This is a genomic window from Pyrococcus horikoshii OT3 (assembly GCF_000011105.1).
GTDB lineage: Archaea > Methanobacteriota_B > Thermococci > Thermococcales > Thermococcaceae > Pyrococcus > Pyrococcus horikoshii.
This window is the reverse complement of sequence record NC_000961.1, coordinates 57,672-115,342: the sequence shown is the minus strand read 5'-3', so window position 1 is coordinate 115,342 and position 57,671 is coordinate 57,672. Positions and strand designations below refer to the sequence as shown.

Genomic DNA, 57,671 nt, shown 5'->3' with positions numbered 1-57,671 from the left:
GTGACCACTATTCCTACAAGGTCACCCTCCCTTAACCCACCGATCTTTTTGGATAGATCTTTGAAGGGACTAAACTCCTTTGGAGATTCCAATTTTTCAAACATCATGAGTTATTATTGGAGGATATATTTAACCTTTTTCAGGCCTCAGCTAACCGAGTGCTCATCATACTTCGGCCAGTACCGGTCTCATCATCGGCATGGTATCTGTAGTACCATCTGGGCTGGATCCCTTATCCCTGGCCCGAGGCCTAGGATGTAGACAGCTAGATACCAATAATATCTCTCCTCTGGATCTAATACTAACTCTTTCAACACGTAATACACGATAATTAGGATGATCGTTATCCAGGGGTAATAAGCATAAGCCCCAAACATCCCTACGAGGTACTTTTCCACCCAGTGAACTTCCCTATAACCATAAAAGTGTATGGCCACAACGGTTGACGCTATGTCAAAGTAGTGGGCTAGCGTAGGGTAGAGATAAAGCTTTTCAAATGGCTTAAACTTATAGTAAGCCAATACTACAGCAAAGCTAACCAGGGCATGAAGCAACGTCAACTCATACGGCTTCCAGCACTTCACATTGATTATTAATAGATAGTTGGCATAAATTGCTAACAAGGAACCCCAAGCTATCGTTAGCTTTGGATAAAGCTTCAGCTTAACGTCGGCAAACAAAACTGGGAGGATCAAGAAGAAGGCCGTGAAGAATATTCCAGGGGTTAAGATCCAGGGGTTTGGAGCCAAAACCCCACCATCAACTAAGGCCCTAATCGTTGAACCAAAGATAACCATAGGAGTAACGGCCAGGAAGAGCCTTTCATCAACCTTAATTTTCAAAGGTTTTATTATATACTTATACGTGTAAATCACTGCAAAGCCAAAAATTAGAGCATAGACAACTGTATTTATCGGATTATATCCCTCCCTCGTGTACATTGGTCTTATAAAGTACTCCCAAAAGAACTGATGTAAGTTCACCTTTATCCCCATCTTTCATAGGGAGATTCATTTTTAACTGTTGTCGATTATTCTTGGTAGATGAAGAAGGTAATAACAAGGGAAAATCCAACCGTTGAGGAAGTGAAAGAACTACTTGATATTGCCGAAAAGCATGGGGGAGTTGTTACTATCTTCGCAAGATGTAGAGTATATTATGAAGGAAGGGCGAAGAGTGAGCTTGGGGAAGGGGATAGAATAGTCATTATTAAACCAGATGGAAGCTTCTTGATTCACCAAAATAAAAAGAGAGAACCCGTCAATTGGCAACCTCCTGGGAGCAAGGTTAGCATGAGGGAAAACTCTATCATAAGTATTAGGAGAAAGCCCCACGAAAGGCTCGAGGTTGAGCTAATGGAAGTCTACGCTGTAACCGTGTTCCTTGCGGAGGATTATGAGGAATTAGCACTAACGGGGAGCGAAGCTGAAATGGCCAAGCTAATATTCGAAAATCCAAACGTTATAGAAGAAGGATTTAAGCCCATGTTCAGGGAGAAGCAGATAAAACATGGGATAGTAGATATAATGGGGCTCGACAAGGATGGTAACATAGTAGTCCTAGAATTGAAGAGGAGAAAGGCCGATTTACACGCCGTTAGTCAGTTAAAGAGGTACGTCGATTCTCTAAAGGAAGAGTATGGGGAGAAGGTAAGGGGAATTCTTGTGGCCCCCTCATTAACTGAGGGGGCTAAAAAGCTACTAGAAAAAGAAGGATTAGAGTTTAGAAAGCTTGAGCCTCCAAAGAATAATGACAATAAGAGGGAAGTAAAGCAGAAAACCTTGGACTTCTTTACCCCATGCTGATCTCATGATGCGTCATTTCCCTAACTTTAACCATTGTAACTCCTTCCCTTTCGTGAATCTCTATTATTCTACCGAGACCAACGAGTCTTAGTTGAACCCTACATATGCTCATCTCCCTTTCATCGCTCTCCTCCCAGGGAATCCTCTGGTGAGTCCTCTCAATTCTAACAACTTTAGCTATGATCCCCTCGGTTCCCTTGGTCACATCCTCAAGAGATTCATAAGTTAAAAATATCAAATCTCCCTCGTGAACTCTCTCTAGAACTAGATAATTTCTAGCACTCCTTATTTCTATAGTTCTATAAGGGTTCCTCAATATAGAATCAAGGGTTCTCCTAGTAATACCGGAGAGAAGGGGAAGCTCCATAATCTCACCTCACAGATACATAGTTTCATACTGCTTTTCAACGCTTCTTCTAGCTTTCTCCATCTGCTCATGCATTTTCCTTAACTGTTCCTCTATCATCTCGGCCTCTTTCAATAGAGGTTCCACGGAGACATTTAAAGTGAGCATTCTATCTAGAACTTCAACGACGTTAGCTGCGGCCCTAGGATCTGGCCTATCCCCAAACGTTTCGCCAAGTATTACATAGCTTTTTAAGCCTCTCCTAGATGCTTCCCAAAGAAGTTTGCCACTCATTCCACTGATTGATCCATACTCTAGTATCTTAACACCGAGGTCTTGAAGCTCTTTGTTTTCCTCTTCAGTCCCTCCAACTCCCCATACTTCAAATTTATCCTTGAAAATTCCTATACCCATTCCTCCAAGGGATATTACTTTTTCAGCTTTGTTCTGCTCTAAATAATTTGCAATTTCTTTTGCAATTTCGTTTATCAGCGTTGGTGGGAGGTATATATCGGCAACTGCTATGATGATATTATCCTTTCCATAGAACCTAAGGGGAGGATTCGGCTTACCTTCAAGTATAAGGCTCATTGGAGGAATAAAAGAACTCTCCACGTATCCTATAACCTCCATCTTGAGCTCTTTTGCGAGAAAGTTCGCAGCTATATGGCCCACGAGCCCAATTCCTGGGTAACCCTCTATAAGAATTGGATTTTCGATCTTTGGAAGAACTATGTTAACGGGCCTATTCTCCATGTTTATCCCCGAGAGTTATATTGCATGTAAAGCTAATTAATATTTCCTCTAAAGGTCAAATTTAATAACAAGGAGGAGAGATAATAGTAAGGTGATGCAAATGCCAAAGATAGGAATAATCGGCGGATCCGGAGTTTATGGTGTTTTTGAACCGAAAGAAGTTGTGAAGGTTCACACACCATATGGAAGGCCCTCGGCTCCAATAGAGATAGGGGAAATTGAAGGGGTTGAGGTTGCATTTATTCCGAGACATGGAAAGTACCATGAGTTTCCACCGCACCAAGTTCCCTATAGGGCTAACATATGGGCCCTTCATGAGCTTGGAGTTGAGAGGGTGATAGCGATAAACGCCGTCGGTTCACTAAAGGAAGAGTACAAGCCTGGAGATATAGTTATAATTGACCAATTTATAGACTTCACAAAGAAAAGAGAGTACACGTTTTACAATGGGCCAAAAGTTGCCCACGTTTCGATGGCGGACCCCTTCTGCCCCGAACTTAGGAAAATATTCATTGAGACAGCTAAAGAGTTAAATCTACCCGTACACGAGAGAGGGACTTATGTATGTATAGAGGGACCAAGATTTTCAACAAGAGCTGAATCAAGGATGTTTAGACAGTTTGCAGACGTTATAGGAATGACACTTGTTCCAGAAGTTAACCTAGCTAGAGAACTTGGTATGTGCTATGTAAATATTTCCACGGTCACGGATTACGATGTATGGGCGGAAAAGCCAGTCGATGCCCAGGAAGTTCTTAGGGTTATGAAGGAAAATGAAGAAAAAGTACAGAAACTCCTAAAGAGAGCAATTCCAAAGATTCCAGAAGAGAGAAAGTGTGGGTGTGCCGACGTTTTAAAGACAATGTTTGTGTAATTTTATTATTTTTTAACCGTTTCGATAATTATTTTAAAACCCCCAGGGTTTCATTTCCACTGGAGAATACTGGGAGGACAATACCCCAGCAAAAATTAGTCTCTTTTATGTTAGTAAATATTTAACTCCGATTTCTTTACTTTTGTAAATATACAACTGTTCATTAAATGTACATATTTGTTCACTCTAAATGAACATTTTTCTAATAAAATAATCTTTACTTTTATATTATGTTCATAGAAAAATATTTAAATAGGAGAACCAACTAGTATGGGAGAGTGTCTTGTCAGAAATAAAAATTAATATTCTCTCGGTGTCTCCCCCGAGTTCCAGTGGAAATGAAACCCTGGGGGACTTCACTTCTGTTTAAATTTCTGATTTTAGTAAACAAATTAAGTTAACTTAATACTCATTTATATGCCTTAACGTCCATGTCTGAATGAACATTTATGTGCATTTAACTTCCAAAGGAAATCGGATCGAAGATACTACAATGTAAACATGAAATGCACAGCATTGATCATTGCATCCCCTGCTTCTCCTGGAAAATTATGTAGCTTCTATTGGAAGATTATATGAGATATTTTTCATTTTTTGGACATGCATTTGTCAAATAAAGGATAAAAACTGTTGAGGTGAGAATTAGGTTGCTTTCCAATGGTTCCAATGTTTCCTATGGAAAATTTGACAATAACGTTCCAATTTCAAAAGCTGTTCATGTCTTAATGTGCTATTAAAAGAAAATTAAATAGCGATTAGTGTTATATTTCCAGTGGAAACTCGAGACGTGTACTTTAAAAGTATAGTTTCCAGTGGAGGGACATCAATGAACGAAGGTGAGCAACTTCACCTAGATCAGCTGTTTGAGAAATTACTCAAAGCTAGGAAGATATTTAAAAATAAGGAAGTGCTTAGGCACAGTTATACACCTAAAGATTTACCCCACAGGCACGAGCAGATAGAAACCCTAGCCCAGATTTTGGTTCCGGTCTTAAAAGGTGAAACCCCCTCAAATATTTTCGTCTATGGAAAAACAGGGACTGGAAAAACGGTAACTGTAAAGTTCGTAACTGAGGAGCTTAAGAAAGTTTCTCACAAGTATAATATTCCAGTCGATGTAATTTATATTAACTGTGAGATAGTTGACACTCATTATCGTGTTTTAGCTAACATAGTTAACCACTTCAAGCATGAGACTGGAATTGAAGTTCCACTAGTTGGCTGGCCCACGGATGAGGTTTACGCGAAGCTTAAACAGGTAATAGACATGAGGGAGAGGTTCGTTATAATAGTCCTTGATGAGATAGATAAGCTCGTTAAGAAGAGTGGGGATGAAGTTTTATATTCTCTAACCAGGATAAACACGGAACTCAAAAGGGCTAAGGTTAGCGTTATTGGAATATCGAACGATCTAAAGTTTAAGGAGTACCTAGATCCAAGGGTTCTTTCAAGCTTAAGTGAGGAAGAGGTAGTCTTTCCACCTTATGATGCTAATCAGCTTAGGGATATTCTAATGCAGAGGGCCGAGGAAGCCTTTTATCCTGGGGTTCTTGACGATGGTGTTATACCCCTCTGTGCTGCACTTGCGGCTAGGGAGCATGGTGACGCTAGAAAAGCTTTAGATTTACTTAGGGTTGCTGGTGAAATAGCTGAAAGGGAAGGGGCCAGTAAGGTGACTGAAAAGCATGTATGGAAGGCCCAGGAAAAAATAGAGCAGGATATGATGGAGGAAGTAATTAAGACACTTCCACTTCAGTCAAAGGTTTTACTGTATGCGATCGTTCTATTGGATGAAAATGGGGAGTTGCCAGCCAATACAGGGGAGGTTTACTCTGTCTATCGGGACCTCTGTGAATATCTTGACTTAGAGCCATTGACTCAGAGAAGGATAAGTGATCTAATTAACGAGCTTGACATGCTGGGGATAATAAATGCTAAAGTTGTTAGCAAGGGACGCTACGGTAGAACGAAGGAAATAAGGCTGAATGTAACTCCATATAAAATTAGGAACGTGTTTAGGTATGATTATACTATCCAACCCTTACTTGCGATAAGCCTTAAGGATAGTCAGAGGAGGTTAGTTTAATGGATGAATTCGTAAAGGGATTAATGAAAAACGGGTACCTTATAACTCCTTCTGCCTATTACCTCTTAGTTGGCCATTTCAATGAGGGAAAGTTCTCGCTCATAGAATTGATAAAATTTGCAAAATCCAGGGAAACGTTCATCATAGATGATGAGATTGCTAATGAATTCCTTAAGTCCATCGGGGCTGAAGTTGAACTTCCACAGGAAATAAAGGAGGGTTACATTTCCACTGGAGAAGGTTCACAGAAGGTTCCAGATCATGAAGAACTGGAAAAAATAACGAATGAATCTAGTGTAGAGAGTTCTATTTCCACTGGAGAAACTCCAAAAACTGAGGAACTACAGCCTACTTTAGATATATTAGAGGAAGAAATAGGGGACATTGAAGGTGGAGAGAGTTCTATTTCCACTGGAGATGAAGTCCCCGAAGTGGAAAATAATAATGGAGGTACGGTGGTAGTTTTCGATAAATACGGCTATCCCTTCACGTATGTTCCAGAGGAAATTGAGGAAGAACTAGAAGAGTATCCTAAGTATGAAGATGTAACAATTGAGATCAATCCTAACCTCGAAGTCGTTCCGATAGAAAAAGACTATGAGATAAAATTTGACGTTAGACGAGTAAAACTTAAGCCTCCAAAGGTTAAGAGCGGTTCGGGAAAAGAGGGAGAGATAATAGTTGAGGCTTATGCCTCTCTTTTCAGGAGTAGGTTAAGGAAGCTTAGAAGGATCTTAAGGGAAAATCCTGAAGTGAGCAATGTTATTGATATAAAGAAGCTGAAATACGTCAAGGGTGATGAGGAGGTTACTATAATAGGGCTCGTCAATAGTAAGAAGGAGACCTCTAAGGGGCTGATATTTGAGGTCGAGGATCAAACGGATAGAGTTAAGGTGTTTCTTCCGAAAGACTCTGAAGATTACAGGGAAGCCTTGAAAGTTCTTCCCGATGCTGTAGTTGCTTTCAAGGGAGTTTATTCGAAAAGGGGAATATTCTTTGCAAATAGATTTTATTTACCTGATGTTCCGCTATATAGAAAGCAGAAGCCCCCATTGGAAGAGAAGGTTTACGCCGTTTTGACGAGTGATATCCACGTTGGAAGCAAGGAATTTTGTGAAAAGGCATTTATTAAGTTCCTGGAGTGGCTTAATGGTTACGTTGAGAGCAAGGAGGAAGAAGAGATTGTAAGTAGAATAAGGTATTTAATTATAGCAGGGGATGTTGTCGATGGCATCGGAATTTATCCTGGCCAGTATTCTGACCTAATAATTCCCGATATCTTTGATCAGTATGAGGCCCTTGCGAACCTCCTCTCGAACGTTCCCAAGCATATAACGATCTTCATAGGCCCCGGTAATCATGATGCTGCAAGGCCCGCAATACCGCAACCTGAGTTTTACGAGGAGTACGCGAAGCCCCTGTATAAGTTGAAGAATACTGTGATAATCAGCAACCCAGCGGTCATAAGGCTTCATGGTAGGGATTTTTTGATAGCCCATGGAAGGGGAATAGAGGATGTTGTTTCATTCGTTCCTGGATTGACGCATCATAAACCTGGCTTACCCATGGTTGAGTTGCTTAAAATGAGACATTTAGCTCCAACCTTTGGAGGGAAGGTTCCGATCGCTCCAGATCCTGAGGATCTATTGGTAATAGAGGAAGTTCCGGATCTAGTTCAGATGGGACATGTGCATGTTTACGATACTGCGGTTTATAGGGGTGTGCAACTCGTGAACTCGGCAACTTGGCAAGCACAGACTGAATTCCAGAAGATGGTTAACATAGTCCCAACCCCCGGGTTGGTACCAATAGTTGATGTCGAAAGCGCGAGGGTTATTAAAGTTCTCGACTTTAGTAGGTGGTGCTGATGGAGCTTCCAAAGGAAATGGAAGAGTACTTTTCCATGTTACAGAGGGAGATAGATAAAGCTTATGAGATAGCCAAGAAGGCTAGAGCTCAGGGTAAGGATCCTAGCTTGGATGTTGAGATCCCTCAAGCTTCTGACATGGCCGGAAGAGTTGAAAGCTTAGTCGGCCCCCCAGGAGTTGCCGAAAGAATTAGGGAGCTAGTTAAGGAATATGGTAAGGAGATAGCTGCTCTCAAAATAGTTGATGAGATAATAGATGGAAAATTCGGTGATCTGGGAAGTAAGGAAAAGTATGCTGAACAGGCCGTAAGGACGGCCCTTGCCATACTAACTGAAGGTGTAGTTTCCGCTCCAATTGAGGGAATAGCTAGTGTTAAGATAAAGAGGAACACATGGTCCGATAATTCTGAGTATTTAGCTCTCTACTATGCTGGGCCAATCAGAAGCTCTGGAGGAACGGCCCAAGCGCTAAGTGTTCTCGTTGGCGACTACGTGAGGAGAAAGCTAGGCCTTGATAGATTTAAGCCAAGTGAAAAGCACATAGAAAGAATGGTTGAGGAAGTTGATCTCTATCATAGGACTGTTTCTAGACTACAGTATCATCCTTCCCCAGAGGAAGTAAGGTTAGCTATGAGGAATATTCCAATTGAAATTACTGGAGAAGCTACGGATGAAGTTGAAGTTTCTCACAGAGATATCCCTGGAGTGGAAACCAACCAACTTAGGGGTGGTGCTATTCTAGTCCTAGCGGAGGGAGTTCTTCAGAAGGCCAAGAAGTTAGTTAAATATATAGATAAGATGGGAATTGAAGGTTGGGAGTGGCTTAAAGAATTCGTCGAAGCTAAGGAAAAGGGAGAAGAAATTGAAGAGGAAGGATCTGCTGAATCAACAGTTGAAGAGACAAAGGTAGAAGTTGACATGGGCTTTTACTACTCTCTCTATCAGAAGTTCAAATCTGAGATTGCTCCAAATGATAAGTATGCTAAGGAAATAATAGGTGGGAGACCTCTCTTCTCAGATCCCTCCAGGAATGGAGGATTTAGGCTACGCTATGGAAGGAGCAGGGTGAGTGGATTTGCAACTTGGGGAATAAATCCAGCGACAATGATTTTAGTTGATGAGTTCTTAGCCATTGGGACTCAATTAAAGACTGAGAGACCAGGAAAGGGCGCTGTGGTAACTCCTGTAACTACTATAGAGGGCCCAATAGTCAAGCTCAAGGATGGTAGCGTAGTGAAGGTTGACGATTACAAGCTAGCCCTCAAGATCAGGGATGAAGTTGAGGAGATCTTATACTTAGGGGATGCTGTCATTGCTTTTGGTGACTTCGTTGAGAATAATCAGACCCTCCTTCCGGCCAATTATTGCGAAGAGTGGTGGATACTGGAATTTACGAAGGCTCTCAATGAAATTTATGAAGTGGAGCTTAAACCATTTGAAGTTAATTCGAGTGAAGATCTTGAGGAAGCGGCAGATTATCTCGAGGTTGACATTGAATTTTTGAAAGAGCTACTTAAGGATCCCTTAAGGACTAAGCCTCCAGTTGAGCTTGCTATTCATTTCTCCGAAATACTTGGGATACCCCTTCATCCGTATTATACCCTCTATTGGAATTCCGTGAAGCCCGAGCAAGTGGAGAAGCTTTGGAGGGTGCTCAAGGAACACGCTCATATCGACTGGGATAACTTCAGGGGAATTAAGTTTGCCAGGAGGATAGTTATACCCCTAGAAAAACTTAGAGATTCTAAGAGAGCCCTTGAGCTCCTGGGACTTCCACATAAGGTGGAGGGTAAAAACGTTATCGTTGATTATCCCTGGGCTGCAGCTCTATTAACTCCCCTTGGCAATCTTGAGTGGGAGTTCAGAGCTAAACCTTTACACACGACCATAGATATCATAAACGAAAACAATGAGATTAAGCTTAGGGATAGGGGAATAAGCTGGATAGGGGCCAGGATGGGGAGGCCCGAGAAAGCTAAGGAGAGAAAGATGAAGCCTCCTGTTCAAGTTCTCTTCCCAATAGGACTTGCTGGTGGAAGTAGTAGAGATATAAAGAAGGCCGCTGAGGAGGGTAAGGTTGCCGAGGTTGAAATAGCCCTCTTCAAGTGCCCCAAATGTGGTCACGTTGGCCCTGAGCATATCTGTCCCAACTGTGGAACCAGGAAGGAATTGATCTGGGTATGCCCTAGGTGTAACGCGGAGTACCCCGAGAGCCAGGCAAGTGGCTATAACTACACCTGTCCAAAGTGCAACGTTAAGCTAAAGCCTTATGCTAAGAGAAAGATAAAGCCATCAGAGTTGCTTAAGAGGGCCATGGATAATGTCAAAGTTTATGGCATTGACAAGCTGAAGGGAGTTATGGGAATGACATCCGGCTGGAAAATGCCGGAACCTCTGGAGAAAGGACTTCTTAGGGCTAAAAATGATGTATATGTGTTTAAAGATGGGACAATTAGGTTTGACGCCACTGATGCTCCAATAACCCATTTTAGACCCAGAGAAATTGGAGTTTCAGTTGAGAAACTTAGAGAGCTGGGGTATACCCACGACTTCGAGGGTAATCCCTTGGTTAGCGAAGATCAGATAGTTGAGCTTAAGCCTCAGGATATTATACTCTCCAAAGAAGCAGGTAAATACCTTTTGAAAGTTGCAAAGTTCGTTGATGACCTCCTTGAGAAGTTTTATGGTCTTCCAAGGTTCTACAATGCTGAGAAGATGGAAGATCTAATTGGACATTTGGTGATAGGGCTTGCTCCTCACACTTCCGCTGGAATCGTCGGAAGGATCATAGGGTTCGTTGATGCCTTGGTTGGTTATGCTCATCCCTACTTCCACGCTGCAAAGAGGAGAAATTGCTTCCCGGGAGATACAAGAATATTAGTTCAAATTAATGGAACTCCGCAGAGAGTTACACTTAAGGAATTATATGAGCTCTTTGACGAGGAACATTATGAAAGCATGGTGTACGTAAGGAAAAAGCCAAAGGTAGACATTAAGGTATACTCCTTCAACCCTGAGGAAGGTAAGGTAGTTCTGACCGATATTGAGGAGGTAATAAAAGCCCCTGCTACTGATCATTTAATTCGCTTTGAACTTGAGCTCGGAAGTAGCTTTGAGACAACCGTGGATCACCCAGTCCTCGTATATGAAAATGGAAAGTTCGTGGAGAAAAGGGCATTTGAGGTTAGGGAGGGGAATATAATAATTATAATCGATGAATCAACTTTGGAACCCCTTAAGGTTGCTGTTAAAAAAATAGAGTTCATAGAACCGCCTGAGGACTTTGTGTTCTCTCTTAATGCTAAAAAATATCATACTGTAATAATTAATGAAAATATTGTGACGCATCAGTGCGATGGTGATGAAGATGCTGTCATGTTGCTCCTGGATGCTTTACTAAACTTTTCCCGCTATTATCTTCCAGAGAAGCGTGGTGGAAAGATGGATGCCCCATTGGTCATCACAACGCGCTTAGATCCGAGGGAAGTTGATAGCGAGGTTCATAACATGGATATAGTCAGGTACTATCCTCTCGAGTTTTATGAGGCTACCTACGAACTTAAGTCTCCAAAGGAGTTGGTAGGAGTTATTGAGAGAGTCGAGGATAGATTGGGAAAACCTGAAATGTATTATGGGCTGAAGTTCACCCACGACACGGATGATATAGCCCTCGGCCCTAAGATGAGCCTTTACAAGCAATTGGGAGATATGGAAGAAAAAGTGAAGAGGCAACTTGACGTCGCCAGGAGGATCAGGGCCGTTGATGAGCATAAAGTTGCTGAGACGATACTCAATTCTCATTTGATCCCTGATCTTAGGGGTAATTTGAGAAGCTTTACTAGGCAGGAGTTCCGTTGTGTGAAGTGCAACACAAAGTTTAGGAGACCTCCCCTCGATGGTAAATGTCCAATTTGCGGAGGAAAAATAGTGCTCACCGTTAGTAAAGGGGCCATAGAGAAGTATCTTGGGACGGCTAAGATGCTGGTGACGGAGTACAAAGTTAAAAACTATACGAGGCAGAGGATATGCTTAACCGAGAGGGATATAGATTCCCTGTTTGAAACTGTATTTCCGGAGACTCAGTTAACGCTTCTCGTTAATCCCAATGACATATGTCAGAGAATTATCATGGAAAGGACTGGAGGGAGCAAAAAATCGGGCCTCCTAGAAAACTTTGCTAACGGTTATAATAAGGGGAAGAAAGAAGAAATGCCTAAAAAGCAAAGAAAGAAGGAGCAGGAAAAGTCAAAGAAAAGAAAAGTAATTAGCCTAGATGATTTCTTCTCAAGGAAATAACCACAACTTTTAAGTTATATCTCGAGAAAAATGTCTTGGAGGCTTAACCGATGAAGATAGTTTGGTATGGACATGCATGTTTCTTAGTAAAAACGAAAGGGGTGAGCATCCTAATTGACCCCTATCCTGATGTTGATGAGGATAGGATGGAGAAAGTTGATTACATTTTAATTACCCATGAACATATGGATCATTATGGTAAGACACCACTAATAGCAAAGCTGAACGATGCCGAGGTAATAGGACCTAAGACGGTTTATTTAATGGCCATAAGCGATGGATTGACAAAAGTTAGAGAAGTGGAAGCCGATCAAGAATTTCAGCTGGGAGACGTGACGGTTAAGACTTTTTACACTGAGCATCCAACTAGTCAGTATCCCCTTGGATATTTAATTCTGGGGGAGAAGAGGGTTGCTCACCTTGGGGACACATACTACAGCCCAGGCTTCAGGGAGCTCAGGGGACAGGTAGACATACTCCTTGTCCCTATAGGGGGAAGGTCAACAGCTAGTGAGAGGGAGGCCGTTGATATAATAGATATCATAAGACCAAGAATCGTAGTACCAATGCATTATGGAACTTACGGTAGTACCGGCAATGTAGAGAGCTTCAAGAGGGAACTGCAGAGGAGAAGGGTATGGGTTCTAGTAAAGGATCTAAAGCCCTATGAAGGGTTCGAAGTCTGAGGTTCAGGGTATGGTGCTTACCACTGGAGTTAAGGGATTAGATGAATTATTGGGTGGAGGAGTTGCTAGGAGGGTAATACTACAGGTTTATGGGCCCTTCGCTACTGGTAAAACAACCTTTGCAATGCAGGTAGGCCTTTTAAATGAGGGTAAGGTTGCCTATGTGGATACTGAGGGTGGATTCTCCCCTGAAAGGCTAGCCCAAATGGCTAGATCTAGGGGTTTAGATCCAGAGAAGGCTCTATCAAAGTTCATAATCTTTGAGCCTATGGATCTGAATGAGCAGAGGAGGGTAATCTCCAAATTGAAAACAATAGTTGATGAAAAATTCTCCCTAGTCGTCGTTGATTCGTTGACGGCCCACTATCGAGCGGAAGGAAGTAAAAATTATGGTGAACTAGCAAAACAGCTTCAAGTTCTCCAATGGCTGGCTAGAAGGAAAAACGTTGCTGTAATAGTTATTAATCAAGTTTATCACGACTCTAATTCAAACTCTCTAAGGCCTATAGCTGAACATACCCTGGGTTATAGGACAAAGGATATATTAAGATTCGAGAAGCTTAGGGTTGGAGTTAGGCTGGCGGTTCTAGAAAGGCATAGGTTTAGACCTGAAGGTGGAATAGTTTACTTTAAAATTACGGATAAGGGATTAGAAGATAGTAAATAAAAAATGGGGTTCATACCTTCTCATAAATTTCCTGGACTATTCTTAAGACGGATTTGTAGAGCTTTTCGCTTATTATTCCATCTTCATAGTGCTCCTTTAACTTTTCTTTGTCTATTATTTCTTTCTTTCCATCTGGCCATTTCACTATGTCAACTTCTAGGTCTATGTACCTTGCCTTATCTGGATATATCTCAACGGGGGTATTTATGTTGTAGAACTCTCCCTTTAGATTACCATTTCTATCATAGTAGCGGTGGACAAACCACCATTTTCCAGCTTCTATCTCGGTTATTGCGTAATCCCCTGGCTCTATGGGAACCTCTAATCCATCATAGACTCTACCGGGTTTAAGGTTCCTTCTTATCTTGACCTTTAGGGGCTTAACCGATACCTCTATTACCTCTCCGGGCCCTATTTTTATAACCTGCCCGTCTGGTTTAACGTGATTTAAAGTAAACATCCATCCGAGCTTTGGTCCTTTTGAATTGACTATGGCCTCTATGAAGCCTTCACTTATCTTCTGTCTTTGAGAGGGCATCTTAGCTAAAATACCCTCAGCAACCTCGACTGCTAATGTAAATTCGGGATCGTACGATTTGTACTGGTGATGCCCCTCTATGGTGGGAACTACCTTATTTCTTATTTCGTCCAACTTCTTCTTCGCCCCTCCTCCAAATTCTATCTCATAGATGTTCCTCCCTTCAATTATCTCAGCGGGCGCAGAGTATTTTTCAGCTTCCTTAAGCTTATCGGCCACCTTAGATAGTCTCACAATTTCATCCCTTAGAACGCTCCATTCCTTATAGGCGGCTGCAGTCCTCCAAAGAATTCCCCACTCCCCGAGGTTCACGCTTAGGCCAAGTATTCTTAGTCTTTCCCTTTCTTCTGGATCCCTTATCTTCCTTGAAATTTTCACATGTCTCTGAACTCCTATTGGTTTCGGTATTAATACCGCATAGTCTCCGGGTATGGTTATCAAAACACTCAAATGAGGTAAAACATTGTGCTTCTTTACCTGGACTATTACCTCATCCCCTTCCGTAGCATCTGGCAACTCCTCTATGAGTACAGTTCCTATGGCGTTTCCAATGTCAACGTACACGTACCTATCGTCTCTTTTCACGACTATTCCCTTGTAAACACCATACAACTTATATGGGAGCTTCCTAAAGAAGACATCAATGAGTTCCTCTTCGAGAACCTTTCTAATTTCTTCAACTTTTGTTCCAACAACCGTAATTCCATGGTTCCTGTCGTATATATCAATATCGAAGTCTTCGTAGGACTTCTCTAACCCAAGTCTCTCTGCAATAATATCGCTGGGTTGAACTATTTTGAACCCCTTGTCTAAGAGAAGCTTAGTTAATGCGGTACTATAAATTCCCCTAATCCTCACCGAGATCTCTGATTCTGTAGACACTTTCACCACCTCTTTCTGCCCTTTCAGTAACTCCAATGAGCGTTAAGGCTTCCAGTATCTCCCTTATTTCATCCCCATTAAGTCCCGTTTCTCTCTCAAGATACCATATATTGACCCATTTCATACCCATCTGATTGGCCTTTCTAATCGAGAACTCGACTTTGAAAATGTCTGATGGTTTATCATAGAGCATCTTTAAGAATTTTATTAATGTGTTAACTTGCTTAGTAAATTCTTCAATCTTGTTTATCTTATCCAATATTGAAGATGGAACAGCTCCTTTCTCGATAATTTCCGCAAATTCTGCATAGGTTATTAGCGTGCTTAAATTTTCCGTGATTATGTAGTCAAAGCTTCTGTTAAAGTTCAGGAGTTTTCTAAGTGAAAATCTTAACTTATCCACATCGTTAAAATTTATTAGAACCTCGTCAAGAATTCCTTTCATTTGGATTATAAGTTTCATAGTTTCTTCAGTAGTCTCTTTGAACTCTCTGCCAATCTTGAAGGCCTCATCTAAAATCTCGGAGATGTCTCTTATCTCGTTATTTATGAGCACGTAAGCCTTTGAAATAGCATCCCTTGACCCCTTTGCAATTTCTGGAATCAAATTTTCAAAGTCTCGGTGGGAATCTCTGATCCTTCTCAACTTCTCCTTCAACTCTGCAACCCCAAAATGTTATTTAAGCAAAAGAAGTTAAATTAATATTGCCCTTTTGAAGAGGCGATATGGGGAGGCCTCGGGGTTGGTTGGGGTAAAAGCCAAGAAAAGTGAAGCGGAGAAAATCCTTCAACTTTTAAAATCTCAAAACCTGTTAGATGGAAAGAGAAGGCCTATAAGAGATGGGGATTACGTTGTGTTTCCTGTTGTTGATGATGTTAAGGCCAAGGAGCTTGGACTGGAAGTCGTTTATAATTTGGAGTTACCGTTGAGGCCTGAAAGGCAGATATACAGGAACTTGGAGGACTTGTTACCCAAGGATGTTGTAGAAAAGGTTGGAAGGCTTGACATAGTTGGAGATATAGCTATAATATCAATTCCCGACGAACTTATGCCAAGGAAGGGTGTTATAGTTGAAGCCATAAGGAAGCTTTATCCAAAGATTAAGGTGATAGCTAGGAGGGGGTTTCATACTGGAGTCTATAGGGTTAGAAGGCTTGAGGTAATCTGGGGCGAAAATAGGTTGCAAACTATTCACAAAGAGAATGGCGTTCTACTGAAGATCGACCTTTCTAAGGTGTTCTTTAATCCCAGGATGAAGGGGGAAAGATACAGGCTTGCCCAGTTAATTAAGGATGGAGAGAGGATCCTAATACCCTTTGCAGGTGTCCTTCCCTATGCTCTAGTAATAGCTAGGTTTAGAAAAGTTGACATAGTTGCCGTCGAATTGAACGATGAGGCCGTAAAACTAGCCCAGGAAAACGTGCTTTTAAATAAGGATAAGTTGAAAGGAAAGATAAGCATTATTCATGGCGATGTTTTTGATGTACTTCCCAAGCTTCCAAGCTTCGATAGGGTGATAAGCCCAACCCCAAAGGGAGTTGACGCTTTAGCTTTAACCCTTTCCAAGGCTAAAAGATTCTTGCATTACTATGATTTTATCCATGAGGATAAACTAGGGGAGTTCAAAGAAAAGATAATAAAAGAATGCCAAAAGCAGGGAAAGGAGTGTAAAGTTAAAGTGAGAAAGGTGGCCGATTATAAGCCCCATGTTTATAAGGTCTGTGCAGATATTGAGATTAAATAATTTTGTTAGCGCATGACTTATATTTTTAACAATATCTTCGATGATATGGAGGTTGATCATGTTAATAGATCGCTTTGGAAGGCCCGTTACTAACCTTAGGATATCCCTCACTAAGGAGTGCAATCTTAGCTGCTTCTACTGTCATAGGGAAGGTCAGCTAGATGGAGAAAGGTTCATGACCCCTGAAGAAATTGAAAGGATCGTAAGGGTGGCATCCAGGCTTGGAATCAAAAAAGTTAAACTCACTGGAGGAGAACCAACAATAAGGAAGGATATACTAGAGATTATCAGAAGGTTAAAGCCTTACGTTGTAGATTTATCCTTAACCACAAACGGAACTACGATGTACGTATTGGCCGAGAAGCTGAAGGAAGCGGGCCTTGATCGAGTTAATATAAGCCTCGATACTCTTGATAGGAAGAAGTATAAGATGATCACGGGCTTTAATGTTCTGGATGAAGTTATTAAAGGTATAAAAAAGGCGACAAAGCTCTTTTATCCTGTAAAGCTCAACATGGTTGTGATGAAAGGGGTAAATGATGATGAAATATGGGATATGATGAGATTCGCCGGCGAAGTTAACGCAATCCTTCAACTTATAGAACTGGAGGTTCCCAGGGAAATGGAAAACTCTCAATTCTTTAAGGATTTCTTTTACCCTTTAAAGCCTTTAGAAGAGAAATTTGAAAAGCTTGCGGTTAAAGTGAAAGAGAGAAGAATGCACAGGAGGAGGAAATACTTTATCCCTATTGACGGTAAGATCGTCGAGGTTGAAGTCGTAAGGTCAATGCACAACACCGTTTTTTGCATGAACTGTACCAGGTTAAGGCTTACCGCTGACGGCTACTTGAAGACTTGTTTGCTTAGGCGAGATGACCTCATTGACATCCTGGGGCCCCTGAGGAATGGAGCAAGCGATGCTGATTTGATTGAGATATTTAAGAGGGCTGTGCTCTTGAGGAGGCCGTATTGGACCTCTAATTCTTCTTAATAAAGTCAAAGAGTGTGACCTGCTTCCCTTTCTTCTTTTCAGCTTTGGGCTTCTCCTCTTCCTTCCTCTCCTCCTCTTCTTCCTCTTCAGCTTCTTCCTCCTCTACTTTCTCCTCAACGGCTTTCTCTTCAATTTTTTCTGTTTCCTTAATCCTTCTCCTTATGGAAAGTGTTTTACCCCAGATCGTTCCGGCCTTTTCCTTTCCTGCTAGGAACTCAACTTCCTTCTCCGTAAGCTCTAAAAAGACCGTGAAATGAGCTGCAAGATCTAGGTTGTTCTCGAATATCGTCCTGAGGATTTTCATAGTTTCCAGGGCTTCAAGCTTGCTCATGTGCATCTCTTTCATTATTTTCTTAATAATGGAATCCCTTATGGATCTCTCCTCTTTGCTCTCTGCGAGCATTTTTAGGGTATTTGGGGGATAAAACTTTGCAAATCCCTTCTTTTTAGTTCCCGCCACGGCAACTCCAGCGGTCATCATGTCTATGGCGTACTTCCAAAGCGAGTAATTTCCCGTTCTCTGAGCCCTTCCTAGGTAGATATCAGCTCTACTTATCGCTTCATAAGCCCTCGCCATTTCCTCGGGCTTAAGGTACATGTGAGGTATGTTCTCATCGACCCATAATAGGAACTCATCTGGGGACATATCCAGGTTCATTAGGGCTAGCTTTGCCCTCTTAGCATTATCACTACTAAATACCATCCCGAGAGATTGGAATACCGTCTTTTCAACGTCTCTGTAAGCTAAGACATACTTTGCATCCTCATATCCACCGGCCACAATCGTTTGAAGGTCGTTTATCGCAGCTCTCAGATCACCGCTTGATCTCTTCGCTATTTCCGTGAGGATCTCCTTGGGGACTGTTATTCCTTCTCTCTTGAGTATTCTGACTAAAGCAGAGATAACATCCCTCTGGTTTAATCTCTTATACTCAACGAGCTCAGCTCTATCTCTTATTTCCTTTGGAACTTCCCAGTAGTGATTTGCGGCCATTATTATGGGGTTCCTGGCCTTATCTATTAGCTTTGCAATTTCCGGAGCTCCACTAGGTTCAATATTGTCGGCTTCATCCAGGAAGATTATCTTCCTCCTCTTACCCATGATATCCATTGTATAGGCCGCTTGAACGTACCTAGCTATCTTGTTATAAGTCCTCTCGTCGCTAGCATTGAGCTCTATAACCTCAAAGTTGTATTCGTGAGCTAGGGCGTAAACCGTGGTAGTCTTCCCACTTCCTGGGGGCCCGGCCAATAATAAGGCTTTTTTCTTCGGTGGATTTCCATGTAACCAGGATTCTATCCATGCTCTAACTTTCTCTAGGGCCTGCTCTTGGTTAACTATTTCACTTAACTTCCTTGGCCTGTACTTCTCAATCCATGGAACATCGGGCATAGGCTATCACTTCTTCTTTCCAACTAAGGTAAATTGAGCTAAGAGGGCTTCAAGCTGTATCATCTCGTTAGCTCCTTCAACGAGCCTGAAGTTGTACTCTCCTATCTTATCCGCTAGGTAAACTTTAGTGGGCTCATCTATCGGTAAGTTAAATACCTCTTTGTGCATCTGAATTAAGACATCCTCTCCACTAAGCCCCTGCTTGAGGAGTATTTCCCTGAGCTTTTCTCTAGCCTTCAGGAAGTTACCCTTAAGGGCTAAGAGCATCATCTCCCTTATATCCTCTGGTCTAGCCCTACTCGCTACCATGAATACATTTTCATCGGTAATTTTCTTGTCCAGGGCCGCTGCAGCTTGCAGAATGTTTATGGCCCTTCTCATGTCTCCTTCGGCTATGTAAAGTATTGCTTGGAGACCTTCTTCAGTTAGCTCTAAACCTTCATTTTCGGCAATGTACCTTAATCTCTTTGCTATGTCCTCATCACGGAGGGGTCTGAAGCGGAATATCGCACATCTAGACTGTATGGGCTCAATGATCTTTGAGGAGTAGTTACAGCTTAAGATAAAGCGAACGTTGCTCGAGAACATCTCCATGGTTCTCCTTAATGCTTGCTGGGCATCTTGAGTTAAAGCGTCGGCCTCGTCAAGGAAGATTATCTTGAAGCTCGCTCCTCCTATGGGTTTTGTCCTTGCAAACTCCTTAACTTTCTCTCTAATCACGTTTATACCTCTCTCATCTGAAGCATTCAATTCAAGGAAATTATGCCTCCAGTTCTCGCCGAAAAGCTCTCTTGAGAGGGCTAAAGCTGCTGTAGTATTGTGAACTACCGTTGGCATGTTTCCAGCTATGAAGTTGTGGTACCCAGGAACGTGAAGATCGTAGATTATGAACTCTCCCCTAAGCTCTTCTACTTTAGTTATCTCATCCCAATAAAGCTCATTTTGCGAGAGGAAGATTAAGTACGCTATCCCTTCCTTGAGCTTTTCATCGGAGAGTATTTCCTCTATGAGTTCAAGTTCAATTTTCCTTATCCTCTCTAGGATTTCAACGTTCACGGCGTTGCTCTCGAGAATTGTCTTCACGCTAGAATTCCAGGTACCGAGTCTCCTTCCAATCTCAGCGTAGCTTGAATACTTTCTTGCAAAAACTCTCATAGCTTCGATGGTATGTTCAACGTCAATTCCAAGAACCTTTGCTATCTTTATGTAATCCTTGAAACTCAGCTTTCTTTTTCCTTCTATGTACTCAAGGAGTTCATCTGCTCTAATTCCAGTTTCTTCTGCTACCTCTTCTATCCTCTTTGCTACTTCGTTCCAGTCGATTAGGATACCCCTTGACAAAGACTCTTTCAGCTTCTCAAGCTCATCAAGGCGGTAGTAGATCTCTTTCATCAGCTCCCAGGAAATTTCCTTCGCTTCTCTGTAGCTCCAACTTCTCTTATCGTTAAAGAAACTTAACCTAAGCCTATCTTTAACGTAGGATATTAGCTCATAGTTGATCTCCAAGCCATCATGACCTGGATCATCTTTTTTAACAAGCTTTAGGGCCTTTTCAAGTTTATTCCGATTAATAAAGCCGATCTCATTTAGGAACTTCTTTACGTTATCTGAGCCTGATATAATAACGCGGTATTCTTGTATCCTTGAGATTATTCCAAAGCCGGCTAGAGCATATGCTATTTCCTGGGACATCTCCTTGCTAGCTGTTGCTAGGACTATAGCGTTCCCCTTGACGCCACCATTGCAGTCGAAGTAAGCCCTGAGGAAAGACCGAATTCCTCTCCAGCATTCTTTGGGTATGTGAGCATTTCCTAGGGAGTTTACTAGCTTTAAGGCTTTCTTGGAGTTTACATAAACTTTTGAAGTTCCATTCTCGTGGGTTATCTCCCTTATCCTTGCATCTGAGAAAAGCTTTTCCGTTAGCTCCATGAAGCGTTGTCTTAGGAGGGGATCTTCATTGGTAAACATGATTAAGTTCTCCTTTGAGTCAGCATAACCGCCTCCGAGGAAGTAGCCAAGCCACTCTGCCAGAGGATCTTCTCCGGTTACAATGGGTAAGAAACGCGGTACCGCAAGTTTGTCACCAGGTTTGAGTTCTTCGGCTTTAACCCACTTTATCTCTCCGTTCCTTCTATTCACGAGGAGGGGATGGTATGGGGTTACCTTAAGCTCCCTTCCAAGGCGAGTCCTTATCCTTATTAGCCTCTCAGTTTTATCTTTGTAAACATATTGAACTTCGAACTCTCTAAGCTTTCCATCTTCATCTATCCCAATAACTTTTAACCCCTTAACGGGAGTTGGGCCGAATTTTCCTCCGGAGATTTTTTCGACAAGCTCCCTAAGTTCGAAGAGTTGACCGTTAGCTATAACTTTAGTATCTCCGGTGAGGCACTTTCCAACACCAGGAGGACCTGCAAATAGTAAATGGGGCATTGACCCAGTTTTAACGTAGTGTTTAAGCCTCTTAACTATATGCTCTTGACCCACTATCTCATCTAATCTCTGAGGCCTATACTTTTCAACCCATGGTTTTTCAAGAACCTTTACCTCTCTAACCTCTTCCATATTATGCACCTAATTTAGAAAGCTGTGGTTGTGGTATTAAGCCTTACTCTCCAGCCCACCTAAACACTTCTAATATGTAATCAGCTTTTGTAAATTTCCTACTTTCTCCTTCCCTTCTCATTTTTATATAGAACCTCTTCCATGGCCTTAGTATCTCGAAGGTTTCCAAATCCTTCGCAGAAAGCGTGAACAAATTCTTTGATGCTATTAGTATTAGCTTTTCCTTGGCCCTACTACCGGCGACGTTCAGTCTATTGGGATTATATATGAATTCCAGAACCTTTGAGAGGTAAGCTGGATCGCTGGATGTCATGGAAACTATTATGACATCCTTTTCTCCCCCCTGGAATCTCTCAACGGTATCAACCTGAACGTTTACAAGGCTTCTTATTAGCCTCTTCTGGGCCCTGTAAGGAACAACGACACCTACATCGATGCCTTTAACCTCCTTTAGAATATCCTTTACTATCTCAGCTTCTAACTCGTTAACCTTGGTTGAGCCCCCCTCGTTATGGATTATCAAAATTACTGGATACCCTGGATCTAGAATGAACTTTAGGAACTCGTCTTTCCCTGCTTTTTTCAGCGTTTCCAGGACTTCTCTATCTGAGTTTTTCCTGCTTATTAATTCTATCCCATCGAAGGAGTAGAAGAGCTCTGAATGTAACTTGGCTAATGCTCTTGGGAGTCTGAAAGTTTCTCTAAGCCTGTGCATTGGGAGGACGCGATCTTTATCGACATTCCACCTTGGTGGATCTCTACCCAGAATTCTCTTAAACCTCTTAAGCTCCCTTTCCTCGAGCTCTCCTCTCAGGAACCTTATGAAGTTTAAAACCGAAAGGAAGGGTAAGTGCTCTTCAATGGTTTTCCTATCTTCTAGCTCCCACTCATGAACTTGAATCGGTTGCATCTGTCTATGATCCCCTACTAGCAACACCTGGCCCTTTGCATTACTCGTTGCCAAGAAGAACATTGGTAAGTCCAGCATGCTTGCTTCATCTATCACCACGAGGTCTGCATCATAATCTTTTGCAAGTTTAAACGCTGTTTGAGGTGTTGCAAAGAGAATCTTTACCGTTAGAAAGAGAGGAGACTTTGAAAATGAAAATTTATTTGTCACATTAACTTTCAGTCCATTTAACTCCTTTTCCATGGGTTTTACAGCTTCTTCGCTTGAGACTCCCCTTATAAGCTCTACATTCTTGAGTTCTTTGATATCTTTCAACTTCTCTTTAAGCTTATACGTCCTTATTAGAGCTTCGTTAACGGCCCTATGGGAGAGGGCCGTCACTATAAATAGGGAGCTTTTTCCTTGCTTTATCGTTGAATATGCCCTTGCAAGAATTGCTGGAGCTATTGCTCCTGAGGTCTTCCCGGTTCCTGGAGGCCCTTGAAGGGTTACTATTCTATGCTCGCAGTCTAGTGCAAAGTTAACCTGTTCCCTATTTAGGCTGGGAAGAAAGTTTAGGAATTCCTGAATATATTCTTTTTTCCAAACCCCAATTTCGGGATTAATATTCGTATTTCCCTCATATATCTCATTTAAAAGCCTATATACCTCGTGGGCTTCTTCATTAATCTTGTCGAGAACCTCAAATGCCCTTGACATTCCTATTTCATCGATGGCTGGATCTAGGATTATGTAATCTCCTAGGTGGATCTTTACCCCCTCGATGTTAATCACTCCATTCCTGCATTTACTTTTTGAGTGCCGAAGGGTGAACTTTCCTGGGGGTACGTTGGTTAGCTTTAGGATTATCCTTCCATCTCTATGGTTTATATACTCGATGACCCCAAGTGGAGACCTCTTTATTATTTTAGCTGGATCATCCCCTCCTAAAATACTAAGAGGAGTTACGTACACCCAGGAATCCTCGTCAATATCTACTAGAACCTCCTCGGGTGAGTACCCCTTAAAACCGTCATCACTCGGAAGGACTATTTTCCCCTTTATTACACATTCTCCATTTGTTTTCCTCTCTATACTCTCAATCCTAACAATTGCAGATTTTTCAGAATAGGCCCTTATCTCTTCAGGGATCCGGTAATACCTCTCGAGTTGGCCCTTTCTAGAGTGAAATTCCAGGAGTAAGTACTCGATCAGAACCCTGGCCAAATCCCCATCTTCAAGATCGAAGCTTTCAAACTCCTTTTTAGGTATCCCCTCCTTTTTCGTGAACTCTTTATATCTTTCTGGAATTTCTTCCTCTATCTTTGCCATAGCTCTCACTACTTGCTCTAGCATATCCTTAACGTCGTTTATCTTTCTGGGATCCTTAGTTATCCCCTCAACTAGAGCTTTCCAGAATGGGGTGAATGGGATCTCGTCGTCATCTCTATTCAAGGCCGGATAGTATGGCTCCCTTATTGGATCGTGCTCTGTTACGCTGTAGAGCTTTTTCAAGTTGAGCCTTTCACCTTCCTTCCTTGCCAGGATTTCAAAGATCTCCTTGAAAGATTCGTTTTCTTTCCACCTGTACCCGAACTGGATTGAAACTGGTATTATTCCCAATCCCTGGGCGAAGGGTAATGCATGCCTCTCTATTAGTTCATCCTTAATTATCGAGAACCCTTCCCAGTCTATGGCCTTCCTTAAGCTTAAAAGGGCCCTAATTGGTTTGCTCCACCACAGTCCCCTGTGCCTTCTAAGGGCATCTACGAGGCTCTCCCTCTGTCCCCTTGTGTAAAAGTATAGATGGGGGTAAATTTCCTCACCAGGTGAGAGGTTCTTTATAACTTCTATTACTTTCCTGAAGAACCTCTCAAGCATCTCCCTCTCCTTTTCCTTCCCTATCTCTGGATCTAGGGGAACGTCATCAACTAGTTCAACAACGGACACTTCTCCGTTCTTTGATTTAACTAAGGCCGAGATTCCGATGAGCGTATCGGTTACTGGGCTGTTTTGAACGTATATAAAGATTTTAACTAACCGTCCATCATCATAGGGAAGGTTATATCCTGTTCCTGGGATGTACTTCCTTTTAACTTTACCATTCCTTTCATCCCTAACTGCTTGGGCAATCCTTACGAGCCTTGGTACATTTAGGCTCGTTCTTTTGGTTATCTCAACTAAGGCATCATGGTCATTTACCTGGGGTCTCTCAAAGCTTATGGGGCTGTCAGTTGGAAATGTCATTAGGTTTGCGAGGTCATCTATCGTCCTTATTCCTATTTTTTCGAATACCCTCATATCCCCCGGAGGTATCCCCAGGATTCCGAGGCTCCTCTTCTCAAGGGCTTCCGAGAGGCACAAAGGCTCGAATTGGCACGTTGTACATCTTGCCGTTATCCAGGCTTCGCTCCATTTGATCTCTTCACTCAGCTTTTCTTCTATCGTTGTTACAAACTCTAAAACGTCGTTCGGGAAATCTAAAAACTCCCGGGGCCAGGGAAAATTATCCTTAGTGACAATGGCTAGCTTTATTTTACCTCTGACTATCTTATCGAGTAGCATTCCGTATATAACGGCCTGAAGCCTGTGAGGTAGCTTCTCTTCCTTTGTAAACTTAGCCTCAAGAATGTAGTAGGTATCTCCCTGCTTTATTATGAAATCCGAGAGCCCTTTAACTTTAAACCTCCCTATCTTTCCTATGAGTGGAGCTTGATACACGAGGATATTGTTCAGGTTTAAAAGCTCTCTGAACTTTTGGTAAGCCTCCTCTTCGTCCCCGAATATTATAACGTTCCCTCTATAGTACTTCCTAAAAAATGCAAGCGTTACATCCTCTTCTCCCTTCTTAAAAAATCCATAGAAGGGAAAGTTAAACCTACCTTTAAGCCCCTGGAGGATTTCAAGTTCAAATTCCTTTCCCCACTTTGCTAATGCCTTATTTTCTTCCTCTTTCTTTTTAATGACCCTAATGTATTCGTTCAGCTCTCCTTTCTTCTTCCTATCAAGGTAAATTAAAAATCTTGGACACTCCTCTAGTTCAAAGAACCTTGCGATTTCGCTGGGATGTAACTCCCCAAATTCCAAAATTTTCCACCTCTACTCGAGCCACATTTCTAACCTTTGCTTCCCCCTTCCTATGCTGGATCTCTTCAACTTCTTTATGTGCCCTATCTCCTTGATATCCTTAACGTGCGTTCCTCCGCAGGGAATTACTTCAAAGTCCCTAATCTGCGTGTACCTTCTATCTCCCTCCCACCATATCTTAACTTCTCCACCTTCGTCAACGTACTTGTTAAAGAGGCTAATTATCTGCTCCTTGTACTTATTCAAGTTCTCTGGATAGGCTATGTCATACCTACCTTTTTCAACGCTCATTCCACTACCAACCAATTGCCAATTCCCTTCTCCAAGAACCTCGTTTAGAACGTGCTCAAGTAAGTGAAGCCCCGTGTGAATTCTCATGAGCTTATATCTATAGTCCCAGTCTATCTTAAGCTCTACCTCATCCCCAACCTTGAACTTCTCTGGCTCCTTAACAACGTGCCAGACGTTACCTTCTTCATCCTTGTAAACATCGAGAACTTCGACCCCATTTATAGTTCCCCTATCGTGAGGTTGACCTCCCCCCGTTGGGTAGAATATCGTTTGATCCAAAAGTATGGCGTTATCCCTTATTTCTAAAACTCTACCCTTAGCTTCCTTAAGGTATGCATCTTCATAGTACAGCTTCCTCGTCATGTTGATCACCAAGCTTTACCTAGGGCCTGAGGGTTTAAATTCTTGTATGAGAATATGTTATTTAGGTGAGAGTTATGGACATGAAGGCCCCAATTAAAGTGTACATGACGAAGAAGCTCCTGGGCGTCAAGCCGAGTACATCCGTTCAAGAGGCTTCAAGGTTGATGATGGAATTTGACGTTGGTTCCTTGGTGGTAATAAATGACGATGGAAATGTTGTTGGCTTCTTCACGAAGAGTGACATAATAAGGAGGGTTATAGTTCCTGGACTACCATACGATATTCCAGTTGAGAGGATAATGACAAGGAACTTAATAACGGCGAATGTAAACACGCCGCTGGGTGAAGTTTTGAGGAAAATGGCCGAGCACAGGATAAAGCATATTCTAATAGAAGAGGAGGGGAAAATAGTAGGAATCTTCACCCTTAGTGACCTTCTTGAAGCCAGTAGGAGGAGGCTTGAAACTGCAATTTCAGCGGAGTGATGGATATGCTGATAGCCCACATAAGTGACACCCACATAACTAATGAAGTAGCCTTCAAGTCCTACGCTTACGACTTAATAGTCAACGAGATAAACACTAAACCCTTTGATCTCGTCGTTCATACGGGCGACGTGACAAATAATGGGCTTAGGGAAGAGTATGAACACGCAAGCTACCTAATTAAGAAGATAGAAAAGCCTCTCGTCGTAGTCCCAGGAAATCATGATGCCAGGAACGTTGGCTATGAATTATTCGAGAAATACATAGGGCCTCTCTACGGAGTCTATGAGTTCGATAATGGCGTTATAATATGGTTGGACTCGACTATACCTGATTTGAGCGATGGAAGGGTGGGAGGTTATAAGTTTAAGTGGCTTAAGGAAAAACTTGAAGCTTATAGTCACAAGAAAATAAAGATAGTTGCCGCCCATCATCATCTCGTTCCCCTTCCAGATACTGGAAGGGAGAGAAATGTTTTGTTTAACGCGGGTGATGTGCTGGATCTCCTTCTCACGCATGAAGTCACCCTGTACATGTGCGGGCACAAGCACGTTCCAAATGTGTACAGAGTTGAGGATTTAGTTGTTGACAATGCGGGTTGTGCATCCTGTAGAAAAACGAGGAAAGGTGACGTCAACAGTTACAATATAGTCAAGATAACTGATAAGGGAGTTAAGGTCGTAATAAGGCGTTTAACTGGGGATGAGGAAAGCAAGGAGCATAACCCTATTAGGCCAAAGATATTCATTCCCAGGGGAAGGAGACTCTTAAGGATAGTTCAAATCTCTGAGAGCAACGTTTCCGATAGGGTTTACTTCAGGAAGAGAACCCTTGAGAATGCTATAAAGGCGATAAATGAGAAGTATAAGCCCGATATTGTTATCCACTGTGGAGATGTCGTTGAAAAGGGAATAGAGAGGTATTATGAGAAAGCTATGGAGTATTACGAGAAGGTTAAGGGAGAGAAGATAATAGTTCCTGGGCATAATGATATCTCTTACCTAGGTTACGAGCTATTTAGGGAATACTTTGGGGAGCCTGAAGTCCTTGAGCTAGGTGACTTCGTCTTCATACCGATCCTCTCGGCCCAATATGAGACTCAAATTGGAGTCGTTGGAAGAACGGGACAGAAGATGCTCTCGAGAATGCTTGAGGAATTCAGGGAGAAGTTCAGGATAGTGATCATGCACCACAACTTAGTTCCAGTCCCTGGGGTTAAGGAGATAGGTTACCTTGAGGATGCTGGTAACGTGCTTAAGATAATAACTGAGAACGAAACCGAGCTTACGCTAACTGGGCATGGTGGGAATACAAGTGCTGTAAAGGTTGAGAAGAGCCCGATAATAAATGCCGGTAGCATAAGTTGGGAGCTCCACAGGAATCCATTCGGAAACAGCTTCAACATTATAGACATCTATGAGGATATGGTAGTGGCCTTTGAAATCCAGGCCACTTGGGGGAGCAGGAAGGTTCTCGGCATGTGGAAGATAAAGAGTGAGATTCCGTGGTTATAGTGAAATTAAAACTTTAATCCCCTTCTCTTTTTCAATTCCTTTAATTAAAAATATTATTTTCTCATTGGGGATATGCTTTGTTTTTATCTCTGCTATCGCCTTTTCAAGTATCTTTTTCTCCCTCTCCTCTTCCTCTTTCTCCTTCAAATATTCCATTAAAGTTATTAAAGCACCCTTTAGCGTTCCATCTGGAACTGGAAGGTATTTCCAGTTAAAGTCTAAAATGTAAACCCCTTTAACCTTCTCGGAAGGATGAACGTCTTCTGGAGGAAAGGCCCCTCTAAGGGGAAGGGAGAGAACATAGTTGGCTATTTCACCTTCGCTTATTCCTAAGCTTTTCAGGGTTTTAACTCCAGACTCTATCTTATTCAGGGCTTCGCACATCTCCAGGATCCTTTCTATTTTCTCCTTTGATATACATGACAGCTTCAGGATAATCCTATCCAGGGGCTCCTCCTCAACGTCAACCCTCGTCACGATCCTATCCCTAATATCCTTTCCGGGTTCAAAGGCCTTGACTATTATCCAGAACCTACCATTGCTCACGATTCCCACTTCTACACCTCTGTCGAAGCAGTACTTTGCTAGCTGAGTAACGGCCTTTACTGGATTTACGCTTAAGTTCTTTGCCTCAAGGAAGGCTACTATCCTTCCATCTTTTATTAATGCATAGTCAGCTCTTCCCTCCTCGGTCTTCTCTTCTGGCCTTACCTCTTTAGGATCATCCACCTTCCAACCTAGCGCAGAGAGCGTGGGAAGTATTAAGTGTTGCTTGACGGCCTCTTCATTCGCCATGTAGAGGGTTCTGTGCTCTCTAAGCTTTTTCCGTATCTTCTTAATTTCATCTCTCAATTCCCCACCTCGAGGAAAAGTATATGTTGAGGTTTAATAAAAAGTGAGCGGGTGAGAGCATGTGCAGAATTCTCTTAGCAGTTGGGAATGGTTATAGAATGCGCCCCCTCGTTGAGGCCCTAATAAAATCCTCTGAAAATGATCCTTACAAGGCCGCTCGTGGGAAGGGGAGTCAGCATAAGGATGGATGGGGTTACGTTTTAGTCTCTAGGGATTCGATAGTACACTATAAGTCGAGTAAACCAATATTTGAGGATGATGAAGCCAAGCGTTTGATGAACAGCTTACCTAGTTTTGGAGCTCTAATACTTCACTCCAGGGCCGCGAGCCAGGGAAAGGTTAATTCCTTCAATGCCCAGCCCTTTTCCTATGCAAGCCCTTATGGATATCAGCTTTACTTCATGCACAACGGCGACTTGTTAAAAGAGCTGATCCTGGAAGGACTTAAGTTGCCAAAGGATAAGTACGAGGATGTTTCAGATTCATACCTTGCTGGGTTTTACCTCTCGCTCTTCGTAAAGGGGTTGGATGATAGGGATATCGTTGAGAGGCTAGCCCTCTTAAAGCCTACCGTCAGAACTTCCCTAAATACAGGTGGGATAATGATAACCCCAGATCAGGAGGTCAAGGCTTTTGGAACAGCATACATGGCCGAGGATTATCTGAATGATCCACTGAGTAGAAATTACATGAAGATAATGAGTTTTTATAGTGCCGACTTATTTGCGGTGATGTCATCAACCCTTGAGCGGTACACCTTCATCCCGCTGGATGAAGTTGAGAATGGAACTGTATTTACAGTTTCAGTTGACTTCAAGGAGGAGAAGTTCGATGTAAAGAAGTATGAGCTTTCCACGGATGCTACTTCACCCTGAACTTTTCCCTCGAGAGGAAGAGGTATGCATCTTTGGAAAGCTCCTTGGGTACGAAGTCTACTAGGATATCACCTTTTACTATTGCATCTTTAATGTTTTTCCCTGCTGAGAATTGCCCTTTTCTTAATATTTCTTCTAGAACGTCAACTATAAAAGTGGAGATGGGCTTTTCCGAGGCAAGCTCTTTCCCTTCTATCCAGACGATGTCATTCTTCTCATAAAATCTCTTCCCGTGCTGGGTAAAGTATAATGGGCCTCTTTTTACTTTAATTCCCTCCCTTTCAAGTCTGTCAACTTCAAGAAATATGAATTCTCTCCCGTAATCGTAGCCTAAAACTTTAAAGCCTTCGAGCTCCAGTTGCCTCTTTATCCCCTTGGCCGTCCTTTCCACCTGTGGTAACAGTATATCATCCACAAGCTTTGGAGGATTAAATGTGAGCGTTATTAGGTGGGTCTTTCTACTTCTTAGAGCACTTAAATAATTTCCGATCTTCTTCCTGGGAAAGAAGAATTCTGTGGATGGTTCCTTTAGGAATTCCTGGGATTTAAAGTAGAATAAGCCGTAGCGCTCCCAGCTCAAGTTAGCTGCAACGTTCCTTCTTGGATCCACGGGGTCTATAACTATTAGGGGCTTATCCTCTCCAACTTCTCTCTTTATAGTTTTCATCGTTATTTCACTCTCCCTCTTCATCCAATCCTCGGGATCGATGATCTTCTTCCTAAGCATGAAATCAGACTTTTCTAGGACGTTTAGAAATGAGCCGAACTCTATGATCAGTATTTCAGCAAGGTAACCTGAGAATCCCCTTATATATATCTCGCTTCCGTAAGCATTTATTCCCTTTAGAAAGCGCTTGAGGAGTCTTACTTCGTTGTTTTTTCCCTTTATGTTCTCAAGAACCCAGTGGGTATGGAGTATTGACCTATCCACGGCTGTTCTAACATCCTTCCAGTTCTTAACATTGTAGCATGGAACTATATCTACCCTAATCCCTTTATATTCAGCTCTTACGTAAGGATGTTCCGCATAGGCTATCTCGTACTTTCCCAGTCTTTCCCCTAGAACCTTTCCTAGTTCTAACCCCTTTTCTCTGAGCTCTTCTAAGCTTGTATCCAGTGGAAATGCAATGAAGAGGTCTACATCGTGATCCCCAGCTAGGTAAGTATCCTTTGCTAGGGAACCAACGAAGTATGGCTTAGCGTCAAGGTTGAGCTCTTCAATTGTTTCTTCGGTTTTCTCCTTGATCTCTTCCATAAGTGTGCTGACAAAGTTTTCCTCCTCTTTAGTGGGAACTATCCTCTGGAGGACTTCAGCAATGACATCTTCAATGTCCATGCTTACACATGATCTAGGAGAGTATTTTACAGTTTTGCTTTCACAATAGCTACAGCAATTCCCACAAGTGGGGAAGATTATATAAGGCCCATGCATGCGTCCTGTTTGAAATTCCTGGGATTCTCTTATTAAAGCTCCAGTATCAGGAACGAGCTTGCTGATGCTAACTTAAGAAGAAATGAGTGTAAAAAGGAAGATTTCTAATCCAAATTTTCCCTCTCAACTTTACTCACTCAGCTCAAATCTTGCGAGGGTCTCATATATTGGGCCTTTGGGAGTTAAGGTGCTCTTTTTTAGCTCAATCGCATCAACTACAAAGGATCCGAAGTCTTCATTCGCGAGCTCTTTAAGCTTCATGGTTAGGCCAAGCTTGTCTTTAACGAACTTCACTCTCCCGAGGGTTATATGTGCAACGAAGTTACCCTCCTTTTTAAAGCCGAGTTTTGCAAGCTCATCTTCTATCTCCCTTGCCATTTCTCTTATTATTTCATCATTTTCAATTCCGGCCCAGATGACCCTAATGTAGTTAGGATTTGGAAAGACTCCTATTCCCTTAACCTTAACTTCATGCTTCTTGTACTTTTCAGCTATTTTCTTGAGTATATTCTTGATTTCTTCAGCTTGCTCTTCCGTGATTTCCCCCAGGAACTTTAAGGTTATGTGGAGGTTCTCTCTCTCAACGAACTTTATCTTGGCCTCCTTTGACCCTATGTAATCTTGGGCCCTAACTAGTGAATCCCTAACGCTTTCGTTAACATCAATAGCTATAAACGCCCTCATGTTCGTGAATAATCCTGAGGGGTTATAATCCTTTTTCAGCTCTTTTGAATGTTATAGGGTAGTGCGCTTCCCATTTGAAGTAGCCCTCTTTTGGAAAGATAGTGAATGAGGCATGTTAATGGCTAGAATTCTTACTTTTTTCATGGATTCTGTTAATCTCATAACGAAGGGTATAACCCATTGAACTATACCCCTATGAATCCAGTATTAGGCTCAATAGAGAAAAAAATCCATGCAGATTACATAGCAGCGTCAACTGCTTCATTAATCTCTAAACTTTTGAAGTTTGTTAGGTTCTTTATAAACCTTTTTGGCTCCCCTTCTAGTGCTTCTCAGTATTTCAAGATTTAATGCATCTAGATGAGAAATGAATTTAGATCCTCCGAAAGTGCCACTTGATGTAGTCTCTTATCTGCGGTATAAAATTCGGAAGCATTTACTCGCCTTGCAGATTCAATTTGAATTGCATCTGCCTGATAAATATGATACTTCTCTAAGAGCTCCCAGGAACCTATTAATATTGAGCTGTAGAGAGGGATTATTTTGAGTATTCCAAGCCTTTTCATTCTAAGGATTTCAGAGAGGAATCTTAATCTAGCCAGCTCGTAAGTTTCGACATCAATCCGCTTTATCCTTTTCGCTCTATCGAACGCTCCTAAAACTTCCCCTATGTTCCATAAACTAAAGGCAAGCTTAATATCACCTTGATACGCCTGAGTGTAGAGTTCTACCATTCTATCGCTGTTCTCTTCCCTTATGTATCGCTTTATTATCGCACTGCTATCTAAGTATATTACCTTCTCGCTCATCTCTAATCCTCCTAACGAGCTCACTTACTGAACCTCTGGAAGGAAGAGGCTCAAATTCGATTTTCTTTTCAAATTTTTTCAGCATCTCTTCAATATTTTTTTCGAGATCTAAGAGGAGATTTTCAGAAATTATTTCTTCGAGGAGTCTGCTTATATCCCTATTCTCTTCTGCAGCTTCTTTTTTTAATTCCCACCACAAGTCAGCATCTATATAAATACTGGTTTTTATCTTCCCCATAGAGTCACCTTTTGGTAATTACTGAAAAACTTATTTAAGAATATCGAAAACATTTTACCCGCCAATAAATAAGAAACAACTGATGAAATCAAGATTCCTTATTCCTTTAGTAGCATTGCTGATTGTGATGATAATGTTCTTACAAACTGAAACTGAAAATAGAACTGCACTCAAGCTTAACGTTACTTCTCTGAGGTCTTTCCTTGAATCCCAATATGTTCCAGAAGTCGGACTCTTAAGGGCCGCGGTTAAAAGTTACCCTGACAATGAAACAATTTACATTGCAAACGACAACCTGCTTGCATCCTGGGCTTTAATAACCCTAAATTGGTGAGAGGATACGCCAAAATCTCAATGCTAACTATTCAGGAGGATGGAATGGAAAGATTGACGTCTTATTTGGAAAGCGAATAAGTGGAATTTACTGCTCCAAGGTGATATTTATCAATAAGACGTATTCTCGGAAATTCAAGGCAGAGTTTAATATCGTGTATGAGATTGCAGACACTTCTTGCCCAATGAAAGATTGGAAAGAGTATGCGGATTTAACGGTTTACATGGCCTTAAATGAACTTCTCTCTGGGAAAAAGCGTGAAGCTTTCGAGCTATATAAGCATCTCCTTTCGCTCTGGGATGGAAAGGGATTTCGCGACAAAGCGTTTAGGGGCGTATACCAGACTTATAAGTGCGCTCTTTTTGCATACTTATATCGAGCTCTAAATGAACCGAGGGAGGGTAGGAATATCTACATAGTATGCCAGAAATGGGAAATGGTGGAATTGTAACGGGATATAGGATTGAAGAAGGGAAAATAGTTCCGGTAGGGGATACCAACGTCGAAACTACAAGCTTTGTTGTTCTTGGATTTCTCTCTGAATTGCCCGAGCGAATTAAAGCTAGATTCAGTTAGTCTCTCCTTTTGAAAAGCTTTCCACCAGCTCTTTAACTTTCTCCTTTGCATTTTCTAGAACCGGCTCCCCATGGGCTGGATAAATTGCCTTAAACTCGATATTTAATAGTTCCTTGATTCTTTCCCTGTTCATCATTGGATCCTCCGAATATTGCTGTGGAACTTCGTAGAGCTTTCCATCTCTCTCAACCATTAAGTCGCCGACGAAAAGAGCTCCACTCTCCTCGTCAAGGAGGCATATACTTCCCCTCGTATGCCCGGGCATGTGGAATACCTTTAACCCCTCCACCACATCCCCATCCTTTACCGGAACGTCAACTCTAACTCCTGTCTTCTCCTCTATGGCTTTAACCTCTTCCTCATGGGCTACAACTTTTGCTCCCGTACCATCTTTTACGCATTTAAGGGAACCGGTATGATCCAGATGGTAGTGGGTAATGATTACCGTTTTTAGGGGCTTTCCGAGCTCTTCAATCTTTTTCAGTATCTTTTCGCAGGTGCTCTCTATTCCGGTATCTATGAGGACTAGGTGATCACCCCTGTCAATGATATACACGTTGACGAACTCATCCTTTATCCTGTGGATCATTTTTGGCTCACCATAGACTTAATAGAAGGGGAGGAGAAAAAGGTTACTCTTTCTCAATTACTGGGAACTCTTCCCAGGGAAAAACTATCCACTTCTCCGTTCTAAACACGTAATAATCGGGGACTACGGATGTCCAGGGTTTCATTGCTAGGCATGCAATTTTAATTTCCTTCGCTCCAAGTTTCTTGACTTCTTCTATAACGACCTCAAGGGTTTTCCCTGTGTCACTTACGTCATCAACTATAACTACCCTTTTGTCTTTTAAGTCGCCGTGTATTGGGATAGTTATTACCGGCTTCTCTCCCCTCTCGTCAATTCCTTTGTAGAATTTGACATCTATCACCTTAAGGGGGATGTCTCCCAAAATGTGGCTAAGCCTAACCGCTGGGATTAATCCTCCCCTCGCCACTCCTATTATCACATCTGGCTTATATTCTCTCAATTTTTCCGCGAGTGCGAAGATGGCCCTGTCAACCTGCCACCAGGTTAGATAGACCTTGTCCATTTTCTCACCTCTTGTTTAGCCCTTACCCCTTTACTTTAAAAAAGATATGTTAGTGACAATCCTCTCTAAACCTTTATTTTTCCCTTGTACATCTTTTTGACATCCTCAGGAAGCAGGGAGAGAAATTCTTCTTCGCTCTTAAAAGGCCTCTTAGCTAATATTCTCGCGAGGGTTTTCTTTCCAATTCCAGGGAGCCATCTCAAAACTTTTGAACTCTCTCCATTTACATCTATCGGAACGGGTATTCCAGTGACGCTTCTAAGCCCATGGTCGACTATCATTACATCGTAGTATCTATCGAGTTCAACTCTCTTCGGAATTCCCACTATTAATGGATAGCTTCCGAACTGCCTTCCAAAGGTCAACTCCCCATCATAGATTTCTGCCCTGACATCCCTTAGAATTGTCCCCACTGGAACTATCCTTTTCAGCATTGGTAAGTCTATTTCGTGCCTTATCTTATGCCTATAGTGCTCTATCAACTTCTTGTGCTTTTCAGTTTTCACCTTATCCCTCATGTTCCATAATGGCGTTCCTGGGAAGACAACAACTTGCCTTATGTTTATTCTCCTTACCATCAATCCATCATCGAGGATCTTCTTGAGAAACTCATATGTTAGCTCATAGGTTCTCTTCGTCTCTCCAGGGAGTCCAAAAATTATGTTTATCCCAGGGAGGAGCCATGGTAATCCGTTATATCCCCTCTTTCCTCCAACTTCATTTATTATCTTAACCGCTTCGTAGGTTTCCTCCGGGGTTGCATTGAGGTTGTTTATCCTTGCAACTTTTGGATCCGCGGTTTCCAATCCAAAAGCTACGACATTTCCTGGGGTTCCATATCTTATTATTGCTTTTGCTATTCTCTTTGATTCTTCAGGATAATTTGCTATGACCGCTGGATTTGCGTTGTCTACGTGAAGGGTCTTCACGTTTGGAGCAGCTAATCTTACCGCTTTGAAGAGCTTTTCCACTTCTTCCGGGTTTGGTATTGGTACCCTACCGTTAGGCTTAGCCATATATGAGAAGATACAGCTCTGCCTCCCTATCCTGAAGTGCCTAATTCCTAGGTTATAGAAAACCTTAACCTCCTGGGCTACATATTCTTGAGGTCTATTCTCAACGACTCTGTACCTTACAGGTTCCGTACAAAATGAGCATCCTCCAATTCCCATGGCCTTTGGGCAGCCTCTCTGAGTCTCTATCTCTATTAAAACGAACTCTGGGTATCCTGGAAACTGCTTAACTACCTCCGCTCCCAGGAGTGCGTAAGGTTGAAGCTCTTCGTAGTCTCTAAACCTGAAGGGATCTAATTCCCTCCCAGAGAAGTAGTCAAAGAGAAAGGCTTCGATATCCCCATATACAACGTAGTCAAAGACCTCCTCCGCAAACCTCAACTCTTTCGTCGTTACCTTCACACCGCCTATCTTAGCCGAACCCATAAATGCCGGCCCACCAAGCACCTTCACACCATTATAGTGGGAGATGAACTTGCTTACCTCTTCAACGCTTCCCGGAACTGCGGAGAGGTACTTCCCGGGAGTGTGCAATCCTCCGATAAATACAATTACCTCAGCTTTCTCTAGAATCTCCTTAACTTTGGGAAAGTTCGGAGTTTTGTTCTTTGTTTTTATTCCCTGCTCTCCCTCAAAGGTAGCCCTTAGATCGTCAATTGTGAGGTAAAATATGTTTGCATCCCTTCTGGCTTTTTTTATCGCCCCGTAGGCATATCTGGGGTAAAGTCCTAAGTAGGGAGGAACGCCTAAACCAGCGGGTTCATCTGTGTACCCATCGATTATCGCAACTATCATAGCAACACCTTTGCATTCTCATAAAATACCCTCTTCATACCCTTTTCATTCAATCCAGATATCAGAACTTTGGCTATCTCAACGACAGGGTGATGACAGGGTAAATCTATCCCAAAAACCACCCTCCTTGGAGCTACCTCATAGGCCTCAGCTATTTTACTCGGCATTGGCATTCCTGAAGTTTCTAGGTATATATTTTCATTTCTCCCGGCTATCTCTATCGCTCCCTGGATGTAGTAGGCATTTCCATGCCCCATGTGCACCATAACTATCTTAACTTCTGGAAACTTTCTAGCAAGCTCTTCAATTTGCCATGGAAGTGAGGTTGGAGGATGCCCCGAGTGAATCTGTACATGAACGTTGAACTCTTCAGCTATTTTCATAATCTTTTCAACCCTAGGATCCGAGGGAGAGAACATGTTTAGCAGGGGGTGTAGCTTTATTCCCCTAAACTCGTACTTCTCCAGGAATTTCTCGGTCTCATTTATGGATTTTTCATCCCTGGGGTTGGGCCAGTAAATTCCAACTAATTTGTCTGGATATTCCTTAACGATCTTTGCTATGTTATCATTGTTTACATCACTGATTATCGCAATCTCTATGTTGTAAGCTTCCATAAGCGAGAGAAATTCCTCTGGTGTTATGGATACGTTGAAGGGATATCCGAGAACTTGGATGTGGGAGTGAGCATCTATCTTCCTGAACTTGTCTGCGTTTAACTTAATATCTGTCCTCCACATCTGCTTGCACCGAAGAAATATCCAAAAATAGGAATATAAACTTTAAAGGAAAGAAGAGAGCTTCAGAAGAGGTCCTCTTCTTCCTCTTCCTCTTCGAGGAGTTTCTTCCTAGCGGCTTCAAGCATAAGCTTCCTCTCTTCCTGGGCTACTACTTGTCTGATTAGCTGTACTGCATCTGGGTTAGCTGAGATGCTGTCGATTCCAAGCCTAACGAGGATTCTAGCCATCTTTGGATCACTTCCGGCCTGTCCACAGATGCTGGTCTCGACTCCATACTTCTTACATACCTTGATGACGTGCTTGATCAACTTAAGGACTGCTGGGTGGGTCTCATCGTAGAGCTTAGCAACCCTTTCGTTATCCCTATCAATTGCTAGCGTGTATTGGGTTAGGTCGTTTGTTCCAAAGCTGACGAAGTCAATTCCTTCCTTGATTAGATCCTCGATGATGATAGCTGCTGCTGGAACCTCAATCATGATACCCCATGCAACATCCTTGTGCGGTTCAAGGCCAACCTCTCTCGCTATTTCTTTAGCCTTTCTTATCTGCTCTGGATGGCTGACTAGTGGTAACATCACACCGATGTTGTTGTATCCCTTCTCTACTACCTTCTTGATGGCCTTAAACTCAGCTCTTAGTAGCTCTGGTTGATCGAGACCTCTCCTAATTCCTCTCCATCCGAGCATTGGGTTCCTCTCTTCTGGTTCGTCCTCTCCTCCAGGCATCTCTCTGAACTCGTTGGTTGGAGCGTCGAGGGTTCTGTACCATACCGGCCTTGGATAGAACGCTGCTGCAACCTTCTCGATACCTTCTGCTAATCTCTCTACCAGCTCATCCTCCTTTCCTTCCTTGATGAACTTGACTGGGTGCTGTCCGATACTTAGGATCATGTGCTCAGCCCTTAGCAGTCCAACACCATCTGCTCCAGTGGCCGCTGCCCTCTCAGCTACTTCTGGCATTGATACGTTAACCTTAACAAGGGTTCCCGTAACTAACGGAGCTGCTGCTACTGCAGCTCCAGGAGCTGCTGCAGCTTCCTCTTTCTTCTTCTTTTCAACTAAGCTCTTGACAATTCCCTTGTAGACTAGACCTCTTGTACCATCGACTGTTACGTAGTCTCCAGTCTTGAGCTTCTTGGTAGCCTCCTTGGTACCAACTACTGCTGGAATTCCGAGCTCTCTTGAAACGATTGCAGCGTGGCTCGTTCTTCCACCCTCATCGGTGATGATGGCTGAGGCCCTCTTCATAGCTGGAACCATATCTGGGTTGGTCATTGTTGTTACTAGAACATCTCCCTCCTTGACCTTGTCGATCTCGCTTGCATCGAAGATTACTACTACCCTACCTGCGCCTATTCCTGGGGAAGCACCGAGACCCTTGAGGATGACTTCGGCTTCCTCAACCTCCTCAACTTCCTCAGTTGTCGTTTCCTTGAGCGTTGTTATCGGTCTGCTCTGGACGATGTAGAGCTTTCCATCATCCTTGTCGTAAGCCCATTCGATATCCTGTGGCCATCCGTAGTGCTCCTCAATCTTCTGTCCCATCTTTGCAACTTCAATTATCTGCTCATCGGTTAAGACTTGCTTCTCAACCCACTCAGGACCGAGGTACTCTGCAACCTTAACTTGGACGGTTCCCTTTCCTGTTTCTGGGTTCCTGATTACCATAACCTCCTTCTTTGCTATGACCTTCTCCTTGATCTTCCATGTTCCCTTCTCGACGATGTACTCGTCTGGGGTAACCGCACCGCTAACTACCGCTTCACCTAGGCCCCAGGAGGCGTTGATCATTATCTCGTTCCTGTTGTTCGTAACTGGGTTAGCCGTGAACATGACACCGCTCTTCTCGCTGTTAACCATCTTCTGGACTACCGCGCTAAGGTAAACCTTGCTGTGATCGAATCCCTGCTTAGCCCTGTAGAAGGTAGCCCTTGCAGTCCAGAGTGAGGCCCAGCACTTCTTCACCTTGTCTATAACATCGTCAGCACCAAGAACGTCAAGATAAGTCTCCTGCTGACCCGCGAATGAAGCCTCTGGTAGGTCTTCTGCTGTAGCGGATGATCTAACTGCAACGTAGATTTCATCCTTTCCGAACCTCTGGCTGAGCTCCTTGTAAGCTTGTTTAATTTCATCTGCAATCTCGTTTGGCATTTCAAGGGATTCAATTAGCTCCCTAATTATTGCGGTGTTCTCCTGGAGTTGCTTGCTGTCGTCAACGTTTGTCCTGTTAATTATATCCATTATCCACTCTTGAAGTGTCCTAGGTTCGTCTGGAGCGCTTGCAAGAACCTCAGCTATCGTTCCCTTATTTGCCTTTTCGCCGAGAATCTTCTTGACATCTTCCTTAGAAACCTTAACATTTTCAACGAAGTACTTGTACGCTTCTGCGGTAACACAGAATCCTGGTGGGACAGGGATCCCAGCATTTGTCATTTCGCCAAGGTTTGCCCCTTTACCACCAACAAGGGGAACGTCATCTTTTCTAAGTTCTTCAAACCACTTAATGAACTTATATGCCATTTTGTCCACCTCCAGGCTCGAATTTCCGAAATTGATAAAGGTGGATCATATTTAAAATTAACGTGAATACCTTAGTTCTCCAATGTCCATAACTCACCCTAAGTTTTAGTGTATTCATTTCGCAAGCGATCTTCTATTGATGTACACTTTGAATCTCCCTCCATGAAATTCTTTGACGAGCACATAGTTTCCACTCTCTTCTATGTTGAGGTAAACGTTTGGATCTTTGTGAATTATGACATCGTAGTATCCTTTGGCGATTTTCTCTACGATCTCCTTTCTATTGAGGATCATATCTATCTCAGCGTTTGGATAGTAATAGCCGGCAATCGTATAAAGATAAGGGGACACGAGAATTTTTTTGCCATCGTAATGCTCGGAGACGTATCTTACGACATTAGAGTCATAAACGCCCACTATACTCCATCTATCTCTAAGATTATCTGCTTTCATTCCGATGGGAATTAAAAGGAGGAGAGCTAATATAACAGCCACAATGTTGTTCCTCCTTATCCTTGGCGTTAAGTTGCTTAAAAGGTAAATCCCTTCGCTCGCAAGTATCGCTATAACCGGGGAGAGAAATGTGATGAACCTGCTCTCTTTATGGGTTACAGTCAGTATCCCCCCTCCTCCCATGACGAGCCAACTTAGGATTAGCCATCCGTTCTCATCCTTTTTAACCCTAAAGAATCCAAGTACGGCTAGTGCTGGGAGGAGGAAACCCATATCCCCTATCACCATCTTTATGAAATCGAAAGCTGAAACAGGTCTATCAAGAGTTACAACCTTCGAAGCTATCTTAAATGGTCTGAAAAAGCCTCCATAGTAAAGGTGCCCCATGTAAAGCCATGGTAATAACGTTAGGAAAAGCAACGCAAAGCCGATTAGGTATTCCCTTCTCCTTACCCAGTTCCAATCTTCCGTTAGCCAGAGGTAGGTTAAGAATACGAGTACTATCGAAAGACCTGTGTACCTAGTTAATATGGCTAATCCAGCTGCGATAAAGGAAAGGTAAATCCTCGTGTTACTCTTTCTAACTTTTCCAGTATAGAGGAGGTAAATCGCTAAGGTGTAAAAGAACGTAAACTCGCTGTGGACTAGTTCTCTTCCGGCCATCGTGAACGCTAAGGGATTGAAGATGTAGAATAAGCTTGCAATAATCCCCTTAACGGAATCCCTAAACATCTCCAATGTGAGTAAATAAACGAGAACTGAAGTTAATGCAAAGCTGAATACGGAAACTAGCCTCGCTATTAATAGGTGGTTTGAGCTAAAAACTCTGAAGAATATCGAAAGCGTGTAGGGATAGAGGGGTGGTCTATACATCATGTAAATTCCCTGGTAGGTGAAGCTCGTTACGCTCTTTGTTAAGCTCCTTGCAATGTTTATGTACAATGCTCCGTCGTACGTCAACGAGTTTTCTGGCGGTAAGAATGCTATCCCTATAGCTAGGGCCCCCAGGAATATCAGGATCGGTACCTTTTCAGTGCCCTTTATTTTCACTTTTACTCCCTCCTATAAAGGGTAGGAGAAATAATGTGGCCAGCTTAAAGGTATCTAACCCAACTTCTATACCTAAGGAGAGAATGGTTAGCCCAAATGTATGAACCCATTTTTCTTTTCTCGCTTCTCTAATGGATAGGCCAAGTAAGAATCCTTCCAAAACTCCAAAAATTCCGAAATCTGCTACGGATTCTCCAAATATTGTATAAGTGTACCTATTGGGGCTTCCAAAGAGTTGCCCAACTTTATATCCCGGGATTGCCTCTTTGAGTATGAACAATTTTCCAAAGGGTACCCCAATTTCATATAACCTTTCGTAAACCCTATACGTGAATGCCGGCCTGTAGAGGATTTCGGATACCCCGATCCCTCTAGCCACCGAAATTATTGCTATACCAACGATTCCAATTCCTATAATTTTCCAGGGAATCTTATCCCTATAAATTAGCGGTAATATTGAGAGGGCTATGACGCTTCTATACATTGATAAGATCCCGAGAGCTGTTCCATATAAAGTGATAACCACGTTTGGAGATATAGAATTTAGAAGTGCTATGCCATATCCCGAGAGGACGTACAATATTGAGAGGGGATCGAACCTCGTGTTTGGATTTAGAATAGGTATTATCCCGCTGAAGGCCGGAATAAGTGGTAAGAGCAAAGAAATTCCCACTAGAACTATTTTAAATACCTTTAAGCCTTTAGTATTTAGGTAGAGGGCTATCGGAATCACGAGGAGGATCCAGATCGTTAGCCAGATCTTTCCTAGGATCGAAATCGTGATAAGGGAGATAACTAACCATAAGTATGGAGGTATTCTAGGAAGTTTTGCTTCTAAACCTACAACGAATAGACAAAGAAATAGTATAGCGTAAGCTAATCCCCCTGGATTTATCGCTTCTCCGAATATTATCAACTTACCAATTATTGCTAGAACTAGAAATCCAAGAGATAATCCTACGAATATCTTTTCTGAGGTTTCCATCGAATTCCCTCCAGGCTATTAATAAGCCCACCAGGATCATCAGATAAACTGGAAGGTCAAGTATCCCAGTTTCAACCCCAACTATTCCGTAAGATAGGGTCGAATAGTAAAAGGACCTTCCAACGTCTGATCTTAACTTTTTCATAATCCCATAATAAAATCCCAGGAGTAGCATTTCGAGGGATGAGAGTAGCCCGAAATCTAAGTACATTCCTCCAATGAGTGTTGCCGTTATAGTTACTCCTGGGATACCTAGGTATCTAGCTATCATTGTCCTGGGCCCTAAACCTCCGAAGATGTAGGACTTCACACCGGCAAGTTGGAGTTCACCTTTGTAAAATCCTACGACGCTACACCTCTTTACTATGACATCCAGTACTGAAGTTGTCCCCTGAATTCTGGTTAGAAATGATAGGCTACCCCTAAAGTATGAAATTAGGAAAAGTAAAAAGATTCCGATCACTCCAATTTCCACGGCTTTTTTACCCTTTTTCATATCTTCCAGATATGGAAGCGTTAACGCTATTAGTGCTACAAGCACGGGTGTTCTGTAAGCGTATAGGGCTACCATTAGGGGATATAGAAAACCTAGTTTCTTTCCCCTAATGATTAAGTAGACGCTTGATGGTAGTCCTAAAAAGTATGTTAATCCCGTTAATTTTGGATTTAAATGGGTTCGGAGATGTGGATGAAGGAGAGGTATTCCCCTTAAGTTTGCAATTTGGATGAGGATTATTATCACCGAGAGAATTAGCATTACACTAAAAACGTCGTCATTAACTTCGATTCTCCTCCTGGGGGTTCCAATATTTTCTCCCTTTAGATATCCATAAACGAAGAAGAGGGAAAAAGCGCCAACAACCAATATCGTTTTTACCCTAGCTAATCCAAGTGAGACAAAGAGGATTAGGAGGATTGGAATCAAAAGGGGAATATCTCTCATGGAGCTCTCACCTCAATGAGCCTGAGGGGTAGAGTTCTTTTCTCTGAGTTTACATATAATGTTCCGTAGTAGAACACCCTCTTACCTTTTAGATGCTCCTCTAAAATTTCTATTGGAACGTAGTTGGCCCAGATTATAGCATTATTTCCGTGGATCTCTTTTATCGTGATTGAGCCAAAAGTCAAATAATCAGCGGAATATTTCAGCTTTCCAACCTCTATGAGGGAGATGTTCTCTATGTATATCAACCCGCTGAACCTCATCGAATAGGTATCCTTGGTCCTGTATTTTTCGTATCTAAAGAATGGTTTTCCGCTGTCTTCCGTTCCAGGGACTTCGTATACGTAAACCTTCCCCCTAGTTATGACTTTAATATACTTTGCCTTGATTTCCTCCCTCGTGGCCGAGGGTCCTCCCACTGAAACCTTAGTTCCGTTCACAATTATAGTTATCTCTGATCCTTTTGCTGAGAATACCTCTCCAGAAATTTTCCTACCGTCGACTGTAATTACCTCCACTGAGACGTTAAATCCCTTAGATAATAAATTCATAGCATCATTTGCGGCTTCATAAATCTCTCCACCTTCATAATGTTTTGCTACTTTTGTTAGTATAATTCCACCAAGCGCTATTATAATAATTAATGTTACTACGAGCTTGTACTTGTCCATTATCTCTACACCTAGAGCAAAAACTTCATAAGGATATTTTAACCTTTTGCATGCGATGGGAAATGAAAAGGGGAGTGGTTCTGTTTTCTGGGGGATTAGATTCAACGGCCTGTCTTTACTGGGCTAAGAGGCATTATGATGAAGTAATAATGTTGACTATAAATTACGGAAGTAGGGAAGAGAGCGTAATGAATAAAGTTGCTGAATTCTTTTCAAAGGAGCTTAAAATTCCTTTAAAGATAATTAGGGTTAATTTCCTTAACGAGTTCTCTAAACTCTCTGGAAGCGCATTGGTGGAAGGAAATGTTCCCAGGGTTTCAGCTAGCGAATTGGAAGTAATTGAGAGGGCCAAAGAAACTGCAAGGAGTGTATGGGTTCCCGCTAGAAATTTAGTTTTGATAAGTATTGCTGCTTCCCTTCTCGATGCCCTTGGAGGTGGAGATATAATAGTTGGCTTCAACAAGGAGGAAGGTGAAACTTTTCCTGATAATACAAAGGAATTTGTCGAAAGGGTTAACAAGGCCTTAGAATATGCGACTATGAATAAGGTTAGGGTCGTCGCCCCCCTCATAGAACTTGATAAAAGGGGAATAGCGAGACTTCTTAAGGAGCTTGGAGCAAAGTACGAGTACTCGAACTCTTGCTATGATCCTAAGGGTTTCACTGAAGATGGTAAGCCCATTCACTGTGGAAGGTGTGAGAGTTGCGTTAGAAGGCATAGGGGGCTAATGGAGGGTATAGGGGAGGATAAAACTGTTTACCTTGTAACGCCAAAGCTTTAAGGTTTAACTTCTAGCTTTATAATATCATCTGGTTTTATTAGCGCTACTCCAGCTTTTTTCCCCAGAACCTCTATTATGAGGAGGTACTCTGGATTTTCTAGGTTAACTGGATTCCCCGTAATTCGCTTTATTAATCCCCCAATTTCAATTTCAAGGCTTTTCTCTCCAATTTTGGCGCCTCTAACTTTGGCCCTGACGGCGAAGCTTTTTCCCTTAGGAATCTTCGTTGCTATCTCCCCTATCACATCGTTAAGCTTCTCTAATGGTATGAACAAATCTATAGGAATAATCTTCTGAAGGGCAAACGTTTCGAAGGATTGTAGCCTTTTAAACACCTCTTCCTTGTTGAGTTCAGTCTCTCCTATTAATACTCCTCCCCATCGGGTTCTCCTTACCTTAGCTTCTATCCCCCACTCGAGTTCGAGTATAGCTTCTCCTTCTCTTCCTGGGGGGCAGGTTGCTATGAATTTCATTAGTTTTCACCTAGCACTCATACCTATTACATAGAAGAGGAGCTTAGCCGCGGTTATCGAGGTTGAGTTTCCCAATCTATCTCCAGATACTTCCATTATATCGAAACCTGCTACCTTCTTTCTTTTGGTGAGCCATTCTAGGGCCTCTATGACCTCCCAGAATCCAAGCCCTCCAGGTTCCGGCGTTCCAGTTTCTGGAACTAAGGGAAGATCAAAGACATCCACATCTATGGAAACGTAAACCGGTTCGGGAAGAGATGAAACTAAATCAACGAATGCGTCAAAATTGTAATCCCTAGCGTGAACCCATTCTATTCCACTCTGACTTGCAAACATGACCTCTTCTCTAGTTCCACTCCTAACCCCAAATATTGCAACCTTTACCCCCATTTCGTGTATTCTCCTCGCAACGCATGCATGATTAAACCTCGACCCTTGATAGGAATCCCTTAAGTCTAGATGAGCATCGAAAACAACGTAGCTTTTAGGTTCGAGGACTTTAACTGGTGGGTAAGTCATTGAATGCTCTCCTCCCAGGAAGATTGGTAGTGCTCTAGGGTTAATACTTCTAACTTCTTTAATGGTTTCAACTGCTACCTTTATCGCATCTTCTATGCTCACCGGTAGTGCTACATCCCCCGCATCGGCAATTTTCAATTCTGCAATGTCAATATCATAATCTAAGATGTAACTTTCAAGATTTAGGGTAGCCTGCCTAATTAGTACTGGCCCGAATCTTGCTCCTGGTTTATAGCTTGTGGTACCATCAAATGGTAATCCCAGGATTATGTAGTCAGCATCTTTGATATCCACCGTTGGGAGTTCCATGTCGAATGAGCGATACGTGTAAAGTAGCATCGCACCACCGCTTACGGATTCAAAATCCTATTTAAGGGATTTATGGAAAAAGAAGTGGAGGCTAAATGAGGCCCTCAGCTTTTGCGGCCTCTTCCGGATCTTCGTTCCTGTGGATTACCCTTATTAGTGCTCTTATCATTGATTCAGGATTTTCTCTCTGGAAAATATTCCTTCCAACGACTGCTCCAGATCCTCCGGCCTCTATAACCTCCCAAACAACCTTTAGGAAATCTAATGGATTATCCGTTTTTGCTCCTCCGCTCATGAGGACGGGAACTCCCGCTGCGGCCTCTACTACCTTTGCGAATGTTTCCTTTGAGCCTGTCCAGTAAGTTTTTATCATATCGGCCCCGCTCTCGGCCGCGGCCCTAGCCCCGTACATCACTACCCTGTAGTCTTCTTTCTTTCCATACTTTTCATCAATATAGGGCCCCCTTGGATATGCGAACTGCACAACTGGGTAACCTAGATCGTGGGCATAGCTCGCTATCTCGGCGAACTGTCTTATCATTGTATCCTCCTGGGGAGAACCCCAGTAAACGGTTGCGGCTATGGCATCTGCGCCTAGCTTTATTGCATCCTCAACATAGGCAAGCTGGCTTTGGAGAAGTTGATCGGGCTTTGGCCTTAGGTTCGTTTTGCTAGTCAGCTTTATCATTAATCCAACGTCAGGCTTAACTTCATCTCCCGCAATTCTTGCAATTCCTGGGAGCATCATTACTCCATCTATCCCGGCCCTTACAACTTTCCTTATAATTACCTTGGGATTAACGTGCTCCCAAACAGGTTCGAAATCTGTAGGCCCATGTTCAAATCCGTGATCCATTGCAAATATCAGAGCCCTACCATCCCTCCTAAAGAACCTCTTTAGCCTCCTCCTTATACCGAGATTTTGAAGGGCTTCCATAGTTCACCACCTCAAACCATATGCTCCTTTCCTTTAAAGTCCTTACTAAAATATTAAAAATATTCACAATTTTTTCAGTCCAGGGGAGGATCCATGGAGAGCTTGCTTGAAAAAGTTCTCACAGAATGGAAGGGGCATAAGGTAGCCGTAACCGTTGGTAGCGAGCACTCATTTACTGGTATCCTCGAGGACTTTGACGGTGAAACGATGTTATTGAGGGATGTAGTTGATTTCCTGGGGAATAAGGGAAAAGCTATGCTGGTCTCTTTAGACGATGTAAGTTGGGTGATGCTAATTGATTAGGGCCATGGCCTTTGTAGGATTCAAGAAGAGTGGTAAAACGACGACGATAGAGAAGGTTGCCAGGGTTCTGAAGGAGAAGGGCTATAGGGTTGCGATAGTTAAGAGCATGCATTCGGAATTCGACAGGCCAGGGACTGATACTTGGAAATTTTCCAGGATCGCGGATTCAGTTTTGGTTCATGCTAAGGATACGGATGCCTTACTCTTCAAGGCTAAAGACATAAACGCATTATTCTCCATGATCTCATCTGATGTAGTGCTGATAGAGGGGTTTAAGTCGATAAAGCATGTCCCTAAGGTGATATGTGCAAGGTCCGAGGATGAAGTAAGGGAGCTCAACGATGGTTTAGCAATAGCCGTCAGCGGCGTGATAGCTTCCCAGGGGGTTAAGGAAGTTGATGGTTTACCAGTTATAGATGGGACAAGAGAACCAGAGAAGCTTGCTGAACTCGTGCTTAAGCGAGGCTTTATGTTACCCAATATAGATTGCGGACTTTGCGGCTTTAACTGTGAGCAGATGGCTAAATTAATAGTTAAAGGTGAGAAAAGCGTTAACGATTGTGTCGTTTTAAGTTCAAGACCTAAGGTTATAATAAAGATAGATGGGCAACCTCTCTACCTGAAAGACTGGGTTCAAGAGCTCGTTGAGAAGACAATAAAGGGAATGCTCTCAGCGATGAAGGGGTATAGGGAAGGAAAGAGAATTGAGATAATAATAAATGGCTAACCTTTTTAGTCGTTTATTTCACCCCTCCTTCTAAGCTCCTCTTCATAGATCGTCCATAGGGCTACCAGCGTTGCTGGTATACCGTGCTCCGTGGCAAAGGTCATGTAGGGGGCTAGATCAACTACGTAATCTGCAAACCTGAACAAGCCGATTGGTATTCCTTCCCTGGATCCTATGAATATGATGATCTCCTTCGCGTAATACATATCCCTGGCGAGCTTATCCTTTACCTCGTTTAGGGTTGGGCCCTTGGGATCGGTTATTATTATGAGCCTCCTGTTCCTCCTCTTATCCCTTATCACCTGATACAGATCCCAAACCGTTACTGGAACCTTTTCAACTTCCCAGGGATAGGCTTCTTTCTGAATCTGATACCTACTCTCCTGCCCTTCTTTAACTCCCCTTATGAAGGCCATAAGCTCATAAGCGTTCATCTTTTCCTTTGGAGCTATTATTAATTCCTTAACCTCAAAGGCTTGTGCAGCTCTACCTATCTTTTCTCCGAAAGCTCTAGCAGTTTTATAATCTCCCCAGTACGGCATTTGGACGATAGTTAACTTCCTAAATAGCTTCCTGCAGTCGGGCTTATCCTTTGGGTACTTCTTCCATTTCGTGTATTCTTTCCCAGGTATTACCGAGATGTACGCTTTCTCCCCTATTATCTCCACCTGAACAACTTTATCCGGATAGCTTAAATTGACCTCTGCGTTCGTTAAATCTTTTATTCTAGCCCCGAGCACCACGTTAACATCCACGCTCGAGAAATCTCTTTTTCCCCTCTTCTTTGTCCTAACTGCGAATGTCTCTCCTTCCTTTATATATTTTACAATTTCATCCGCTGCACTTTTTATGGAATCAAGGTTGGCTGGAACCTCAATTAATACCGGGTAAACTTTTTCCACCTCTGGGACTTCTAATATCTTTTGTAAGGCGTTTTCCTCTTCGCTCTCAACTATTACTATCCCAGGATATCCCTCTGGGGCTATCGTAACTTTAGCGTTTGGAAGGACTTCCCTTATGTAGTTACCTGCGACCGCTTCCATATCCATCTGAGTTTTCACTATGAACTTCATTCCTCCAACCTCCCGTATCTCCTCATTATCCTTAGCAACTCCTCTTTTGGAAGTGCATACCTAACATGGTTATCTCTTCCATCCATCGTTCTTGCCTCTAGCAGGGAATTTATTATGGCCTCTTCCACTGCTTCAGCAGTGGCCTTAAACAGGGGAGAGATTACAGAATCTGGGAGCGCTTTTATTTCGATGACCTCCTTTTCATAGTGTTTAATCCTATTGGCCGTTGAGAATGCTACCGCTATATCCCCGCTCCCATTGTAAGCGTATCCACCCGTTCTGGCCAGCCCTACAATGGCCCTCTTGGCTACCCTATTTAATTGCCTACCCGTTAGGGGGGCATCGGTTGCTATTATCATTATAATGCTCCCTTTTCCCTCTCCCCCTCTTCCTGGCCAATTTTTAAGTTCCAATCCAACTGGAACTCCAGCGATCGTTAGATCTTCCCTCCTTCCAAAGTTGCTAAGAACTAGTGCCCCCACGGTATATTTCTTACCCTCTATTTCCACTATCCTTGAAGCGGATCCTATTCCTCCTTTGAATTCAAAGGCGCTCATTCCGGTTCCAGCTCCTACTGCTCCTTCTTCAAAGTCTTCATCTGCTCTCTTTATTGCCTCAACCACATGTTCCCTCTTGACGTGCCTTCCCCTGATGTCATTAAGGTATGAATCGTTGCACTCCAGCACTAGGGGGTTAACTGAACCAGTTGTAACGCCTATGTCTTCATTCTCCTCTAGAATGTAATCTAAAAGGCCTTCAACGGCCGTTCCAATGCTCAACGTGTTCGTCAATATTATTGGGGTTTCTATAGTTCCCAGCTCCCAAAGCTGGATCAAGCCAACTGGCTTAGAATACCCGTTCATTACGAAAGCTCCTGCTAGAACTTTCTCTTTGTATATGTTCCCTTCGTGTGGTAGTATTGCGGTAACACCTGTTCTTACTGGTCCCTTTCCTGGTATCAGCTTCCCTTTTCCCTTGATTAATGTTACGTGTCCCACTTTAACTCCTTTAACGTCAGTTATTTTGTTTCTCTTCCCTGGCTTAAACACGCCAATTTTAATCCCTAACTCTTGGGCTTTCATGTTCTTAGTTTTGAGGATTATTTAATAATTCTATCTCATTTATGTTAAGGTTTGAAACGGGTTCAAGTTCACTCTTCAGGAAGTGGATCATGTTATCTGGGAGTACTTCCTCATCTAGGGTTACTAGGGTTATCCCTCTATGTAGAATTGAAAGGTCTTTTAGCTTAGTTATGAATTTTGAGACGGCCTTTTCTCCATTTTCAAGTATTAAATAGTCAAGACAGTCAATTAAAATAACCTTATCTATATCTACAGATTTCAAGAAATCAGCAAGTCTTTGAATTAAAAACTCGAGCCTTGTAGGGGAAACGGCATCCTCATGTTTGATCTTTGAAATCCAAATGACTGGTGTGAGATGTAGCCCGAGCTTTTCTCTAAAGATCTCGGGTGGATCCCTGGCTATAGCTATCCCAGGTAATCTAGCATTGAGGAGAGCTTTAAAGACAGCATAGCAGGAGTTTCTATCACAATAGTACGCTCCCCATAACTTGCTTAGCTTTGCTTCAGAGACGACCTTAAATATTACATACCTTTTCTTTCCAAATGGCACGTAAAATGAGAGGACAGAGGCTAAGAGAAAGAATGCAGCCATCGTAAATATTATGCTTCTGAAGAATTGCCAAGTTTCGTACTGGTTGATTAAGACTGCGGTATTTATCAGCATCCCTATGAGCTCTGCTAGGGATATAAGAAGAAAACTAAGTAGGCCAAAGATACTCGCCATTGAGAATGGTTTATATTTCATGGCTTCCCTTGCATTCTTTCTTAGGGCGATTATAATAATAGTAGCAGATGTTGTTATGATGAACACTAATAAGTCTCGGAAGAAATATGTGAGGTTTATTATCCTCACTTTCTCTCCCAGAAATTTTAGGTCGTCGTAAAAGTATAAAACCTTATCGTGAATAATTTAACCGTGATAATATGAGCTGGAGAGAAAAACTCGGCATGATTCATATATACACTGGAAATGGAAAAGGTAAAACCACGGCCGCTTTGGGTCTAGCCCTTAGAATGCTTGGTTCTGGCGGGAAGGTTATCATAATCCAGTTCATGAAAGCTCCCAAGGTCTATGGGGAATACTTTATGGCCGAAAAATGTAACTTTAAGATAGAATCTTATGGTCTTCCTAAGTTCGTTCACGGAAAGCCCGATGAGGAAGACATTAAAGCAGCTAAAAGGGCTTTGGAAAGGGCTAGAGAAGTTGTAAAAAGCGGTGAATGGGATCTAGTGATACTTGATGAGATATGTGTGGCCTTGGGCTTTGGAATGCTAAATATTGAGGAAGTCAAAGAGCTTATCCAAGAGAAAGCTAAGAATACTGAACTCGTATTAACTGGGAGATACTGTCCCAAGGAACTTTACGAGTTAGCTGATTATGTTACCGAAATGAGGGAGATAAAACACCCCTATCAAAGGGGAATTTTGGCCAGAAGAGGAGTAGAATACTAATACCCTTCAGCTTCTTTTTTCTTCTCCATCTTTATTATATAATCTGCAGCATTCTGTAGGGCCACTGAAAAGCCCGGTTCTACCCCAATTACCACAGTTTCTTTTCCCTTTCTCTTGGCTTCACTTATTAAGGGTAGGAAATCTGCATCCCTGGTTGCAAGTGCTATAACGTCAACGTCTGTATTGTAAATTAGTTCCATAGCCTCTATGGCCACTCTAACATCGGTGTCTCCTGCAACGATTATGGGTTCAAAACCTTGATTAACAACGGCCTCTATCAATCCTTGAGGGGCGTACTGGTTTAAAACAACTTTAGCTACTCTGATCTTTCCAATTTTTTCTAAGGCCTTCTTTATGTCCTCAAGCTTTATCCCAAATTCCTTTCTAAGAATGTTCGGTCCATCAATTATCAAGCCTATCGTTTTTTCTTCTACCTCTTCCTCCTTCTCCTTTTCCTTCTTCAATATCTTCGATATTACCCTCTTCACTCAACTCACCTCTCGACTCTAGTACTATCACATAATCTGCTGCATGCTTTAATGCCGAACTAAAACCAGGCTCTACCCCTATTATTGCGGTTTCTTTTCCTTTCTCCTTTGCCTTGAGTATTATTGGCACGAATTCCGTGTTTCTTGTTGCTAGAGCTATTATGTCTATGTTCGGATTGTAAACCTCTCTCATGGCTTCTACTGCAAGCTTTACCCCTATTTCTCCGGCAACAATTACTGGTTCAAAACCTTGATTTGACACCGCTTCAATTAGACTTTGAGGAGCGTATTGATTGAGGATTACCTTTGCAACCCTGATGTTACCAAGGCTACTTAGGGCCTCCACTATATCCTCCAGATGAACTCCAAGCTCTTTCCTAAGTATATTGGGACCATCAACGAGGAGAGCAATCCTTTTTCCCCTACTTATGATCTTACGCTTAATCAATGCTATGCTTTTTACTCCTTCAACTATTCTCTCCCAGCGGGCCATCGTTGCCACCTATGAAATAGGTGATACGAGCGAGATACCGTATTAGAATAAACTTTGAGGCTTTTATATTTTCCTCATCTATGGTTAAAAGTGATCCGCTAAATTATGCCACTTTTAAGTACGATCCTTAAATCTTCTGAACCCCTAATTGCAAAAAAGCTCCACATTAATTTTTCGTTTCTTCCAAGAAGTTCATCAACGCATAGATATTCAGCATCCAAGTATCTCGGTAAATTACCGATGTTCTTTTCCCCTTCAGCTTTCATACCTTCTAGTGCATTTCTAAGGGCCCTAGCATTGTAAATTGCATGAAATAGTTCTATTCTACCATCCTTCCACTTAGGTATCAGGGCATCTGGGGATTCTTCAATGAAAATAGTGCTCATATAATTAACGAAGAATGGCATTACAAGGGGCATATTTCCCTTTATAAGGAATATATCCCCTCCACTTGGAAGGCCCTCGAGAAGGACGTCTATGATAGTCCTACCTTTAACCGGCTTTACTTTTTCAACATGGAGAGAGTATTTCTTCTCTTGCCCCTTCTTCACCAGGGTTATAACATCTTCAATTCTCTTTGCTTGTCTAAGCCTTGATTCAAGTATTCTAATCATGGGTTCATCGTTTATTGGGATTAAATAGTTGTCTGTGGGTTTTAGCTTTACCGCAAAAATCAACCCAAGCATCATAATCGCAAACTTAATCTTGGAGTATTTAAATTCTTGGTCTTGATGATCAGGAAAGTGAAGAAGGAAATTAGGGTAATAGGATTTGACGATGGTACGTTTAAATTTAAGTCTCGGGGAGATAAGGTAATCTTAGTTGGAGTTATTATGAAGGGCTCCTCCGATGTCGTTGGCATTGTCACTAGGTGGATAACCATAGATGGTCTCGACGTTACAGACGCTATAATCGATGCCATTAACTCGAGCAGGTTTAAAGACTTAAGGGTAGTATTGCTTAAGGGCATAACCTATGCGGGTTTTAACATTGTTGACGTTAGCAGGGTTTTCAAGGAGACGGGACTTCCTGTTATAGTCGTGGTCAGGAAAAAGCCGGATATAGGGGCGATGGAATCAGCACTTAGAAAGCATTTCGACGATTATGAAGTAAGGATTAAATTATTGAGAAGTGCAGGAAAGCTAGTTGAACTTATTCCTGGGAAGCTCTACTATCAAGCGATTGGAATTAGTTATGACAAGGCAGCTGAGGTGATACAGGTCACCAGTAGGAATTCCATGGTTCCAGAGGCCTTAAGATTGGCCCACATGATAGCTTCAGCTGTGATGTGTGGGGAGAGTAAAAAAGACTAAGCTGTTTTAGCTAGTAAAGCTCCACCGATTATCATCGAGGCCCCTATTAACTGGACAATACTTAACTCTTCTCCAAAAATTATGAATGCTAAGGTCATAGCTACTACTGGTTCAATCGTGGCTATCACGGATGCTTTACTAACTTCAACGGTTTTTAATGCTGTATTGTAGAGGATATAGCCTAGAAAGGTTGGGAAAAATGCTAGAGCAATCAGATAGGGGAGCGATTCTGGGGGGATTTTAAAATCCGTAAAGGGTATTAGAAAAATTGCCCCTATTAAGAGAACATTAAAAAGCACCCTCTCCGGTTCCTCTTTGCTAACGGCCATCTTGGCGAATACACCGTAAAGGGCGTAAGTAAACCCGCTGGTCAATCCGGCTACAATGGCCTTTAAGCTGAAACTTATCCCCCCATAGTTTAGACTAATAACTCCACCTATGACGAGTATAACGGCAAGAAGCTTTTTCTTATTTATCTCCTCGTTGAATATCAGCTTTCCAAGGATCGTTGAATATGCGGGAGCAGTATACAGCATTAGAACGGCAAATGAGACCGAGGATATCTTTACGGTGTAAAAGTACAGGGAGTAGAATAGGAATATGCTAAAGAATCCATAAGCAATATAGAACTTTAACCTCTCCTTAGGGATAAGGATCGGTATTTTCTTAATTTTAAGATAGATGAAGAGGAATATTAGGGCGAATATCACCCTATAAAAGACTATCGTGTAGGTAGATAAGTTATACCTATACAGGAACTTCGCAAATATTCCCAACGTTCCCCACATGGAAGCTGCTAAGAAAACAAGAAGATATCCCCTCATCGGAAGCTCCCTTCATCCTTAATCTTATTAACCTTTCTGAAAATTTAAAAAAGTGAGGATGAACTCTCAATGGGGTTTTAAAATGAAGATACTCATCATGGGGTTTGAATATCTCCCTGTAAAAGTGGGAGGCTTGGCTGAAGCTTTAACTTCCATTGCAGAAGCCCTCGCCTCTTTAGGACATGAAGTCCTAGTCTTCACGCCTTCCCATGGAAGGTTTCAGGGTTCAGAAATTGGGATTATAAAAGCTTTTGGGGGGAAAGTTGCCATCAAAGTTCACTTGGAGGAGAATGGAAATTTGAGGATCTATAGAATTGGCGGGGGGTTGTTAGATCATCAAGACGTATACGGCCCAGGATGGGAGGGTTTGATAAGGAAAACCGTTATATTTGGGAAAGCTAGCGTTCTCTTGCTGAATGAACTCTTAAAGAGTGAAGACCTTCCCGATGTTCTCCACTTCCATGACTGGCACACCGTATTTGCTGGAGCTTTAATTAAAAAGTACTTTAGGATTCCAGCGGTATTCACAATCCATAGGCTTAACAAGTCGAAGATCCCAGCATTTTATTTCCATGAAGCGGGATTACCTGAGCTCGCTCCTTATCCGGATCTAGACCCTGAGCACACTGGAGGTTACATAGCTGACATAGTGACAACGGTTAGTAGGGGGTACCTCCTGGATGAGTGGGACTTCTTTAGGAACTTCAATGGAAAGGTAACCTACGTTTTCAATGGAATAGATTGTAGTTTTTGGAATGAGAATTATCTAAAGGGTTCCAGGAAGGAAAGAAGGAGCTCCATACTTGCGAAATTTGGAATGAGTGATGGGATAACTTTCATGTTCATAGGAAGGTTTGATAGAAGGCAGAAGGGAGTTGATACTTTGCTCAGGGCCATAGAGCTTCTATCCGAGAGACCTGAGTTTAAGGAAATGAGATTTATCATCATTGGAATGGGGGATCCAGAGTTGGAAAACTGGGCCAGGGAATTAGAAAAGAGGTATGACAACGTTAGGGTATTAACGGAAATGCTCAGCAGAGAATTCGTGAGAGAACTCTATGGTTCGGTAGACTTCGTAATAATCCCTTCATATTTTGAACCATTTGGACTAGTTTCCCTAGAGGCGATGTGTCTCGGGGCCATTCCCATAGCTTCATCAGTTGGTGGACTTAGGGATGTCATTGTGAGTATAGATGAAGATCACGTTGATGGTACCGGATTACTAGTAAAACCTGGAGACCCATGGGATCTAGCTAATGCAATTCTTAGGATGCACAGTATCGCAATGGATAATGAGTTTGTGGAGAAATTAAGGGATAACTGCAAGAAAAGAGCAAAGTCATTTTCCTGGGAGAATTCGGCAAAAAGGTATTTAAGGGCATATAAAGGGAATATCGACAGGATTTTTGACTTTGCAATGTGATCAGCACCGGAGTTTGGCCCTCATCACTCGGGTAGCGGCCAAGCTCATCATCTCCATTTTATACTTGCCCGACCTTTTTTAAATACTCCTCCAGATACGTTGATGCTACTTCCCCTCCACCTACTCCTTTCCACTCCTCCTCTTTGATTATCGTATCCAAAAGGTTGGATATTCCCTTTGGCTCTGTGATCTTGATTAGCACAAATGCATCAAACTTCTTTAGTGCACCGTGTGGTTCTACCAGGATGCCATCCTTAATTATATGAACTTTATCAAGTGTTACCTTGATGGCTGCTTCATGCTCCTCCCCTTTATCTCTCCAAAAGGAATACACGGTCAAACATCCATCCCTAACGTAAAAATGAAGGAGTGGTGGAGTCGATCCTTCAATTATCGGATACTTCTTTTTTCCTATTAGAAGATAAGCCACGCCTCTAGCCATTAGTACCTTTACACCTTCGCATAGATCCTTAACATAGGAACCCACAACGGTCTCAACTGTACCTACCGTATCCTTCACCTAATACTAATTTGTTAATGAAAATGCTTAAGTAATTGGTTATTAACGCTTTCTGGGGGATGAAAATGAGAATCGTTGCGGCTGATACTGGAGGAGCAGTTCTTGATGAAAGTTTTCAGCCTGTTGGCTTGATAGCTACCGTGGCCGTTCTGGTAGAAAAGCCCTATAAAACCTCTAAAAGGTTCCTGGTTAAATACGCTGATCCTTATAATTATGATCTCTCAGGAAGGCAGGCTATTAGGGATGAAATTGAGCTAGCGATTGAACTCGCAAGGGAGGTAAGTCCTGACGTTATCCATTTAGATTCCACGCTTGGAGGGATAGAAGTAAGGAAGCTGGATGAATCAACAATAGATGCTCTCCAAATTTCAGATAGAGGAAAGGAAATATGGAAAGAGCTTTCCAAGGACTTACAACCCCTGGCAAAAAAATTCTGGGAAGAGACTGGAATAGAAATCATTGCAATAGGTAAAAGTAGCGTTCCAGTTAGGATAGCCGAGATTTATGCTGGAATATTTTCGGTTAAGTGGGCATTGGATAACGTTAAAGAGAAAGGGGGCTTATTAGTGGGTTACCCAGGTATATGGAGGTTGAAATTAAGAAAGATAAAATAATTGGGAAGAGCCTAGATCCCAGGGAAGGTGGGCTCTATGGTGAAGTGAAAACCGAAGTTCCTCAGGGAATTAAGTGGGAGCTCTATCCAAATCCCCTCGTTAGAAGGTTTATGGTGTTCGAAATAACTTCAAAATCTTGACACTTTAACC

55 protein-coding genes, 1 other RNA gene and 1 pseudogene (1 of these 57 only partly in view) are annotated in these 57,671 nt (G+C 42.4%); 21 read left to right on the top strand and 36 right to left on the bottom strand.

Features of this window, described 5'->3' with window-relative positions:
• The 3 genes from PH_RS00600 to PH_RS00595 all read right to left on the bottom strand — a co-directional run.
• Nucleotides 1–104: the 5' portion of a hypothetical protein gene (locus tag PH_RS00600; RefSeq protein ID WP_048053040.1), read on the bottom strand. The gene continues 550 nt to the left of window position 1, outside the view; the window shows 104 of its 654 coding nt (coding positions 1–104); its start codon is at nt 102–104; its stop codon lies off the left edge, out of view.
• Between the two features lie 39 nt (nt 105–143).
• Nucleotides 144–199, bottom strand: an RNA gene (locus PH_RS09525) — C/D box small nucleolar RNA.
• Nucleotides 192–995: a DUF63 family protein gene (locus tag PH_RS00595; protein ID WP_010884243.1), complete on the bottom strand. Its 804-nt coding sequence runs from the start codon at nt 993–995 to the stop codon at nt 192–194. The genes PH_RS09525 and PH_RS00595 overlap by 8 nt, the downstream gene beginning before the upstream one ends.
• A 48-nt stretch (nt 996–1,043) precedes the next feature.
• Here PH_RS00595 and nucS point away from each other — a divergent pair, with 48 nt between their 5' ends.
• On the top strand, nt 1,044–1,805 hold the full coding sequence (nucS, locus tag PH_RS00590; protein WP_010884242.1) for an endonuclease NucS: 762 nt from the start codon (nt 1,044–1,046) through the stop codon (nt 1,803–1,805).
• Here the strand turns inward: nucS and PH_RS00585 are convergent.
• Nucleotides 1,792–2,172: a DUF473 domain-containing protein gene (locus PH_RS00585; protein ID WP_010884241.1), complete on the bottom strand. Its 381-nt coding sequence runs from the start codon at nt 2,170–2,172 to the stop codon at nt 1,792–1,794. The genes nucS and PH_RS00585 overlap by 14 nt on opposite strands.
• Nucleotides 2,173–2,181: 9 nt before the next feature.
• Complete coding sequence (locus PH_RS00580) at nt 2,182–2,907, bottom strand: proteasome assembly chaperone family protein (protein WP_010884240.1); 726 nt, start codon at nt 2,905–2,907, stop codon at nt 2,182–2,184.
• 100 nt (nt 2,908–3,007) lie between these two features.
• On the opposite strand from PH_RS00580, the gene PH_RS00575 reads away from it, so the two are divergent.
• The 6 genes from PH_RS00575 (at nt 3,008) to radB (ending at nt 13,383) form a co-directional block, all read left to right on the top strand.
• Complete coding sequence (locus PH_RS00575; protein WP_048053039.1) at nt 3,008–3,781, top strand: S-methyl-5'-thioadenosine phosphorylase; 774 nt, start codon at nt 3,008–3,010, stop codon at nt 3,779–3,781.
• Between the two features lie 826 nt (nt 3,782–4,607).
• On the top strand, nt 4,608–5,867 hold the full coding sequence (locus PH_RS00570) for an ORC1-type DNA replication protein (RefSeq protein WP_048053038.1): 1,260 nt from the start codon (nt 4,608–4,610) through the stop codon (nt 5,865–5,867).
• On the top strand, nt 5,867–7,735 hold the full coding sequence (locus tag PH_RS00565; protein WP_010884237.1) for a DNA-directed DNA polymerase II small subunit: 1,869 nt from the start codon (nt 5,867–5,869) through the stop codon (nt 7,733–7,735). Before PH_RS00570 ends, PH_RS00565 begins: the two co-directional genes overlap by 1 nt.
• A complete protein-coding gene (locus tag PH_RS00560; RefSeq protein ID WP_048053037.1) occupies nt 7,735–12,030 on the top strand; it encodes a DNA-directed DNA polymerase II large subunit in 4,296 nt (1,431 codons plus the stop codon). Before PH_RS00565 ends, PH_RS00560 begins: the two co-directional genes overlap by 1 nt.
• 50 nt (nt 12,031–12,080) lie before the next feature.
• Nucleotides 12,081–12,716: an MBL fold metallo-hydrolase gene (locus PH_RS00555; RefSeq protein ID WP_010884235.1), complete on the top strand. Its 636-nt coding sequence runs from the start codon at nt 12,081–12,083 to the stop codon at nt 12,714–12,716.
• Nucleotides 12,697–13,383 (top strand): DNA repair and recombination protein RadB, encoded by a 687-nt coding sequence (radB, locus tag PH_RS00550; RefSeq protein WP_010884234.1) that lies wholly within the window; start codon nt 12,697–12,699, stop codon nt 13,381–13,383. The genes PH_RS00555 and radB overlap by 20 nt, the downstream gene beginning before the upstream one ends.
• Nucleotides 13,384–13,393: 10 nt before the next feature.
• On the opposite strand, the gene PH_RS00545 is transcribed toward radB, so the two are convergent.
• Both PH_RS00545 and PH_RS00540 read right to left on the bottom strand, forming a co-directional pair.
• Nucleotides 13,394–14,803, bottom strand: a complete 1,410-nt coding sequence (locus PH_RS00545) for a DUF402 domain-containing protein (protein WP_048053036.1) — start codon at nt 14,801–14,803, stop codon at nt 13,394–13,396.
• A complete protein-coding gene (locus tag PH_RS00540; RefSeq protein WP_048053035.1) occupies nt 14,769–15,461 on the bottom strand; it encodes a hypothetical protein in 693 nt (230 codons plus the stop codon). The genes PH_RS00545 and PH_RS00540 overlap by 35 nt, the downstream gene beginning before the upstream one ends.
• An 85-nt stretch (nt 15,462–15,546) precedes the next feature.
• Here PH_RS00540 and PH_RS00535 point away from each other — a divergent pair, with 85 nt between their 5' ends.
• Entirely contained in the window at nt 15,547–16,548 is a 1,002-nt protein-coding gene (locus PH_RS00535; RefSeq protein ID WP_048053034.1) for a tRNA (guanine(37)-N1)/4-demethylwyosine(37)-methyltransferase Taw22, read from the top strand.
• A 58-nt stretch (nt 16,549–16,606) separates the two neighbouring features.
• Nucleotides 16,607–17,539, top strand: a complete 933-nt coding sequence (gene moaA / locus PH_RS00530; RefSeq protein ID WP_048053033.1) for a GTP 3',8-cyclase MoaA — start codon at nt 16,607–16,609, stop codon at nt 17,537–17,539.
• Here the strand turns inward: moaA and PH_RS00525 are convergent.
• The 4 genes from PH_RS00525 to PH_RS00510 are packed head-to-tail and all read right to left on the bottom strand — an operon-like array spanning nt 17,526 to nt 26,127.
• Nucleotides 17,526–18,932, bottom strand: coding sequence for a replication factor C large subunit (locus PH_RS00525; RefSeq protein WP_010884229.1), 1,407 nt, complete (start codon nt 18,930–18,932; stop codon nt 17,526–17,528). The two genes, moaA and PH_RS00525, sit on opposite strands and share 14 nt — an antisense overlap.
• A gap of 6 nt (nt 18,933–18,938) precedes the next feature.
• A complete protein-coding gene (locus PH_RS00520) occupies nt 18,939–21,497 on the bottom strand; it encodes a replication factor C small subunit (protein WP_048053032.1) in 2,559 nt (852 codons plus the stop codon).
• Nucleotides 21,498–21,540: 43 nt separating this feature from the next.
• Nucleotides 21,541–25,473 carry a bifunctional RecB family nuclease/DEAD/DEAH box helicase gene (locus tag PH_RS00515; protein WP_048053031.1) on the bottom strand — a complete coding sequence of 1,311 codons (3,933 nt, stop codon included), beginning with the start codon at nt 25,471–25,473 and terminating at the stop codon, nt 21,541–21,543.
• Between the two features lie 12 nt (nt 25,474–25,485).
• Nucleotides 25,486–26,127 carry an alanyl-tRNA editing protein gene (locus PH_RS00510; protein ID WP_048053030.1) on the bottom strand — a complete coding sequence of 214 codons (642 nt, stop codon included), beginning with the start codon at nt 26,125–26,127 and terminating at the stop codon, nt 25,486–25,488.
• A gap of 74 nt (nt 26,128–26,201) precedes the next feature.
• On the opposite strand from PH_RS00510, the gene PH_RS00505 reads away from it, so the two are divergent.
• Both PH_RS00505 and PH_RS00500 read left to right on the top strand, forming a co-directional pair.
• Complete coding sequence (locus tag PH_RS00505; RefSeq protein ID WP_048053029.1) at nt 26,202–26,612, top strand: CBS domain-containing protein; 411 nt, start codon at nt 26,202–26,204, stop codon at nt 26,610–26,612.
• Nucleotides 26,613–26,617: 5 nt separating this feature from the next.
• Nucleotides 26,618–28,126, top strand: coding sequence for a metallophosphoesterase family protein (locus PH_RS00500; protein ID WP_048053541.1), 1,509 nt, complete (start codon nt 26,618–26,620; stop codon nt 28,124–28,126).
• Here PH_RS00500 and PH_RS00495 read toward each other — a convergent pair.
• Nucleotides 28,121–28,978 carry a type I restriction endonuclease gene (locus PH_RS00495; protein WP_231833702.1) on the bottom strand — a complete coding sequence of 286 codons (858 nt, stop codon included), beginning with the start codon at nt 28,976–28,978 and terminating at the stop codon, nt 28,121–28,123. The genes PH_RS00500 and PH_RS00495 overlap by 6 nt on opposite strands.
• A gap of 59 nt (nt 28,979–29,037) precedes the next feature.
• Here PH_RS00495 and PH_RS00490 point away from each other — a divergent pair, with 59 nt between their 5' ends.
• A complete protein-coding gene (locus tag PH_RS00490) occupies nt 29,038–29,853 on the top strand; it encodes a class II glutamine amidotransferase (RefSeq protein WP_010884222.1) in 816 nt (271 codons plus the stop codon).
• On the opposite strand, the gene cca is transcribed toward PH_RS00490, so the two are convergent.
• The 4 genes from cca to PH_RS00470 all read right to left on the bottom strand — a co-directional run bounded on the left by cca (nt 29,840) and on the right by PH_RS00470 (nt 33,016).
• Nucleotides 29,840–31,189, bottom strand: a complete 1,350-nt coding sequence (cca, locus tag PH_RS00485) for a CCA tRNA nucleotidyltransferase (RefSeq protein ID WP_048053028.1) — start codon at nt 31,187–31,189, stop codon at nt 29,840–29,842. The genes PH_RS00490 and cca overlap by 14 nt on opposite strands.
• 225 nt (nt 31,190–31,414) lie before the next feature.
• Entirely contained in the window at nt 31,415–31,969 is a 555-nt protein-coding gene (thpR, locus tag PH_RS00480; RefSeq protein ID WP_010884220.1) for an RNA 2',3'-cyclic phosphodiesterase, read from the bottom strand.
• 356 nt (nt 31,970–32,325) lie between these two features.
• Nucleotides 32,326–32,778 (bottom strand): type II toxin-antitoxin system VapC family toxin, encoded by a 453-nt coding sequence (locus PH_RS00475; RefSeq protein WP_010884219.1) that lies wholly within the window; start codon nt 32,776–32,778, stop codon nt 32,326–32,328.
• Nucleotides 32,750–33,016, bottom strand: coding sequence for a hypothetical protein (locus tag PH_RS00470; RefSeq protein WP_010884218.1), 267 nt, complete (start codon nt 33,014–33,016; stop codon nt 32,750–32,752). The genes PH_RS00475 and PH_RS00470 overlap by 29 nt, the downstream gene beginning before the upstream one ends.
• Nucleotides 33,017–33,098: 82 nt before the next feature.
• On the opposite strand from PH_RS00470, the gene PH_RS09905 reads away from it, so the two are divergent.
• Together PH_RS09905 and PH_RS09900 are read left to right on the top strand one after the other, a co-directional pair.
• A complete protein-coding gene (locus PH_RS09905) occupies nt 33,099–33,350 on the top strand; it encodes a hypothetical protein (RefSeq protein WP_010884217.1) in 252 nt (83 codons plus the stop codon).
• Nucleotides 33,351–33,450: 100 nt separating this feature from the next.
• Complete coding sequence (locus PH_RS09900) at nt 33,451–33,801, top strand: hypothetical protein (protein WP_010884216.1); 351 nt, start codon at nt 33,451–33,453, stop codon at nt 33,799–33,801.
• Between the two features lie 117 nt (nt 33,802–33,918).
• Here PH_RS09900 and PH_RS00460 read toward each other — a convergent pair whose 3' ends face one another.
• The 9 genes from PH_RS00460 to PH_RS00420 all read right to left on the bottom strand — a co-directional run bounded on the left by PH_RS00460 (nt 33,919) and on the right by PH_RS00420 (nt 44,189).
• Nucleotides 33,919–34,515, bottom strand: a complete 597-nt coding sequence (locus PH_RS00460) for an MBL fold metallo-hydrolase (protein ID WP_010884214.1) — start codon at nt 34,513–34,515, stop codon at nt 33,919–33,921.
• A 43-nt stretch (nt 34,516–34,558) separates the two neighbouring features.
• Nucleotides 34,559–35,020, bottom strand: coding sequence for a phosphoribosyltransferase (locus tag PH_RS00455; RefSeq protein WP_010884213.1), 462 nt, complete (start codon nt 35,018–35,020; stop codon nt 34,559–34,561).
• Between the two features lie 65 nt (nt 35,021–35,085).
• Complete coding sequence (locus PH_RS00450) at nt 35,086–36,828, bottom strand: radical SAM protein (protein ID WP_010884212.1); 1,743 nt, start codon at nt 36,826–36,828, stop codon at nt 35,086–35,088.
• Complete coding sequence (locus tag PH_RS00445) at nt 36,825–37,568, bottom strand: amidohydrolase family protein (protein ID WP_010884211.1); 744 nt, start codon at nt 37,566–37,568, stop codon at nt 36,825–36,827. The genes PH_RS00450 and PH_RS00445 overlap by 4 nt, the downstream gene beginning before the upstream one ends.
• Nucleotides 37,569–37,630: 62 nt before the next feature.
• A complete protein-coding gene (ppsA, locus tag PH_RS00440) occupies nt 37,631–40,087 on the bottom strand; it encodes a phosphoenolpyruvate synthase (protein WP_048053027.1) in 2,457 nt (818 codons plus the stop codon).
• Between the two features lie 114 nt (nt 40,088–40,201).
• Complete coding sequence (locus PH_RS00435; RefSeq protein ID WP_010884209.1) at nt 40,202–41,590, bottom strand: ArnT family glycosyltransferase; 1,389 nt, start codon at nt 41,588–41,590, stop codon at nt 40,202–40,204.
• Nucleotides 41,571–42,575, bottom strand: coding sequence for an oligosaccharide repeat unit polymerase family protein (locus PH_RS00430; RefSeq protein WP_010884208.1), 1,005 nt, complete (start codon nt 42,573–42,575; stop codon nt 41,571–41,573). The genes PH_RS00435 and PH_RS00430 overlap by 20 nt, the downstream gene beginning before the upstream one ends.
• Nucleotides 42,508–43,518 carry an oligosaccharide repeat unit polymerase family protein gene (locus PH_RS00425; protein ID WP_010884207.1) on the bottom strand — a complete coding sequence of 337 codons (1,011 nt, stop codon included), beginning with the start codon at nt 43,516–43,518 and terminating at the stop codon, nt 42,508–42,510. The genes PH_RS00430 and PH_RS00425 overlap by 68 nt, the downstream gene beginning before the upstream one ends.
• Nucleotides 43,515–44,189: a TrmB family transcriptional regulator sugar-binding domain-containing protein gene (locus PH_RS00420; protein ID WP_010884206.1), complete on the bottom strand. Its 675-nt coding sequence runs from the start codon at nt 44,187–44,189 to the stop codon at nt 43,515–43,517. The genes PH_RS00425 and PH_RS00420 overlap by 4 nt, the downstream gene beginning before the upstream one ends.
• A 62-nt stretch (nt 44,190–44,251) precedes the next feature.
• On the opposite strand from PH_RS00420, the gene queC reads away from it, so the two are divergent.
• On the top strand, nt 44,252–44,971 hold the full coding sequence (gene queC, locus PH_RS00415; protein WP_048053026.1) for a 7-cyano-7-deazaguanine synthase QueC: 720 nt from the start codon (nt 44,252–44,254) through the stop codon (nt 44,969–44,971).
• Here the strand turns inward: queC and PH_RS00410 are convergent.
• The 3 genes from PH_RS00410 to fba form a co-directional block, all read right to left on the bottom strand.
• Entirely contained in the window at nt 44,968–45,444 is a 477-nt protein-coding gene (locus PH_RS00410; protein ID WP_010884204.1) for a THUMP domain-containing protein, read from the bottom strand. The two genes, queC and PH_RS00410, sit on opposite strands and share 4 nt — an antisense overlap.
• 6 nt (nt 45,445–45,450) lie before the next feature.
• The gene (gene speB, locus PH_RS00405; RefSeq protein ID WP_010884203.1) at nt 45,451–46,302 is read right to left on the bottom strand and encodes an agmatinase; all 852 of its coding nucleotides are present in this window, start codon (nt 46,300–46,302) and stop codon (nt 45,451–45,453) included.
• A gap of 61 nt (nt 46,303–46,363) precedes the next feature.
• The gene (gene fba, locus PH_RS00400; RefSeq protein ID WP_010884202.1) at nt 46,364–47,209 is read right to left on the bottom strand and encodes a class I fructose-bisphosphate aldolase; all 846 of its coding nucleotides are present in this window, start codon (nt 47,207–47,209) and stop codon (nt 46,364–46,366) included.
• Between the two features lie 93 nt (nt 47,210–47,302).
• Between fba and PH_RS00395 the strand changes: the two genes are divergently transcribed.
• A complete protein-coding gene (locus PH_RS00395) occupies nt 47,303–47,512 on the top strand; it encodes an LSm family protein (RefSeq protein ID WP_010884201.1) in 210 nt (69 codons plus the stop codon).
• Nucleotides 47,508–48,239, top strand: a complete 732-nt coding sequence (gene mobB / locus PH_RS00390; RefSeq protein WP_048053540.1) for a molybdopterin-guanine dinucleotide biosynthesis protein B — start codon at nt 47,508–47,510, stop codon at nt 48,237–48,239. The genes PH_RS00395 and mobB overlap by 5 nt, the downstream gene beginning before the upstream one ends.
• A gap of 5 nt (nt 48,240–48,244) precedes the next feature.
• Here the strand turns inward: mobB and PH_RS00385 are convergent, their stop codons facing one another.
• From PH_RS00385 to PH_RS00375, 3 genes are read right to left on the bottom strand one after another with little or no spacing between them, the layout of a single operon-like run.
• The gene (locus tag PH_RS00385) at nt 48,245–49,312 is read right to left on the bottom strand and encodes an SPOUT family RNA methylase (RefSeq protein WP_010884199.1); all 1,068 of its coding nucleotides are present in this window, start codon (nt 49,310–49,312) and stop codon (nt 48,245–48,247) included.
• The gene (locus PH_RS00380) at nt 49,309–50,394 is read right to left on the bottom strand and encodes a P1 family peptidase (protein ID WP_010884198.1); all 1,086 of its coding nucleotides are present in this window, start codon (nt 50,392–50,394) and stop codon (nt 49,309–49,311) included. Before PH_RS00380 ends, PH_RS00385 begins: the two co-directional genes overlap by 4 nt.
• Nucleotides 50,395–50,398: 4 nt before the next feature.
• The gene (locus PH_RS00375) at nt 50,399–51,247 is read right to left on the bottom strand and encodes a DUF835 domain-containing protein (RefSeq protein ID WP_010884196.1); all 849 of its coding nucleotides are present in this window, start codon (nt 51,245–51,247) and stop codon (nt 50,399–50,401) included.
• 71 nt (nt 51,248–51,318) lie between these two features.
• Here PH_RS00375 and cobO point away from each other — a divergent pair, with 71 nt between their 5' ends.
• Nucleotides 51,319–51,846, top strand: coding sequence for a cob(I)yrinic acid a,c-diamide adenosyltransferase (gene cobO, locus PH_RS00370; RefSeq protein WP_010884195.1), 528 nt, complete (start codon nt 51,319–51,321; stop codon nt 51,844–51,846).
• On the opposite strand, the gene PH_RS00365 is transcribed toward cobO, so the two are convergent.
• The 3 genes from PH_RS00365 to PH_RS00355 form a co-directional block, all read right to left on the bottom strand.
• On the bottom strand, nt 51,843–52,334 hold the full coding sequence (locus tag PH_RS00365; RefSeq protein ID WP_010884194.1) for a TIGR00288 family NYN domain-containing protein: 492 nt from the start codon (nt 52,332–52,334) through the stop codon (nt 51,843–51,845). The genes cobO and PH_RS00365 overlap by 4 nt on opposite strands.
• On the bottom strand, nt 52,249–52,827 hold the full coding sequence (locus PH_RS00360; RefSeq protein WP_048053025.1) for a TIGR00288 family NYN domain-containing protein: 579 nt from the start codon (nt 52,825–52,827) through the stop codon (nt 52,249–52,251). Before PH_RS00360 ends, PH_RS00365 begins: the two co-directional genes overlap by 86 nt.
• A gap of 98 nt (nt 52,828–52,925) precedes the next feature.
• Complete coding sequence (locus tag PH_RS00355; protein WP_048053024.1) at nt 52,926–53,513, bottom strand: molybdenum cofactor guanylyltransferase; 588 nt, start codon at nt 53,511–53,513, stop codon at nt 52,926–52,928.
• A 45-nt stretch (nt 53,514–53,558) separates the two neighbouring features.
• Between PH_RS00355 and PH_RS00350 the strand changes: the two genes are divergently transcribed.
• Nucleotides 53,559–54,140: a DUF99 family protein gene (locus PH_RS00350; protein WP_010884191.1), complete on the top strand. Its 582-nt coding sequence runs from the start codon at nt 53,559–53,561 to the stop codon at nt 54,138–54,140.
• On the opposite strand, the gene PH_RS00345 is transcribed toward PH_RS00350, so the two are convergent.
• Nucleotides 54,137–54,964: a carboxylate/amino acid/amine transporter gene (locus PH_RS00345; protein WP_010884190.1), complete on the bottom strand. Its 828-nt coding sequence runs from the start codon at nt 54,962–54,964 to the stop codon at nt 54,137–54,139. The two genes, PH_RS00350 and PH_RS00345, sit on opposite strands and share 4 nt — an antisense overlap.
• Before the next feature lie 82 nt (nt 54,965–55,046).
• Between PH_RS00345 and PH_RS00340 the strand changes: the two genes are divergently transcribed.
• Nucleotides 55,047–56,387: a glycogen synthase gene (locus PH_RS00340; RefSeq protein WP_048053023.1), complete on the top strand. Its 1,341-nt coding sequence runs from the start codon at nt 55,047–55,049 to the stop codon at nt 56,385–56,387.
• A 58-nt stretch (nt 56,388–56,445) separates the two neighbouring features.
• On the opposite strand, the gene PH_RS00335 is transcribed toward PH_RS00340, so the two are convergent.
• The gene (locus PH_RS00335; RefSeq protein ID WP_010884188.1) at nt 56,446–56,907 is read right to left on the bottom strand and encodes a hypothetical protein; all 462 of its coding nucleotides are present in this window, start codon (nt 56,905–56,907) and stop codon (nt 56,446–56,448) included.
• A 59-nt stretch (nt 56,908–56,966) separates the two neighbouring features.
• Between PH_RS00335 and PH_RS00330 the strand changes: the two are divergent.
• Nucleotides 56,967–57,661: pseudogene (locus PH_RS00330) on the top strand (DUF4152 family protein).
• Nucleotides 57,662–57,671 lie beyond the last annotated feature (10 nt).

Bases quoted from the DNA above. Each gene is read 5' to 3' on its own strand.
- PH_RS00345 (WP_010884190.1), bottom strand. From the start codon at position 54,964: ATGAGGGGATATCTTCTTGTTTTCTTAGCAGCTTCCATGTGGGGAACG.
- radB (WP_010884234.1), top strand. From the start codon at position 12,697: ATGAAGGGTTCGAAGTCTGAGGTTCAGGGTATGGTGCTTACCACTGGA.
- PH_RS00490 (WP_010884222.1), top strand. From the start codon at position 29,038: ATGTGCAGAATTCTCTTAGCAGTTGGGAATGGTTATAGAATGCGCCCC.
- PH_RS00565 (WP_010884237.1), top strand. From the start codon at position 5,867: ATGGATGAATTCGTAAAGGGATTAATGAAAAACGGGTACCTTATAACT.
- PH_RS09905 (WP_010884217.1), top strand. From the start codon at position 33,099: ATGAAATCAAGATTCCTTATTCCTTTAGTAGCATTGCTGATTGTGATG.
- nucS (WP_010884242.1), top strand. From the start codon at position 1,044: ATGAAGAAGGTAATAACAAGGGAAAATCCAACCGTTGAGGAAGTGAAA.
- PH_RS00380 (WP_010884198.1), bottom strand. From the start codon at position 50,394: ATGAAAGCCCAAGAGTTAGGGATTAAAATTGGCGTGTTTAAGCCAGGG.
- PH_RS00350 (WP_010884191.1), top strand. From the start codon at position 53,559: ATGATCAGGAAAGTGAAGAAGGAAATTAGGGTAATAGGATTTGACGAT.
- PH_RS00340 (WP_048053023.1), top strand. From the start codon at position 55,047: ATGAAGATACTCATCATGGGGTTTGAATATCTCCCTGTAAAAGTGGGA.
- moaA (WP_048053033.1), top strand. From the start codon at position 16,607: ATGTTAATAGATCGCTTTGGAAGGCCCGTTACTAACCTTAGGATATCC.
- thpR (WP_010884220.1), bottom strand. From the start codon at position 31,969: ATGAGGGCGTTTATAGCTATTGATGTTAACGAAAGCGTTAGGGATTCA.
- PH_RS00520 (WP_048053032.1), bottom strand. From the start codon at position 21,497: ATGGAAGAGGTTAGAGAGGTAAAGGTTCTTGAAAAACCATGGGTTGAA.
- PH_RS00445 (WP_010884211.1), bottom strand. From the start codon at position 37,568: ATGTGGAGGACAGATATTAAGTTAAACGCAGACAAGTTCAGGAAGATA.
- PH_RS00430 (WP_010884208.1), bottom strand. From the start codon at position 42,575: ATGGAAACCTCAGAAAAGATATTCGTAGGATTATCTCTTGGATTTCTA.
- PH_RS00410 (WP_010884204.1), bottom strand. From the start codon at position 45,444: ATGAAATTCATAGCAACCTGCCCCCCAGGAAGAGAAGGAGAAGCTATA.
- PH_RS00525 (WP_010884229.1), bottom strand. From the start codon at position 18,932: ATGCCCGATGTTCCATGGATTGAGAAGTACAGGCCAAGGAAGTTAAGT.
- PH_RS00560 (WP_048053037.1), top strand. From the start codon at position 7,735: ATGGAGCTTCCAAAGGAAATGGAAGAGTACTTTTCCATGTTACAGAGG.
- PH_RS00385 (WP_010884199.1), bottom strand. From the start codon at position 49,312: ATGAAGTTCATAGTGAAAACTCAGATGGATATGGAAGCGGTCGCAGGT.
- PH_RS00580 (WP_010884240.1), bottom strand. From the start codon at position 2,907: ATGGAGAATAGGCCCGTTAACATAGTTCTTCCAAAGATCGAAAATCCA.
- ppsA (WP_048053027.1), bottom strand. From the start codon at position 40,087: ATGGCATATAAGTTCATTAAGTGGTTTGAAGAACTTAGAAAAGATGAC.
- cobO (WP_010884195.1), top strand. From the start codon at position 51,319: ATGAGCTGGAGAGAAAAACTCGGCATGATTCATATATACACTGGAAAT.
- PH_RS00360 (WP_048053025.1), bottom strand. From the start codon at position 52,827: ATGGCCCGCTGGGAGAGAATAGTTGAAGGAGTAAAAAGCATAGCATTG.
- PH_RS00595 (WP_010884243.1), bottom strand. From the start codon at position 995: ATGGGGATAAAGGTGAACTTACATCAGTTCTTTTGGGAGTACTTTATA.
- PH_RS00475 (WP_010884219.1), bottom strand. From the start codon at position 32,778: ATGAGCGAGAAGGTAATATACTTAGATAGCAGTGCGATAATAAAGCGA.
- PH_RS00555 (WP_010884235.1), top strand. From the start codon at position 12,081: ATGAAGATAGTTTGGTATGGACATGCATGTTTCTTAGTAAAAACGAAA.
- PH_RS00505 (WP_048053029.1), top strand. From the start codon at position 26,202: ATGGACATGAAGGCCCCAATTAAAGTGTACATGACGAAGAAGCTCCTG.
- PH_RS00470 (WP_010884218.1), bottom strand. From the start codon at position 33,016: ATGGGGAAGATAAAAACCAGTATTTATATAGATGCTGACTTGTGGTGG.
- speB (WP_010884203.1), bottom strand. From the start codon at position 46,302: ATGCTACTTTACACGTATCGCTCATTCGACATGGAACTCCCAACGGTG.
- PH_RS00585 (WP_010884241.1), bottom strand. From the start codon at position 2,172: ATGGAGCTTCCCCTTCTCTCCGGTATTACTAGGAGAACCCTTGATTCT.
- PH_RS00510 (WP_048053030.1), bottom strand. From the start codon at position 26,127: ATGACGAGGAAGCTGTACTATGAAGATGCATACCTTAAGGAAGCTAAG.
- PH_RS00575 (WP_048053039.1), top strand. From the start codon at position 3,008: ATGCCAAAGATAGGAATAATCGGCGGATCCGGAGTTTATGGTGTTTTT.
- PH_RS00425 (WP_010884207.1), bottom strand. From the start codon at position 43,518: ATGAGAGATATTCCCCTTTTGATTCCAATCCTCCTAATCCTCTTTGTC.
- PH_RS00455 (WP_010884213.1), bottom strand. From the start codon at position 35,020: ATGGACAAGGTCTATCTAACCTGGTGGCAGGTTGACAGGGCCATCTTC.
- fba (WP_010884202.1), bottom strand. From the start codon at position 47,209: ATGGAAGCCCTTCAAAATCTCGGTATAAGGAGGAGGCTAAAGAGGTTC.
- cca (WP_048053028.1), bottom strand. From the start codon at position 31,189: ATGGACATTGAAGATGTCATTGCTGAAGTCCTCCAGAGGATAGTTCCC.
- PH_RS00420 (WP_010884206.1), bottom strand. From the start codon at position 44,189: ATGGACAAGTACAAGCTCGTAGTAACATTAATTATTATAATAGCGCTT.
- PH_RS00355 (WP_048053024.1), bottom strand. From the start codon at position 53,513: ATGCTTGGGTTGATTTTTGCGGTAAAGCTAAAACCCACAGACAACTAT.
- PH_RS00570 (WP_048053038.1), top strand. From the start codon at position 4,608: ATGAACGAAGGTGAGCAACTTCACCTAGATCAGCTGTTTGAGAAATTA.
- PH_RS00460 (WP_010884214.1), bottom strand. From the start codon at position 34,515: ATGATCCACAGGATAAAGGATGAGTTCGTCAACGTGTATATCATTGAC.
- queC (WP_048053026.1), top strand. From the start codon at position 44,252: ATGAAAAGGGGAGTGGTTCTGTTTTCTGGGGGATTAGATTCAACGGCC.
- PH_RS00500 (WP_048053541.1), top strand. From the start codon at position 26,618: ATGCTGATAGCCCACATAAGTGACACCCACATAACTAATGAAGTAGCC.
- PH_RS00450 (WP_010884212.1), bottom strand. From the start codon at position 36,828: ATGATAGTTGCGATAATCGATGGGTACACAGATGAACCCGCTGGTTTA.
- PH_RS00395 (WP_010884201.1), top strand. From the start codon at position 47,303: ATGGAGAGCTTGCTTGAAAAAGTTCTCACAGAATGGAAGGGGCATAAG.